Consider the following 57,671-nt stretch of genomic DNA (forward strand, 5'->3'; position numbering starts at 1 on the left):
GCGCTGGCGGCGAGCTTCCCCGCCGGCCGGCAGGAGGTATTGCGGGACGCCCGGCATCTGCTGCACGTGGACCGGCCGGAGACGGTGGTCGAGGCCGTCGTGGCGGTCCGACGTGACAGCGGGTCCTAGGCTGGCGGGCGTGTCGGGGCTGCGGGTGGTGACGGGTCTGTGGGCGTACGCGCTCGTCGGGCTGACCCTGCTCGCGGACCGGCCGGGTGACCTGCTCGCCGGTGCGGCGGTGGTGGCCGCGTTGCTGCTCGTCGTCCTGCTGGCGACCCGTCCCCGGCCGACGTCCGGCCCCGGCACGGGGCGGCGGCGGGCGGTCGGGTTACGCGACCGGGCCCGGCGTCGACGCGTACCCCGGCAGGTCGATCCGGACGCGGCGGGCCGACCCCGCCCCCGGGCACCCGGGGGTTCCCTCCCGGTCGGGTGGTCCCCGGTCGCGGGCTGATCCCGCGCGCCGCCGCCGACCGGTTCCGTCGTCATCCGTCCCACGGTGAACCGCCGACCGCCCTGACGGGCGGCCGGTCGACGTCCCGTGCGGACCTCCGGAATCGGACCGAGGGGTTCCCCCATGCTCGCCTTCTCACCTGTGCACGACGCGGCTGCCGCCGCGGGTTCCGTCGTCGGCTGGCTCGTCGGGCTGCTGACACCGCTGGCCGGCGGGGCCGCCACCGCCGCCGCCATCGTGTTGTTCACCATCGCCGTCAGGCTGTTGATCTCACCGCTGACCGTCGCCCAGGTCCGCGCGGAGCGGCGTCGCGCGGCCCTCGCCCCGCAGTTGCGCCAGCTCCAGCAGCGGTACGCGGACGACCCGGCGACGTTGCAGTCGGAGGTGTTCGCGCTCTACCGCCGGGCCGGGGCGTCGCCGGTGGCGGGGTGCCTGCCGGCGCTGCTCCAGGCTCCGTTCTTCCTGGTCATGTACCGCCTGTTCGGCACCGGTGACGGTGCGGTCGGGCTGCTCGACGCGCGGCTGGCCGGGGTGCCGCTGGGCTGGCACCTGGGCGACGGGCTGACCCTGTCGGTGCTGCTGGTGTTCGGGGTGCTGCTGGCGGCCCTGGCCGGCCTGGCCACGGTGCTGTCCCGGCGGGCCCGGCGGACGGCGTCGGCCGCCGCGCCGACGGACCAGCCGGGGGCGGCGTTGCTGGCCCGGGTGCTGCCGCTGCTGCCGTACGGGACGGTGCTGCTGGCGGTGGTGGTGCCGTTGGCGGCGGTGCTCTACCTGGTCACCACCACCGGGTGGACGGTGGCGGAACACGTGCTGCTGCGTCGGCCGCAACCGGTGCCGGCCGAAGCCATCGACGAGCGTTGACAAATGGTGGGGCGGGAGCGTAGAAAACCGCTCAGAGAGCGCTCTCTTTGCTCCCGTCCCCCAGAGAGGCATCCCGATGAACGCTGTCCCGGCGGCTCCGGTCGCCCCCACCGCCCCGCGCCGGCCCCGCCGCCGGCTCGCCCTGGCGGTCACGCTCGCCGCCGCCACCGCGCTGACCGGCGTCTCGGTCGCCGCCCAGGCCGCCGTCCCGACGCCGCCGTCGGGGTGGAGCCTGATGTGGAGCGACGACTTCACCGGCGGGGCCGGCACCCTGCCGTCCTCGGCCAACTGGATCGTCGACACCGGCACCAGCTACCCGGGCGGCCCGGCCAACTGGGGCACCGGCGAGATCCAGACGTACACCGGCAGCACCGCCAACCTGGCCCACGACGGGTCCGGCAACCTGCGGATCACCCCGCTGCGCGACTCCGCCGGCCGGTGGACCTCGGCCCGGATCGAGACCGTGCGCACCGACTTCAAGCCCCCGTCGGGCGGGGTGCTGGCGATCGAGGGGCGGATCCAGATGCCCAACGTCACCGGCGCCCAGGCGGCCGGCTACTGGCCGGCGTTCTGGGCGCTCGGCGCACCCTACCGGGGCAACTACCAGAACTGGCCGGGCATCGGCGAGATCGACGTGATGGAGAACGTCAACGGGCTCAACCAGGTCTGGGGCGCGCTGCACTGCGGGGTGGCCCCCGGCGGCCCGTGCAACGAGTTCAGCGGGCTGGGCGCGACCCGGGTCTGCCCCGGCAGCGCCTGCCAGGCGGCCTTCCACACCTACCGCACCGAGTGGGACACCTCGGTCAGCCCGCAGCAGCTGCGCTGGTACGTCGACGGGCAGCTGTTCCACACCGTCACCCAGAACCAGGTCGGGGCCAGCTACTGGGCGCAGATGACCGGCCACGGCGGTTACTTCCTGCTGCTCAACGTGGCGATGGGCGGCTCCTTCCCGGACGGGGTGGCCGGTGCCGTCACGCCGACCGGCTCGACCGTCTCCGGTCGGCCGATGCTGGTCGACTACGTCGCGGTCTACCGCCGGGGCGGCGGCTCCACCCCGACGCCCACCCCCACCACGCCGGCCCCGACCACCCCGCCGCCGTCGGGCACCGTGGACGCCTACTCGACGATCCAGGCCGAGGCGTTCTCCGGGCAGAACGGGGTGGCCGTCGAGACCTGTGCCGAGGGCGGGCAGAACATCGCCGCGCTGCGCAACGGTGACTGGGCCCGCTACGACAACGTGGACTTCGGCAGCAGCGGCCCGCGCGACTTCCTGGCCCGGGTGGCCTCCGGCGCGGCGGGCGGGGTGAGCGGCCTGGTCGAGGTGCGGGTGGACAGCCCGACCGCCACCCCGATCGGCAGCTTCGCCCTGGCCAACACCGGTGGTTGGCAGAGCTGGCGGTCGGTGCCCGGCAACGTGTCGACGGTGACCGGGCGGCACACCGTCTACCTCACCTTCAGCAGTGGCCAGCCGGCCGACTTCGTCAACGTCAACTGGTTCACCTTCCGCCGCTGACCGGGCGGTCCGGGGTCCGCGCCGGGGTGGCGCGGACCCCGAACCCATGCGCCGGGCCGGCCCGCGACCCGGCGACCGCCCGCGCCGGTGTGGTCGGGTCGAAGCGGCGGGGAGTGGGCGGCCGGAAAGGGCTCTGGACATTAACAGTTAAGAGTCTTAATAATGAGCGCGGACGTGGACGACCGTGGATCGGTTCATCGTCGTTCCGGCGGTCCCACCCCCGGACCGCGCCCACCGGCCCGCGCACGCGGCCCGGTCGCACCCCCCCGCCCCCGACCCGCTCCGGTCCACTGGAGGCCACCCGTGAGACTCCGCTCCCCCCGCGCGGCAACCCTCGCCGTCGCGCTCGCCGCCGCCCTGGTCACCGGCACGCTCGTGGCCCCGTCGGCCGCGTCCGCCGCCACCGCCGCCTTCGTCCGCACCGCCAGCTGGGGCAGCGGGTACGAGGCCAAGTTCACCGTCACCAACGACACCTCGACCGCGATCAGCTCGTGGACCGTCGCGTTCGACCTGCCCTCGGGCAGCACCGTCGGGTCGTTCTGGGACGCCCGGCTGAGCAGCTCCGGCCAGCGCGTCACCGCCCTCAACCAGAGCTGGAACGGCAGCCTCGCGCCGGGCGCCAGCACCACCTTCGGCTTCGTCGTCGCCGGCACCGGCGACCCGACGAACTGCACGGTCAACGGCGGGGCCTGCACCGGCGGCGGCCCCGGCAACCCGACCGGCCCGGCCACCCCGGGCGGGCTGCGGGTCACCGGCACCACCGCCTCGTCGGCCACGCTGGCCTGGAACTCCGTCTCCGGCACGGTCACCGGCTACCGGATCTACGAGGGCGGCACGGTGAAGGCCACCGTTACCGGCACCTCGACCACCGTCTCCGGGCTGGCCGCCTGCTCCACCCACAGCTGGACCGTCACGGCGTACAACTCCGCAGGGGAGTCGGCGAAATCGGCAGCGGTGTCGGCCACCACCACCGGCTGCACCGGCGGCAACGGCACGATGGCCGCCGCCCCCTACCTCTACCCCGGCTGGGGCGACCCGCCCGCGCCGGCCACCGTGATGGGGGCGACCGGGGTGAAGTGGTTCACCATCGCGTTCGTGCTCTCCGGCGGCGGCTGCACCCCCGCCTGGGACGGCTCCGGGCCGCTCACCGGAGGCGCGCACGCCAACACCATCGCCGCGATCCGGGCAGCCGGCGGTGACGTCATCCCGTCGTTCGGCGGCTGGAGCGGCAACAAGCTCGGCCCGAACTGCGCGTCGGCCAGCGCCCTCGCCGGGGCGTACCAGCAGGTGATCAACGCGTACGGGTTGAAGGCGATCGACATCGACATCGAGAACAGCGACGAGTTCGAGAACGAGGTGGTGCAGGACCGCATCCTCGGCGCCCTGAAGATCGTCAAGCAGAACAACCCGGGGATCAGGACGATCGTCACCTTCGGCACCTCGACCACCGGGCCGTCGTACTACGGCACCCGGCTGATCAACCAGGCCGCCGCGCTCGGCGCGAACATCGACACCTTCACGATCATGCCGTTCGACTTCGGCGGCGGGGCGAACATGTACCAGAACACCGTCAACGCCGCCGAAGGGCTGAAGACCACGCTCAAGTCGGCGTTCGGCTGGTCCGACGCCACCGCGTACGCGCACATGGGCATCAGCGGCATGAACGGCCTGTCCGACCAGCGGGAGCTGACCTCGCCGGCCACCTGGACGCAGATCCGGGACTGGGCCAAGGCACGGGGGCTGTCCCGGTTCACCTTCTGGTCGGTCAACCGCGACCGCGCCTGCCCGGACGGGGGAGTGGTCGCCAACTGCTCCGGCATCGCCCAGAACCTCTGGGAGTTCACCTCGATCACCGCGAGGTTCTGAACAACACCGCCCGGTGGGGCCGGCCGGTCCGACGGTCCGGCTCCATCGGGCGGGGCGGCTCCACCGGCGGGGCGGCTGCTCGGCCGGGCGGTCTTCATGCCCGCCGTTGTCTAATGGCCGTACCTCTCACCCTGCCCTCGCGGCCCTTCGGGCGGGGTCAACCCGTGCCGGTCGGGCGGTGCGGTGGTCCGGTCAGTGGTCGGCGGACACCGAGCGTCGGTCGCCCCGGTCACCCCGGTCACGGCGGGAGCGGATCTTCTTGCCGGCCCAGCTCACGATCATGACCGCGAAGACCGCGAAGATGGCGTAGTTGAACCAGTCGCTGTACTTCTCCACGTCCTGCCAACGCGAGCCCAGCGTGTAACCGAGGCCGACCACCAGCGCGTTCCACACCCCGCTGCCCAGCGTGGTGAGCAGCACGAACTCGCCCATCGGCATCCGGTTCGCACCGGCCGGGACGGAGACCAGGCTGCGCACCACCGGCACCAGCCGGCCGATCAGCACCGCCCACCGGCCGTGCCGCTCGAACCAACGGTCGGCCTTCTCCAGGTCCTCCCGGTCGACCAGCGGGATGCGGTCCAGCCAGTGCTTGAGCCGTTCCTCGCCGATCGCCGCGCCGAGCCAGTAGAGCACCAGCGCGCCGACCAGCGAACCGACCGTCGCGGCGAGGATGATCACCACCAGGCTGAACCGGCCCTCGGCGGCGAGGTAGCCGGCCATCGCCAGCACGATCTCGCTCGGGATCGGCGGGATGATGCTCTCCAACGCCACCAGGAAGGCGACGCCGACCGCGCCGAGGGAGTCGATGACGCCCGCCACCCAGCCGGTCAGCCCGGTGAACTTGTTCGGGTCGACGTTCTCGGCGAGAGCCATGGGCGTCCTTCCAGCGGGCCGGCGGGATCGGACAGTGGTACCCAGCCGGCCACCACTTACACCCTGCGGTGAGGGGGCCCACCCGCCGAACCCCACCGCTGCCCGGTTGCGCCGTCCGACCCACGCCACCAGGAGACCGTTCGCAGCCGGTCATGCCGCCAGGAGACCGGGCGGTCGCAGCCGGTTGAGCCGGGGCTCAGTCGCAGGGGTGCAGTCCCCGGTCCGCCGGGCCCTGTCGCCAGCCGGTGAACCGGACGGTCAGCCCGCCCCGGGTGGGCGCACAGCAGAACGGCCCGGCCAGGGCCACCGCGTCCGGGGCGAGCGGGGCGAGCCGCACCAGCCGCCACGGCCCGTCGGCGACCCGCGCCCGGACCGTCAGCGCGTCGCCGCTGCGGCTGGCCCGCACGGTCACCTCCCGGCCCTGCCAGTCCGGCACCGGGGCCACCGACCAGTCGGAGAACTCGCGGGTCACCACCGCGCCGACCTGCGGCAGTCCGTCGCTGACCTCCACCCCGGCCTTGATCCAGTTTTGCTCGTCCACCCGCACCAGCACCCCGGCCTGGTCGAACTGGGCGGTGTAGTCGAGCAGGAAGTCCACCTCGACCGCGTCGTCGGCCGGCAGCGGGGCGAGCAGCGCCGGCCCGTCGTCGTGGACGAAGCCGTAGCTGGTGTGCCGCCACAGGTCGCTGTTGGCGGCCGGCTCCACCAGCAGCGTGCCGTCACCGGCCCGGTCCACCCGTACCGGTGGGTGCAGCCACCGGCCCTCGTCCCAGTCGACCGTGCGGGAGCCGTCCGTCGGATGCGCAGCCATGCCCGGACCGTACCCCGCACCGGCCCGTCCCGGGTCGGTGCGGTGGCCACCGACGGACGATGGAACGGGCCTCGCGTTTGCGGCGTCGAGCGATCGGAGACATTAGGCCGGCATGGGTGACAGGTGGTATTCAGAGGCCGTCGTCTACTGCCTCGACGTCGACACGTACGCGGACTCCGACGGTGACGGGGTCGGTGACTTCCGGGGCCTGATCGGCCGGCTCGACTACCTGGCGCGGCTGGGGGTGACCTGCCTCTGGCTCAACCCGATCCATCCCTCGCCCAACCAGGACGACGGATACGACGCGACCGACTTCTACAACGTCGACCCGCGGCTGGGGACCCTCGGTGACTTCGCCGAGCTGCTGCACCAGGCACAGAACCGGGGCATCCGGGTCATCATCGACCTGGTGGTCAACCACACCTCCGACCAGCACCCGTGGTTCCAGTCGGCCAGGTCCTCGCCCGACTCGCCGTACCGTGACTGGTACGTCTGGGCCGACCAGGAGCCGGCGGACCGGCACCAGGGCATGGTCTTCCCGGGCGAGCAGCACGAGACGTGGAGCTACGACCGGACCGCCAAGGCGTGGTTCTACCACCGCTTCTACAAGTTCCAACCGGATCTCAACATCGAGAACCCGAAGGTCCGCGCCGAGATCAAGAAGATCACCTCGTTCTGGCTCCAGCTCGGCGTCTCCGGTTTCCGGATGGACGCCGTGCCCTTCATCATCGAGCAGACCGAGCCGGGCAACCCGAACGCCCCCAAGGACTTCGACTTCATCACCGACCTGCGCCAGCACGTGCAGTGGCGGCGCGGTGACGCGGTGCTGCTGGCCGAGGCGAACGTCGAGCCCGACCAACTGCCGGTCTACTTCGGCGACGGCGGCGGCTCGGGCAACCGGATCCACATGCTCTTCGACTTCATGCTCAACGGCCGGCTGATGCTCGCCCTCGCCCGGGAGGACCCGGAGGCGATCATCGACGCGCTGCGCGACACCCCGAAGCTGCCCACCGGCGGCCAGTGGGCGACCTTCCTGCGCAACCACGACGAGATCGACCTGTCCCGGCTCACCGCCGACCAGCGCAACGACGTGCTGGCGAAGTTCGGGCCGGACGAGAACATGCAGCTCTACGGCCGGGGCATCCGGCGTCGGCTCGCCCCGATGCTCGGCAACGACCGCCGGCACATCGAGCTGGCGTACGCGCTCCAGTTCTCGTTGCGCGGCACGCCGGTGCTGCGCTACGGCGAGGAGATCGGGATGGGGGAGAACCTCGCGCTGGACGGGCGGGACGCGATCCGTACCCCGATGCAGTGGTCGTACAAGGAGAACGGCGGTTTCTCCACGGCGGACCCGGAGAAGCTGATCCGCCCGGTGATCGACAAGGGTGACTTCGGCTACCAGCAGGTCAACGTCACCGCCCAACGGGGCGACTCGACGTCCCTGCTGGCCTGGTTCGAGCGGATGATCCGGACCCTGCGGGAGGCCCCGGAGATCGGCTCCGGCTCGACCTCGCACATCGACGTGCCGATGCCGGCCGGGGTGCTCGCGCACCGCGCCGACGGCCCGACCGGCACCATGGTCTTCCTGCACAACCTCGGCACCGAGGACGTGGAGGTGGACCTGAGCACCCTGGCCGCCGAGGCGGACCTGCCGATCGACGTCCTGACCGACCGGGGTTACGGCGACGTCGGCAAGCTGGACAGCCTGAAGCTGGGCGGGCACGGCTACCGCTGGATCCGGCTCTGCCGCTCCACCACCTACTGACCGTCACCCCCGTCGACGTCCCGGCCCGGCCGGGACATCGGCGGGGGTCGGGGCGGGTAGGCTCCTTCGATCGAGCCAGAAGTTACCGGGAGGTAGTCATGTCGGAGGAGTCCCGCGTCGCCATCGTCACCGGAGCCGCGCGCGGCATCGGCGCGGCCACCGCCCGGCGGCTGGCCGCCGACGGCATGGCCGTCGCCGTGGTCGACATCGACGAGGCGGCGACCGGGCCGACCGTGGACGCGATCACCGCCGCCGGTGGCCGGGCCCTCGGTGTCGGCGCGGACGTCGCCGACCGGGAGCAGGTCGAGGTCGCCGTCGAGCGGGTCGCCACCGAACTGGGCGGGCCGACGGTGCTGGTCAACAACGCCGGGGTGCTGCGGGACAACCTGCTGTTCAAGATGACCGACGCCGACTGGGACACCGTGCTGGGGGTGCACCTGCGCGGCGCGTTCCTGTTCAGCCAGGCCGCCCAGCGGCACATGGTCGAGCAGAAGTACGGCCGGATCGTCAACCTGTCCAGCACCTCGGCGCTGGGCAACCGGGGCCAGGCCAACTACGCGGCGGCCAAGGCCGGCCTCCAGGGTTTCACCAAGACCCTCGCCATCGAGCTGGGGCCGTTCGGGGTGACGGTCAACGCGGTCGCCCCCGGCTTCATCGTCACCGACATGACCGCCGCCACCGCCGCCCGGATGAAGGTCGACTTCGACGACCTGCAGAAGCACGCCGCCGCCGAGATCCCGGTCCGTCGACCCGGCCGCCCCGAGGACGTCGCGCACACCATCTCGTTCCTGGTCAGCGAGGGCGCGTCCTTCGTCTCCGGGCAGGTCATCTACGTCGCGGGCGGCCCGAAGGACTGACCGGGCCGGGCGTCCGGCCCCGGGCCGGCGTCAGCCGTCGGAGCCGGAGCCGGCGTCAGGACCCGGACCGGAAGCCGGCGTCACGACCCGGACCCGGCTCCGGCGTCAGGACCCGGACCGGAAGCCGGGTGTCAGGAGTCGGCGGCGGTGCGGGTGCGGGTGCTCCAGAGCCAGAGCAGCCCCAACACCGGCAGCACCAGCGGGATGTAGCCGTAGCCGCTGCCGAAGCCGGACCAGACCGTCTCGTCGGGGAAGAGCTCGGCGTCGACCAGGCTGAGCACGCCGACGCCGACCACCCCGACCAGCTCCACCGAGCAGCAGGCCAGCGCGACCCGGCGGCCGGCGTGCCCGGCGCGGGCCAGCCCGACCGCCGCCACGATGTAGATCAGCGCGGCCACCGCCGAGAGCAGGTACGCCACCGGCGCCTCGTCGAACTTCGTGGCGATCTGGAGTGCGGCCCGGGAGGTGGCGGCGATGGCGAACAGGATGTAGACGGCGATCAGCAGCCGTCCCGGCCCCGCGTTGGTGGCGCGCGCCGACGCCCGGGTGTCAACCACCGACGACCTCCCAGGTCTGCTGGAGCCGGACCACGACCACCGGCAGGACCAGGCAGACCGCGCAGACGATCGCCGACCCCCACCGGGTCGGCTCCATCCTGGCCAGCACCCAGGCCAGCAGGGGCAGGCAGACCAACGTCACCAGGTATCCGAAGAACGCGCCGGGTTCGCCGGCCCGTTCTCCGCCGACGACCGCGACCAGGGCCAGGGTGGTCAGCGCGAGCAGCGCCACCTCCAGCAGGCCCAGGCCGACGGACTGCACGAGGTCCGGCGGCCGGTGCCGGACCGCCGCCACCAGGCTCCACAGCGCGAGTACGAGCGACAGCACGATCGTCGCCGTGGCGAGGACCCCGTCCACCGGCGAGCCGGCCGACGCCGCGGCGGTCATCGCGGCCCTCCGATGGGTGTCTCGGTCACCGGCACAGCCTACTAACCAGCGTAGTAATCGCTGTCGTCCCGGTCCCCGTCCCGGATGGCCCCGGTCCCGGTCCGGCGAACCGGTCCCGCCGGAGCGGGCGGTGGGGACGACCGGTCGCCACGCGGACAACGGCGCTCCCGACCCGGTCCCGGCTGTGTCGCCCGGTCCCGGCTGTGTCGCCCGGTCCCGGCTGTGTCGCCCGGTCCCGGCTGTGTCGCCTGGGCGGGGCGGCTAGCGTGGGTGACGGCCACGGTGTCGCGTGGCCCGACGAGACCGGGGGTACCACGTGCTGCGGTTCGGCCTGTTCGGCACCGGTCACTGGGCGGCGCAGACGCACGGCGCGGGGCTGGACGCGCATCCGCGCGCCGAGTTGGTGGGCGTCTGGGGGCGCGACCCGGAGAAGGCCGGCGCACTGGCCGCCCGGCACGGTGTACCGGCGTTCGCCGACATCGACGCGCTCCTCGACGTCTGTGACGCGGTGGCCGTGGCACTGCCCCCGCACGTACAGGCCGGGATCGCCATCCGGGCCGCCACCGCCGGCCGCCACCTGCTGTTGGACAAACCCCTCGCGCTGAGTCTCGCCGAGGCCGACCGGCTGGTCGCAGCAGTGCGGGCCGCCGGGGTGGCCTCGGTGGTCTTCTTCACCCAGCGGTTCCACCCGAACGTCGACGGCTTCCTCACCGCCACCGCTGCGGCCGGCGGTTGGCAGCACGCCCGCGCCACCCAGTTCGCCTCGATCTACCAGCCCGGCAGCCCGTACGCCGGTTCCCGCTGGCGGCGGGAGCAGGGGGCGCTGTGGGACATCGGCCCGCACGCCCTCTCGATCGTCTTGCCGGTGCTCGGCCGGGTCACCCGGGTCGCCGCACTGGACGGTCCCGGTGGGATGGTGCACCTGGTGCTCACCCACGACGGGGGTGCCACCAGCGCGCTGTCGCTGACCCTGGACGCCCCGCCGACGGCGCTTGCCCGGGACTTCGTCTTCTACGGCGAGAACGGCGTCGAGACCGTACCGCCGGGCGACGGCAATGCGCTGACCGCCTTCGGTACGGCCGTCGACCAACTGCTGGGGCAGATCGACTCGGGTGAGCGGGACCACCGGTGTGACATCCGGTTCGGCCGGGAGGTGGTGGCGGTCCTGGCGGCGGCGGAGACCGCCCGCGCCGAGGCCCGCACCGTCGACCTCCACCACTGACCGCCCCGATCCGGCCGGCTTGTCGGGGGTCGGCCCGTCGCTGGTAGGGCATGTCACAGGTCGGCTGACCGTGCGTCGGCTCGGCGTGCGGCGGGCCATCGTGCGTCCGGGCTCGGTCGTCGGGCGGGCTCGGTCGTCGGTCGGGCTCGGTGGTCGGTCGGGTGTGGGGGTGGTGGTCCCGTGGTGCGGTCGGGCTCGGTGGTCGGTCGGGTGTGGGGTGGTGGTCCCGTGGTGCGGTCGGGCTCGGTGGTCGGTCGGGTGTGGGGGTGGTGGTCCCGTGGTGCGGTGGGCTCGGTGGTCGGTCGGGTGTGGGGGTGGTGGTCCCGTGGTGCGGTGGGCTCGGTGGTCGGTCGGGTGTGGCGGCGGTGGACCCATGGTGCGGCGAGGAGCGTGATGCCTGGGCGGCATAAATATGCCGCTGCGTCATATCGGTGTCTGGGCAATGGTGTCCCTGCCGGGGTCACGCTGGGTAGCTGGTGGCGCGGCGCGGGACAGCCCGACAGCGGTGCTGGCGGGCCGCGGTCCCGGTGCCGTGCGCCTCGACGTAGGGCATCGTCCTGCGGACCGGACCGGACCGGACCGGACCGGACCGGGGTGGGACCGGATGGGCCGGCCGCCGGAGCACCGTCAGCGCGGCCGATCTTTCCGGCCCGGCGGTGGCGGCGCGGGTGCTGATCGGGTCAGGTGTCGTGGGCCCGGTGGTGTCGTGGGCCGGTGGTGTCGTGGGTTGGCGGGGTCATGAGCCGGTGGGGCGGTGGCGGACCGATCCGGAAATGCCTTGCGGAACGTGGGAGGTGCGTTAGCGTGGCGGCCATGTGCATGCACGCCCTGATCAGCGTGGCCGTCACGTCGGCCGCGCGGGGGCCCCTCCTGGTGGCCCGCCCGCGAGTCCGGCGTCCGGCCCTGGCCGGCCGGGACGCCCACCGCGCCTGACCTGACGAGACCGCCTCGGCGTGATCACGCCGACCCCGGTCACGCCGATCCCGGTCACGCCGACCCTGATCACGTTCCCCGTGTTCACGCTCTGCCTGATCACGCTGATCTGAGCAGGGGTCTGGCCTGATCGTCGCCTGCCCCGTCACCGCGTAGCGTCCCCCTGCCGATCCCCAGGGTCGTCCGAGTCCCGATCCACTCGGACAGGCCCCGCGTCGTGCTGCGCCTGTCCGTACCGTCGCCGGTCGGCGACAGACAGGACGAACCCGTGGCGCCCCGCCGAGACCGCACCACCGCACGCGACCGGTCCCGTCGCGTACTGTCCCAGAATTTTCTCGCCGACCCGGCCGCCGTGACGCGGATGGTCCGGGCGGCCGATACCGGCCCGGACGACCTGCTGCTGGAGGTGGGTGCCGGTCGCGGTCAGCTGACCCGGCCGCTGGCCCGACGGTGTGGCCGGTTGATCGCCTACGAGGTCGACCCGACCGTCGCCCCCGAGTTGGCGGCGGTGTGTGCGGCGCTGCCACACGTGGCGCATCGGCAGGCCGACTTCCTGACCGTCGCGCCGCCCGACGAGCCGTTCGCCGTGGTCGGCAACATTCCGTGGTCGTTGACCGCGGCGGTGGTCCGCTGGTGCCTCGCCGCGCCCCGGTTGCGCGCGGCCACCCTGCTCACCCAGTGGGAGTACGCCCGCAAGCGGACCGGTGACCTCGGCCGGTGGAGTCGGTTGACGGTGCTGACCTGGCCGGAGTACGACTGGCGGCTCGCCGGGCGGGTGCCGCGCACCGCGTTTCGTCCGGTGCCCGCCGTCGACGGGGGCATCCTGCGGATCGACCGTCGGCCGGAGCCGCTGCTGGCCGTGGCCGCGCTGCCCGCGTACCGGCGGATGGTGGAGCTGGGGTTCGGCGGGGCGGGCGGGTCGCTCGCGGCCTCGCTGCGGGCGGCCCATCCCGGCCGGCGGGTCGACGGTGCGCTGCGGGCGGCGCGGATCGACCCGGCCACCCCGGTCGGGCTGGTCTGGCCGGAACAGTGGTTGGTGCTGTTCCGGCTGTTGCACGCTGCCACCGCACCGGGCCGACCCGGTGACCGCCGGTGGTGAGCGGGGCCGCCCGCTCTGGGCCCAGGTATCCGGGTGGGGGCTCAGGCGAGGGTGGTGAGGGCCTCGTTCAGGTCGGCCGGGTCCTCGAACTGCTCGGCGGGCAGCGCCCGCAGCAGTTGGAGCAGCTCGGTGCTCGCCCCGTTCTCCTGACCCCAGCGGACCAGGTCCTCGCGGGAGACCGGGTAGTCGAGCCCGGCCAGGTACTCCTGCAACTGCAACCCGGTGACGCTCATGCCGCCGGCTACCCGTTCCGCCCGCCGCCACACCGGCCGGTCCCGCCACACCATCGGCGGTTTGTCCGCCGACCCTGCCGGGTAGCCCCGCCCATGCTGGTACAGCGGCTCGGTACGCCTAGCGACTTCGACCCCCTGCTGGAGCGGGTCCGGGACGCCCGCGTGGTCATGATCGGTGAGGCGACGCACGGCAGTTACGACTACTACCGGTTGCGCGAGCAGCTCACCCGGCGGCTCATCGCCGAGCAGGGGTTCGACTTCGTGGCGGTGGAGGGGGACTGGCCGGACTGCGACCGGGTGCACCGGTCGGTGGTCGGCGCACCGGGTGGCGCCCAGGACCCCCGGACCGCGCTGGGACGGTTCACCCGCTGGCCGACGTGGATGTGGGCGAACGCCGAGGTGGACCGGTTCTGCCGGTGGCTGCGGGCGTGGAACCTGGAGCGTCCGGAGCGGGAACGGTCCGGCTTCCACGGGCTGGACGTCTACAGCCTCTGGGAGTCCATGCAGGCGATCTTCGACTATCTCGGTGAGGAGGACCCGAAGTCGATGGAGGCCGCCCAGGACGCGTACCGGTGCTTCGAGCCGTTCGGCCGGCGGGTCGAGGAGTACGGCGCGGCCAGCCGGTTCGTCTCGGCGCGCTGCGAGGAGGAGGTGATCCGGCTGTTGGCGCGTACCCGGGCACATGTCGCCTCGGACGGCCCGGACGCCTTCGCTGCCTGGCAGAACGCGGAGGTGGTGGCGGGGGCGGAGCGGTACTACCGGGCGATGGTGCACGGTGGGCCGGATTCCTGGAACGTGCGCGACACCCACATGGCGGACACCCTGGAGAGGTTGCTGACCCGCTACGGACCCGGATCACGCGGCATCGTGTGGGCGCACAACACCCACATCGGAGACGCCCGCGCCACCGACATGGCCGGCGACGGGATGGTCAACATCGGGCAGTTGGCCCGGGAACGGCTGGGCCGCGACGCGGTGGCGCTGATCGGCCTCGGTGGTTACCAGGGCACTGTGGTGGCCGCCCCGCACTGGGGGTCACCGGCCGAGGTGATGACGGTGCCGCCGGCCCGGGAGGGTTCGGTGGAGTCGCGGCTGCACGAGCTGCTGCCGGAGCGGGCGGTGCTCGTCTTCGGTGGCCCCGACCAGCCCGACTGGGTCACCGGCACCGCCGACCACCGGGCCATCGGCGTGGTCTACGACCCGACCTTCGAGCGCTGGGGCAACTACGTCCCGAGTCGGCTGGCCGACCGCTACGACGCCTTCATCTGGTGCGACACCTCCACCGCCCTGCACCCGCTACCCACCCCCAGCACCGTAGCCGAACTGGAGACCTACCCCACCGGCCTCTGAGCCCCGCTCCCATGTGGATCATGGAGTTGTGGTGCCGGACGGAACGGGGCGAAAAACCCCGGGTCGGCACCACAACTCCATGATCGGCAGGGTCAGACGTTGACCGGTTGCTTGTCGAGGTGGGCGCGGAGGCCCTCGCCCTCGATGTCGACGTTGGGCAGGGCGCGGTCGAGCCAGCGGGGGAGCCACCACGCCCTGGTGTTCAGCAGGGACATCACGGCGGGGACGATGGTCATCCGGACCACGAAGGCGTCGATGGCGACACCGATCGCGAGCGCGAAGCCCATCGACTTGATCACCGGATCGTCGAGGAAGACGAAGCCCCCGAACACCGACATCATGATCAGCGCGGCGGCGGTCACCACCCGGGCCCCGTGCCCCATCCCGTTGATGGTGGCCTGCCGGGCCGTGTCACCGTGCACGAAGTCCTCCCGCATCCGGGAGACCAGGAACACCTCGTAGTCCATGGCCAGGCCGAACAGGATGCCGATCAGCAGGATCGGCAGGAAGCTGATCAGCGGGGCCGGGCTGTCCAGGCCGACCAGGCTGGCCAGGTGGCCCTGCTGGAACACCGCGACGGTGATGCCGAACGTGGCGGCCACCGTGAGCAGGAAGCCCAACGCGGCCTTCACCGGCACCAGGATCGACCGGAACACGAGCATCAGCAGCAGGATCGACAACCCCACCACCAGCAGCAGGTAGACCGGCATCGCGGCGGAGAGCTTCTCGGACACGTCGATGCCGATCGCGGTCACCCCGGTCAGCAGCACCTCGGCGTTGCCGACCGAGCCGACCCGGTCCCGGATGTCGTGGACCAGCGTCTCGGTGGCGGCGTCGGTCGGCCCGCTCTTCGGGATCACCCCGAGCAGTGCCGTCCGACCGGTCGGGTCGAGCTGCGGTGGGGCCACCGCCAGCACCCCGTCCGTACGCTGGATCAGCGCCGCGACCTGCGGCACGGCGGCTGCGGTGTCCTGCGCGGAGTCCGAGGTGACCACCACGGCGAGCCGGCCGGTGAAGCCCGGACCGAAGCCCTCCCGGATCAGGTCGGCGCTGGTGCGGGCCGGGCTGCCCACCGGGGCGGTGCTGGCGTCCGGCAGCGCGATCCGCATGTCCTGGGCCGGCAGGGCGAGCAGCCCGAGGCCGAGCAGGCCGACCAGGATGACCGGGATGCGCAGCCGGGTCACCCACTGCGCCCAGCGGAACCCGAACCCGGAGCGGTCCTCGGCGGCCGGCGCGGTCTCCACGGTCTCGACGGCCTCGACGGTCTCGGTGGCCGGGGCGGCCTTGCGCAGCCGGCGGGGCAGGACCCGGCGGCCGGCGAAACCGAGCAGCGCCGGGGCGAGGGTGATCGCCACCAGCACCGCCACGCTGACCGTGCCGGCGGCGGCCAGACCCATCACGGTCAGGAACGGGATGCCGACGACGGCGAGCCCGGCGAGCGCGATGACCACGGTCGCCCCGGCGAAGAGCACGGCGGAACCGGCGGTGCCGACGGCCCGGCCGACCGCCTCCTCCGGGGTGAGTCCTTCGAGCAGGTGCTGCCGGTGCCGGGAGGTGATGAACAGCGAGTAGTCGATGCCGACCGCCAGGCCCAGCATCAGCGCCAGGATGGGCGCGGTGCTGGTCAACTGGACCGTACCGCTGAGGGCGAACAGGCCGGCCATCCCGACCCCGACGCCGATCAGCGCGTTCAGCATGGTCATCCCGGCCGCGACCAGCGAACCGAAGGTGACGATCAGGACGATCGCGGCGACCAGCACGCCCAACGCCTCGGTCGAGCCGACCTCCGGCTCGGAGTTGAGCACCTCACCGCCGGGGGCGATCTGCCAACCCTGCGCCTCGGCCTGCGCGCCGACCTTCTCGTACGCCTCGCGCTGCTCGGGGGTCACCTCGTCCCCGCCGGTGGCGAACTGCACCTGGATCAGGGCGTACCGGCCGTTGGGGGTGATCGCCTGGGACTGGTACGGGTCGACGGCGCCGACCACGCCGGGCAGCGTCGACGCCTCCTGGACGACCCCCTTGACGACGGACTGCCCCTCAGGGGTGGTCAACTGGCCGTCGGCGGGCGCCTTCACCGCGATGGTGCCGGTGGCGCCGCTGGCTGCCGGGAACCGCTCGGCGAGCAGGTCCAACGCCTGCTGCGACTCGGTGCCGGGCATGGTGAAGTTGCTGGCTGTCGGGCCCTTCAGGGTGGCTGCGGCGATGCCGAGGCCGACGAGTACGACGAGCCAGACGGCGACGACGAGTCGCCGGCGGCGCAACGATGCCCGGCCTAGCCGGTACAGCAGGGTCGCCATCAGATCCTTGTCCTCAATCCTGGTGTTGGTGGTCGGGAGTTGGCGGTGGTGCGGCAGTCACGAGGACCCGCTGGGCGACGGCCAGCAGGGCGGGACGCAGTTCCTCGTCGGGGATGTCGGCGAACGTGCCGCATCCCTCGGCGATGCCGGCGAGCAGGACCAGCGCGGCGACCCGCGCGTCCTGCCCACCGTCGGGGCCGGTCATCGCCTCGATCAGCCGTTCCGAGATGAGGTGGATGTGGGCGAAGGCCGGTTGGGCGAGCAGCTCCGGGAACTCCCCGCGCAGCAGCGCGATCTCGCCCCGGAACCGCACCGCGAGGTCGACGAAGCCCTCTGCCGCCGCCTGCTGCGCCGCCGCCCCGGTCAGCGCCGAGATCCGCTCGTCCAGCTCGCAGAGCACCGAGATCGGCCCGGCCATCAGCTCGGCGAGCAGGGCCTCCTTGCCGGCGAAGTGGTAGAGCACCGCCGCCTTGGAGCAGCCCACCTCGCGGGCGATGTCCTGCAACGAGGTGCCCTTGTAGCCGGTAACCGCGAACCGCCGGGCCGCCGCGGCGAGGATCTCACCGTGGGTGCGGGGGGTGCGCCGGATCATGCGTTCCAGCATGCCTGACCGATCGGTCAGACACTGACCGATCGGTCAGAGAAAGACGGTGGCGTTCGCCACAGGCCCGGTCCGCACCGCGCTCAGGCCCCGTCATGCCCCCGGTCGTACGCGGCCCGCGCCTGGCTGATCGCCGCCCGGTGCCGCTGTGCCCAGTCGGTCAGCGCCACCAACGGCTCGTACAGCTCCATCGCCATCGGGGTGGCGCGGTACTCGACCCTCGGCGGCACGGTCGGGTACGCCTGCCGGTGCAGCAGGCCGTCCCGCTCCAGGTTACGCAGCGTCAACGTGAGCATCCGCCGGCTGATCCCCTCGATGCCCCGCGCCAACTCGTTGAAGCGGACCGGCCCGGGGGAGGCGGCCAACAGGATGCCGATGCTCCACTTGCCGCCCACCCGGTCCAGCGCCTCCCGCAGCGTGCAGTCACCGTCCCGGCCCGCGCCGGCACACCCGGCACCATCCCGCTCCGCGCCACCCCGCTCCCGACTGTCGGGCCCGCCGCCGCCCTGCGCAGTTTCGTCCTGCTCGGCGTCGGAGTCCTGTTCAGCCTCGGACTCCTGCTCGGCGTCGGCATTGTCGCCGCTGTCCTGTTCGGCGTCGGTGTAGCCGTCGCCGTCCTGTTCCACGTCGGGGGTGCCGTCGTCGTGTTCCTGGGGCACGGGGTGCCTCCTTCCACCGGTGTCATGGTCACAGACGACCCCTCGGTGACGGGTTCGGTGGCCGACCCGTGTCGGGGTTGCGCCGGGGCCGTGCGCCCGGGAGGGTGGGCGGATGGCGGGGGCGCAGGAGACGCGGGACGGGGTCGGCCTGACCAACCTGGAGCAGCTGCTGCTCGCCGGTGACGAGGTGACCAAGCGGGACCTGGTCGACTACCTGGACACCGTGCACGACCACATCCTGCCCGGCCTGCGCGACCGGCCGCTGTCGGTGGTCCGGCTGCTGCGCGGGCAGGAGCCGTTCATGCAGAAGAACCTGCCGAAATACACCCCCGAGTGGGTACGCCGCACCGCGATCTGGGCCGAGACCTCGCACCGCCAGGTGTCGTACGCGCTCTGCGACGACCGGCGCACCCTGCTCTGGTTCGCCAACCAGCGGGCGATCGAGTACCACCCGGCGCTGGTCACCGCGACCCGGCCCGAGCAGCCCACCCATCTCGTGCTCGACCTCGACCCACCCGAGGGGGACGCCTTCGCGGCGGTGGCCCGGGTCGCCGGGGCGGTCCGCCGGGCGCTGGCCGACGTCGGACTGGCCGGGGCGGTGAAGACCAGCGGCGCCAAAGGGCTGCACATCTTCGTCCCGGTGCACCCGGACACCACCGCCGAGGAGGTGGCCGCCGCCACCCGGGCGCTCGCCGTACACACCGAGCGCCTCGACCCGGAGTCCGCCACCACCGCCTTCATCCGGGAGGACCGGGGCGGTCGGGTCTTCGTCGATCCGACCCGGGCCGGCGGGGCGACCGTGGTGGCCGCGTACAGCCCCCGGCTGCGCCCCGGGCTGCCGGTGTCGTTCCCGGTGGGCTGGGACGACCTCGACACGATCAGCCCCGGGGACTTCACCGTGCGGACGGTCCCCGCGCTGCTCGGTGACCGCGACCCGTGGGCCGAGGCGATGCCCGCACCGCAGCGGCTCCCGGCCGACCTGGTCGCCGAGGGCCGCACCATCCCGGTGCCCCGGGTGCAGGCCATGCACGAGGGGAAACGCCGGGCCAGAGCCCGCCGCGAAACCCCCTGACCCGCCGCCTGCCCAGGATGGGCGGTGATCGGTTCCCGTGGCTGCCTGCCCGGCCCGGCGGTGACCGACTCTCGTGGGCCGGTATGGCGGCATCGCCGAGCCGTGACAACGGCACGAGGGCGACATTGAGTCGGTCAGCGCGGTGGCACAGACGCCCGCCACGGCCGCTGACGGCCGGACCTGGCCGGAGATACGACGAAGGCCACTGATCGGGTTTACCCTGGTCGGCGGCCTTCGTGTGCTGGTCTTGGCTTTCTTAGCAAGTGTGCCCCCGGCAGGATTCGAACCTGCGCCCCCGCCTCCGGAGGGCGGTGCTCTATCCCCTGAGCTACGGGGGCTCAGCGACCTGAGAAGAGTAGCAAACCCCCTTCCGGATCACCGAATCGCCACCCGGCACCCCCCCGGTGCTGTCCGCTGACCTGCATGATCGTGACGCCGCGGAGCCACCCCGACCGCCATTGGTGGCGGGCGGAGCGTCACTGCCGGTGGTGGGGCGAGCCGTCACCGTTGGTGGTGGGACGCGCCGCCGGCAGGTGAGCCGTCACCGGCGGCCGGAGCGAGCTGGTCAGGCAGCGGCCAGGGTGCGTCCGCAGCTGGGCAGCGGGTGCAGGGCGATGCGCCGGGGGAGCCGGCGGGGCCATTCGTTCCGGGGCCAGGAGCCGTCCACGATCAGGTGCACCGGGTGCTGGTCGGCGCCGCTGAGCCGGAACACGAAGTCGCGGGGCAGCGGTGGGTCCACGCTGGGCGTGGTGACCATGAACCGGACCCGCCCCCGGGACGACACCGCCGAGATCACCTCGGCGGCGGGCATGGTGCCCCGCAGGCGTACCCGGCCGATCCAGTAGACCTCCGCGTCGTGTTCCTGGGCGGCCCGGGTGATGACCGGGTACTCGCCGCGTACCCAACGTTCGACCGCGCCGACGCAGAGCCCGCAGGCCCGTTCGCGCGGCTCCCGGGGGCCCAACCCCCAGGCCCGCAGGTACGCCCCGACCGTGCCGGCGTCGATCGTCAGGTCGAAGCGGCGTTGGATCAGTGCGGCGAGGCTCTGCCGCGTCCACAGCTCCTCGTCCAGCCCGAACTCGTCGGGGTGGACGCCTCGCAGTACGTCGATCAGTTCGAGTTCCTGTTCCCGGCTGAGCGCTCCCGACTCGCCCTGCCGGTGTCCGCGACGGGCGGCTGCCACCGCTCCGTCACCGCCGATGGTGTGGCGTCGGCACCAACTGGTGACCGAGCGCCGCGCGTCTCTGAGTGCAACCCCCACGTCCTGCGCAACGAGCACGAATCACAACTGGTCACGATATGTGGGTAGAAAAGTCTCTTAGGTCTTCAAAGGTGCGCGGCACGCCAAAAACCCAAAACGCCCATAACTCCCTGGCGGTAGGGGATGCGGCGCGGCCCGGGCCGCTGACGCTTCGGGGAAGGCCGGCAGTCCGAGGGCATGCGGGGGCGAGACGTGCAACAGGTGCGTGGGGGTTCCAGTCGGGCGGAGACCCTCAGGTGTGGGGGAGGCCGGAGACGTGCGGAGGCCCGCGTCCGCCGGAGCGGGACGCGGGCCTCCCAGGAGGGCGGGCGGGTCAGCCGCCCAGTCGCTTCAGCGCGTTCTGGAGGTTGGTCAGGTCCGTCTGCTGGGTGTTCTTCATGATCTGCGCCACCGCGAGGACGTCGTCGTCGCCACCGGCGTCGAGGATGCCCTGGATCATGTGGATGCCGCCGAGGTGGTGCTTGATCATCATCTGGAGGAAGAGGACGTCCAGCTCGCGCCCCTGGGCGACGCGCAGCTTCGCCATCTCCTCCGGGGTCGCCATGCCCGGCATCAGACCGTTTTCGATCTTGCCGGTGCCGTCCGGCATCCAGGCCATCCGGGGCTGGTCGCCGGTCGGGTCGAGCCCCCACGACCGCAGCCAGGTCTGCATGGTGCCGATCTCGCCCTGCTGGCCGGTGGCGATGTCGCCGCCGATCTGGCGAACCTCAGGGTCGGTGCCCCGGTCGAAGGCGATCAGCCCCATCTCCACCGCCTGGGCGTGGTGGGTGGTCATGTCCCGGGCGAAGCCCGCCTCCGCCGAGCTGTCACCCGGTCGGGTCAACGTCGGGGTCAGCAGACCGCCGGCGTACCCGAGGAGGAGACCGACCACGACGGCGGCCGCCAGGGCGAGCAGGCCGTAGCGGCCGGCGGGCCGCCGGTCACCGGAACCGGTGACCGAGGGCTCGACGGGCGGTGTGTCGGTCGTCGCGGGAGCGGTCATCGCCACGTCCTCACTGGGTGGGCTGCTGCTGTTGCTGCGGGACGTTGTCGCGCGGGGCCGTGCCGGTGGCCGTGATGCCCTGGCCACAGTTGGCGTTCGGACCCTCGACCGAGGCGTTCACCCGCAGCGTCTTGATGAACTCGTCGATCCGGCTGTCGTCGGCGTTGTCGACCTTGAGCTGGTAGCCCCACGCCTGGAGCGAGATCGGCTTGTCCAGCCCCTCGAACGGGCTGAGCATGACCTTCTCCACGCCCTGCGTCTTGCTGCGGAGCTTGCTGACCTGATCGGCCGGCAGGTCGGGGCGGTAGGTGATCCAGACCGTGCCGTGCTCCAGGCTGTGCACCGCGTGCTCGTTGGCGATCGGGGCGTCGTAGACGTCACCCATGCAGTTCTGCCAGGCCGGGTTGTGCGGGCCGGCCACCGGCGGGAGGACGTCGTACTTGATCGCGCCCTGCTGGTGCTGGCCGCCCTGGACGAGCTTGGGGTCCTTGTCCCGGAAGTCGACGATGCCGTCGATGTCGGCGGCCCGCTGCTCCCACGACTTGGAACCCTGGAAGGCCGCGTACGCGCCGTAGCCGATGATCGAGACGGCGAGCACGCCCACGGCGACGAACAGGGCGATCGGGCCCCACGAGCGGCCCTGGCTCACCTTCACCGGCGTGATCGGCTTGCGGGGGCCCTTGCCGCCCGAGGTCTGCCGGGGCGCGCCCGCGGACTTGCCGCCCCCGGGCTTGGCGACGGCCGCGGGCCGGCCGGCCGCCGGCTTCTTACCGGTGCTGACCACGGTCGGACGGCGCTCAGGGCCGCCCGGGGTGCTGATGCTCATCGTGCCTCGTCAGGTCGGTCGGTCAGGGGATCTGGCGGGCCGGGTGACGCTCAGGGTCGCCGCCGAGTGCCCGAGTCTACCCCCGATAACATGGTTCGGTGACTCCCGCAGAACTGGCCGAGGTCGTCCTCTCCGCAGCCCACGCCGTTTTCACCGAGCGTGGGCTCGACCCCGCCGCGCTTCCGGCGCGTACGGCGGTGGAACGACCGCGTAATCCCGACCACGGCGACTACGCCTCGACGCTGGCGCTCCAGCTCAGCAAGAAGGTGGGCGTCCCGCCCCGGGAGCTGGCGGCGGCGCTGGCCGACCAGCTCGGCCGGGCGGCCGGGATCAAGTCGGTGGAGATCGCCGGCCCCGGCTTCCTCAACATCCGGCTCGACGCCGCCGCCGCCGGCCAGCTCGCCCGGGTGATCGTCGAGGCCGGCGAGGAGTACGGCCGCAGCGACCGGCTCGCCGGGCAGCGGATCAACCTGGAGTTCGTCTCGGCCAACCCGACCGGCCCGGTGCACATCGGCGGGGTCCGCTGGGCGGCGGTCGGCGACGCGCTCAGCCGGCTGCTGCGGGCCACCGGCGCCGACGTCGGCACCGAGTACTACTTCAACGACGCCGGGTCGCAGATCGACAGGTTCGCCCGGTCGCTGCTGTGCGGGGCCAAGGGCGAGCCGGCCCCCGAGGACGGCTACGGCGGGGCGTACATCGCCGAGATCGCCGAGCAGGTCCGGGCGGTCCGGCCGGACGTGCTCGACCTGCCCGACGGCGAGGCCCAGGAGGTTTTCCGGGTCGAGGGCGTGACGCTGATGTTCGCCGAGATCAGGTCCTCGCTGCGCGGCTTCGGGGTGGAGTTCGACACCTACTTCAACGAGAAGGACCTGCACGACCGGGGTGAGCTGGACCTCGCCCTGGACCGGCTGCGCGCGCAGGGTCACCTCTACGAGGCCGACGGGGCGACCTGGCTGCGCACCACCGACTTCGGCGACGACAAGGACCGGGTGCTGCGCAAGTCCAACGGCGAGTGGACCTACTTCGCCGCCGACTGCGCCTACTACCTGGACAAGCGGGAACGCGGCTTCGAGCGGGTCGTGATCATGCTGGGCGCGGACCACCACGGCTATATCGGGCGGATGAAGGCGATGTCCGCCTGTTTCGGCGACGACCCGGCGGTCAACCTGGAGATCCTCATCGGCCAGCTGGTCAACCTGGTCCGCGACGGCGTCCCGCTGCGGATGAGCAAGCGCGCCGGCACGGTGGTCACCCTGGAGGACCTGGTCGACGCGATCGGGGTGGACGCGTCCCGCTACGCGCTGGCCCGCTACTCCAGCGACTCGCCGATCGACATCGACGTGGAGCTGTGGACCCGGGCCACCCGCGACAACCCGGTCTACTACGTGCAGTACGTCGCGGCCCGGACGGCGAGCGTCGGCCGTAATGCCGCCGAGGTCGGCCTGAGTCGGGGCGACGGGGCCGGGTTCCACCCCGAGCTGCTCGACCACGACAAGGAGAACGAGCTGCTCAAGGCGCTCGCCGAGTTCCCCGCCGTGGTCGCCGCCGCCGCCGAGCTGCGCGAGCCGCACCGGGTGGCCCGCTACCTGGAGGACCTCGCCGGGGCGTACCACCGGTTCTACGACAACTGCCGGATCCTGCCGCGCGGCGACGAGGAGGTCACCGACCTGCACCGGGCCCGGCTCTGGCTCAACGACGCCACCCGTACGGTGATCGCCAACGGGCTGCGCCTGCTCGGTGTCTCCGCCCCGGAGAGGATGTAGCCCTGATGCGTGCCCACGAAGCCGGTGCGATGCACGGCGACATCGGGGACCGGGGGCCGGGCTGGCTGCGTCCCCCGGCCGACGTCAACGCCCTGGTCCCGCAGCTCTGGCCGCGTCAGGTGGAGCGCGGCACGGGCGGTGCGCTGACCGTCGCGGGCCTCGACGTCCGTGAGCTGGCCGCCGAGTACGGCACCCCGGCGTACGTCCTCGACGAGGACGACCTGCGCTCGCGCGCCCGGGACTTCCGGGCCGCCTTCCCCGACGTCGACGTCTACTACGCCGGCAAGGCCTTCCTGTGCCGGGCGGTGGTCCGCATGATCGCCGAGGAGGGCCTGCACCTGGACGTCTGCTCCGGCGGCGAGCTGGCCACCGCGCTGTCGGCCGGGATGCCGGCGGAGCGGATCGGTTTCCACGGCAACAACAAGTCCGTCGCCGAGCTGACCCGGGCGCTGGACGCCGGGGTGGGGCGGATCATCCTCGACTCGTTCACCGAGATCGACCGGCTCACCGCGCTGGCCCGGGAGCGCGGGGTCCGCCCCGGCGTGCTGATCCGGGTCACCGTCGGCGTGGAGGCGCACACCCACGAGTTCATCGCCACCGCCCACGAGGACCAGAAGTTCGGTTTCTCGCTGGCCGGCGGGGCCGCCGCCGCAGCCGCCTTCACGGTCATCGACGAGGGTGTGCTGGACCTGCGCGGGCTGCACTCGCACATCGGTTCGCAGATCTTCGACACCAGTGGCTTCGAGGTGTCCGCCCGCCGGGTGCTCGCCCTCCAGGCGCAGATCCGCGACGCCCGGGGGGTGGAACTGCCCGAGCTGGACCTGGGCGGCGGCTTCGGCATCGCGTACACCACCCAGGACGACCCGGCCACCCCGGACGAGCTGGCCAAGCGGCTCCGCAAGATCGTCGACTCGGAGTGCGCGGCGGAGAACCTGAGCGTCCCGCACCTGTCGATCGAGCCGGGCCGGGCCATCGTCGGGCCCGCCGTCTTCACCCTCTACGAGGTGGGCACCGTCAAGGACGTCGACGGGCTGCGGACCTACGTCAGCGTGGACGGCGGGATGAGCGACAACATCCGGACCGCCCTCTACGACGCGTCGTACTCGGCCACGCTTGCCGGGCGGGCCTCGACCGCCGAGCCGCTGCTGGCCCGCGTGGTGGGAAAGCATTGTGAGTCCGGGGACATCGTGGTGAAGGATGAATTCCTGCCCGCCGACGTGCAGCCCGGAGATCTTGTCGCCGTTCCCGGCACGGGAGCGTACTGCCGCAGCATGGCCAGCAACTACAACCATGTGCCCCGCCCCCCGGTGGTCGCGGTGCGTGACGGCCAGGCCCGGCTGATCGTGCGGCGGGAGACCGAAGAAGACCTGCTCGCTTTGGATGTGGGATGACGTCACCTGTGCGCTTGGCCCTGCTCGGCTGCGGAACGGTCGGTAGCGAGGTGGTCCGCCTGTTGCACACGCAGGCCGCCGACCTGGCCGCCCGGATCGGTGCTCCGCTGGAGATCGCCGGCATCGCCGTGCGCCGGGTCGGTCGGGACCGGGGTGACCTCCCCGTCGACCCGGCGCTGTTCACCACCGACCCGCTCGGCCTGATCAAACGCGACGACGTGGACGTGGTCGTCGAGGTGGTCGGCGGCATCGAACCGGCGCGGAGCTGGCTGGTGGAGGCGCTGCGCGCCGGCAAGAGCGTGGTCACCGCCAACAAGGCGCTGCTCGCCGAGGACGGCGCGGCCCTGCACGACGCGGCGGCCGAGGGCGGGGCCGACCTCTACTACGAGGCGTCCGTCGCCGGGGCGATCCCGCTGCTGCGCCCGCTGCGCGAGTCGCTGCACGGCGACCGGATCAACCGGGTCACCGGCATCGTCAACGGCACCACCAACTTCATCCTCTCCGCGATGGACGCCACCGGAGCCGGCTTCGCCGAGGCACTGGACGAGGCGACCGAGCTGGGGTACGCCGAGGCCGACCCGACCGCCGACGTGGAGGGCTTCGACGCCGCCGCGAAGGCCGCCATCCTGGCCTCGCTCGCCTTCCACACCCGGGTCACCGCCGCCGACGTGCACCGCGAGGGCATCACCGAGGTGACCGTCGCCGACATGGCCAGCGCCAAGGCGATGGGCTGCACCATCAAACTGCTCTGCATCGCCGCCCGGGGCACCGACGCGGCCGGCCGGGAGACCGTCAGCGTCCGGGTGCACCCCGCGATGATCCCGCTGACCCACCCGCTGGCCAGCGTCGGCGACGCGTTCAACGCGGTCTTCGTCGAGGCCGAGGCGGCCGGGCAGCTGATGTTCTACGGCCGTGGGGCGGGCGGCGCACCGACCGCCAGCGCGGTCCTCGGCGACGTGGTCGCGGTGGCCCGCAACCGGCTCGCCGGGGCGTACGCGGCCAGCGAGTCCGCCTACGCCGACCTGGCGGTCCGGCCGATGGGCGAGGCGCTGACCCGCTACCACATCAGTCTCGACGTGGTCGACCGGCCGGGTGTGCTCCAGGCGGTGGCCGGGGTGTTCGCCCGGCACGACGTGTCCATCGCCACCGTCCGGCAGGGGCCGGCCGGGGGCGGTCCGGCGGGCCGTGGTGAGGACGCCGACCTGGTCATCGTCACCCACGTCGCCCCCGACGCCGCGCTCGCCGCGACGGTACGGGAGCTGCGCGGGCTGGACATCGTCCGCTCGGTGGCCAGCGTGCTGCGGGTCGAGGGCGGCGCGTGACCCGGCGTCTCGCCTGATGGTTATCGGTGGGTGTGCCGGGGACAGATCGACGAGGCTGGTCCAGGCTGGCAGGGGCCCCGGCACGACCGGGGCGGCAGAGGCGAGGAGAGCGACATGTGGCGGGGCCTGATCGAGACGTACCGGGACCGGCTGCCGGTCACCGACGCCACGCCCGTGGTCACCCTGCACGAGGGGAACACCCCGCTGCTGCCCGCGCCGGCCCTCTCCGCCCGGCTCGGCGCGGACGTCTACCTGAAGGTCGAGGGGGCCAACCCGACCGGCTCGTTCAAGGACCGGGGCATGACCGTCGCCGTCTCCAAGGCGGTCGAGGCCGGTGACAAGGCGATCATCTGCGCCTCGACCGGCAACACCAGCGCCTCCGCCGCCGCGTACGCGGCCCGGGCCGGGATCACCTGCGCGGTGCTGGTGCCGCAGGGCAAGATCGCGCTGGGCAAGCTGGCCCAGGCGCTGGTGCACGGGGCCAAGCTGCTCCAGGTACAGGGCAACTTCGACGACTGTCTCGCGCTGGCCTCGAAGCTCGCCCAGGACTTCCCGGTCGCCCTGGTCAACTCGGTGAACCCGGACCGGCTGCACGGCCAGAAGACGGCCGCCTTCGAGATCGTCGAGGCGCTCGGCGACGCCCCCGACATCCACTGCCTGCCGGTCGGCAACGCCGGCAACATCTCCGCGTACTGGATGGGCTACTCGGAGGACCTGCGGGCCGGCAACGCCACCCGCGCCCCCAGGATGTACGGCTTCCAGGCCGCCGGGGCGGCCCCGATCGTCAACGGTCAGGTGGTGCCGGAGCCGTCGACCATCGCCACCGCCATCCGGATCGGCAACCCGGCGAGCTGGACCAAGGCGCTCGACGCCCGGGACGCCTCGCAGGGGCTGATCGCCGCCGTGACCGACCGGGAGATCCTCGCCGCCTACCGGCTGCTGGCCCGGGAGGTGGGGGTCTTCGTCGAGCTGGGCAGCGCGGCCAGCGTGGCGGGCCTGCTCCAGCAGGGGGCCGAGGGCCGGGTGCCGGCCGGGGCGACGGTGGTCTGCACGGTCACCGGCCACGGCCTGAAGGACCCGGAGTGGGCGATCTCCACCGCACCCGCCCCGATCACCATCGCCAACGACGCCCTGACCGCCGCCCGCTCGCTCGACCTGGCCTGATCCGATCCCGCCGCGGGCGGCGGTGCCGGGCACCGTGCCGTCCCCCGTCGCCCCGGCCGGCGGTGACCACCCCGTTACGGGTAGGGAATACCGGGTCGGGCAGACTTTCCCCACGCCCATCCCCTCTCCCAGGAGTGAGCCACGCCGATGTCGCTGCTCGCCAGATCCAGCCTCGCCAACCGGGGGCTCGTCGCCCTGATCGCAGTGGTGACCGCGGCGTTCGGGGCGTTCACCGTCCCCTCGCTCAAGCAGCAGCTGCTGCCGTCGCTGGAGTTCCCCGGCGCCTTCGTCGTCGCGGTCTACCCGGGCGCCTCGCCGGAGATCGTCGAGGCGCAGGTGACCGAGCCGATCGAGAACAGCCTCCAGAGCATCCCGGGGCTGGAGAAGGTCACCTCCACCTCGCGGGAGGGGTCGGCGACGATCGCGGTGGAGTTCGTCTTCGGCACCGACATCGACGACGTGGCCAACAAGATGCAGACCGCGCTGAGCCGGGTCGACGCGCAACTGCCCGACGACGTGGACCCGCAGGTCATCACCGGCAGCACCGACGACCTGCCGGCCGTGGTGCTGGCCGCCACCGGCGGCGGCGACGAGCAGGCGCTCGCCGCCAAGCTGCGCGACACGGTGGTGCCCGAGCTGGAGGGCATCGACGGGGTCCGTACGGTCGCCGTCACCGGCACCCGCGACCAGGTCGTGACGATCGTCCCGGACCCGGCGAAGTTCGCCGCCGCGAAGCTGAGCCCGACCGCCATCGCCACCGCGCTCAAGACCAACGGCATCGCCGTCCCGGCCGGTGCGGTCGTCGACGGCACCACCGCGCTGCCGGTGCAGGTGGGGGCCCCGGTCACCACCCTCGACGAGTTGCGGGGCATCGCGCTCACCCCAACCGCGCCGAAGGCCGTCCCGGTCCGCCTCGGTGACGTGGCGACCGTCGAGCAGCAGCTCGCCCCGGCCACCGCGATCACCCGTACCAACGGCAAGGAGAGCATCGGCGTCCAGGTCACGGCCGCGCAGGACGGCAACGCCGTACGGATCTCGCACGACATCCGGGACCGGCTGGACGACCTGCGGTCCGCCTCCGGCGCCGAGTTGACCATCGTGTTCGACCAGGCCCCGTTCGTGGAGAAGTCGATCGAGAGCCTGACCACGGAGGGGCTGCTCGGCCTGCTGATGGCGGTCGTGGTGATCCTGGTCTTCCTGCTGTCGGTCCGGTCCACCCTGGTCACCGCGGTCTCCATCCCGCTGTCGGTGGTGGTGGCGCTGCTCGCCCTCTGGGTCGGTGACTACTCGCTCAACCTGCTCACCCTGGGCGCGCTGACGATCGCGGTCGGGCGGGTGGTCGACGACTCGATCGTGGTGTTGGAGAACATCAAACGCCATCTGGAGTACGGCGAACCGAAACGGGACGCGATCGTCGCCGCCGTCCGTGAGGTGGCCGGGGCGGTCACCGCGTCGACGCTCACCACGGTCGCGGTGTTCGCGCCGATCGCCCTGGTGGGTGGCTTCGTCGGGCAGCTCTTCGCGCCGTTCGCGATCACCGTGACGGTGGCCCTGCTCGCCTCGCTGCTGGTGTCGCTGACGGTGATCCCGGTGCTGGCGTACTGGTTCCTCAAGCCGCCGCGCGACGGTGCGGACGAGGCGGTACGCCGCGCCGCGGAGGCCAAGGAGCTGCGTAGCCCGTTGCAACGGGCGTACCTGCCGGTGATCGGGTTCGCCACCCGGTCCCGCGGGACCCGGTGGATCACCGTGGCGGTGGGCATCCTGCTGCTGTTCGGCACCTTCGGGCTGGCCCAGAAGTTGGAGACCAACTTCCTCGACGACTCCGGCCAGGACACCCTGAGCATCAGCCAGAAGCTGCCGGCCGGCTCGGGACTGGCCGCCACCGACCAGGCGGCCCGCCTGGTGGAGGGGGTGCTGGCGCGTACCGACGGGGTCGAGACCTACCAGGTGAGCGCGGGCGGCAACGACCAGCCGTGGCTGGCGGGCGGAGGCAACAACACCGCCCGCTGGTCGGTGGCGCTCGGTGGCGACACCGACGCCAAGGAGATGAAGCAGGTCCTGCGCCGGGAGTTCGACGGGCTCGGTGCCGCAGCCGGCGAGCTGAGCTTCGACAACGGGCAGGGGGGCACCTCGGGCAACCAGTTGGAGGTGGTCGTCCAGGCCGCCGACACCGACACCCTGAACCGGGCCGCCGACCAGGTCCGGGGCGCCATGGCGGGCATCTCGGGGGTCGAGGACGTCGCCACCAGCCTGGCCGACCGGGTGCCCCGGGTCGACGTCAGGGTCGACCGGTTGGCCGCGGCCCGGGTGGGGCTGAGTGAGGCGGCGGTCGGGCAGTTGGTGTCGCAGGCGTACCGGGGCAGTCCGCTGGGCCGGGTGACGCTCGACGGCGGCCAGCAGGACGTGGTGCTGCGGACCACGGCCACCCCGCCGTTGACCGAGGAGCAGTTGCGGGCGCTGCCGGTGGGCCCGGTGAAGTTGGACGACATCGCCGACGTCACCCGGGGCGAGGGGCCGCAGCAGGTCACCCGGATCGACGGTGAGCGCAGCGTGTCGGTGACCGGCACGGCCACCGGCTCCAACCTCGGTGCGACCACGACCGAGCTGAAGCAGCGGCTGGACGAGCTGGACGTGCCGGGGGCGACGATCACCGTGGGCGGGGCCAGCGCCCAGCAGGAGGACGCCTTCGGTGACCTGGGCCTGGCCGTGCTGGCGGCGATCGCGATCGTCTTCCTGATCATGGTGGCGACGTTCCGGAGCATCGTCCAGGCGCTGATCCTGCTGATCTCCATCCCGTTCGCGGCGACCGGTGCGATCGGCCTGCTGCTGGTCACCGGGACCCCGCTGGGCGTGCCGGCGCTGATCGGCGTGCTCATGCTGGTCGGCATCGTGGTGACCAACGCGATCGTGCTGCTGGACCTGGTCAACCAGTACCGGGGGCAGGGGATGAGCGTCAGCGAGGCGGTGGTCGAGGGCGGCCGACGCCGGTTGCGGCCGATCCTGATGACCGCGGTGGCCACCATCTTCGCGTTGCTGCCGATGGCGTTCGGGCTCACCGGGGAGGGCGGCTTCATCTCCCAGCCGCTCGCCGTGGTGGTGATCGGTGGCCTGCTCAGCTCCACCCTGCTCACCCTGGTCCTGGTGCCGACCTTCTACACGATGGTGGAGCGCACCAAGGAGTCGCTGCGGGAGCGGCGGGCCGGCCGGCGGGGGCGCACCTCCGACGAGGGTGGACCCGCCGGGACGCCCGCGGAGCCGGACGCCGAGGTGCCGGCGCCGGTGGGTGCCCCGGCCGCCGAGGCAGCCGCCGAAGCGCCGGCCCGGCCGGCCCCGTCGGCGGCCCTGGTGGACGGCACCGACCAGTTCGAGGTGCTGCGGCTGCCGAAGAGCCGCCGCTCGCCGCTGCCGCCGACCGAGTAGCCCCGTCCACCGCATCGCGGCCGTCAGCCGGGTCGTGGCGCGGTGGACACGCCACGACGCACCAGCGCGCCGGGTCAGGCCCGGCACGACCGTCGCCCCACCACGCGCCCCCGGCCCGGGACCACCGGCCGGGGGCGCGTCGTGTCGGGCCCGGGACAGCGCGCCGACCTGGGGGTACGGTCACCCTGTGGTCACCTACCTTCGGTCATCGTCTCTCCACCGTCGGTGATGGTGCGGGACGGGGGCGAGACGACCGGCCCGGGTGGCGGGCGGTGGGGCCGACGGCGGGTGCTGGGCGGCGGGGCGCTGCTGGCCGGGGGGATCACGCTGGGCGCCGTCGGCATGTCACAGGGGGCGTCGCTCGCCGACCGGCACCTGCCGCTGTCCGGCGGTCCGGCCAGCGCCACCGTCGGCAACCGACGCCAGGACGTCGGTGCGGGGGGGCTCCAGGTGGTGTGGCACGCCCCCACCACCGAACGGCTGGTGGCCCTCACCTTCGACGACGGACCCCTGCCGCGGTGGACGCCGACCGTGCTGGACACCCTGGAGCGGCACGCGGTGCCGGCGACCTTCTTCCTGGTCGGCGCGCGGGTCCGCCGGCACGCCGACCTGATCCGGGGGCGGCTGGCCCGGCACGAGGTGGGCAACCACAGCTGGCGGCACCGGGACCTGGCGCGGCTGGCCGCCGCCGAGGTGCACGACGACCTGCGCCGGTCGCACGACGCCATCGCCGAGGCCGCCGGGGTGGCACCCCGGTTGACCCGCCCGCCGTACGGGCACCTGGGCGGCGGGGTGCTGCACGCCGCCGTACGCCTGGACTACCGGGTCGTGCTCTGGTCGTTGCAGATGGTGGAGGGTGAGTTCCCGGACGACCCGGCCGGACACGCCCGGCGGATCGTGGCGGACGTCGTGCCGGGCACGATCCTGCTGGCCCACGACGCGGGTCCGGAGAACCGGCAGGTGGCGGTGCGGGGCCTGGACGCGATGATCACCGGTCTGCGGGCCCGGGGCTACACCTTCGTCACGGTCTCCCAGTTGCTGAGCCGAACGAGCGGGCCGCGAGCCGGCGGGTAGGGTGCGGGCACGTGTCCTCTCCGCTCTCCGTACTCGTCCGCAACCGGGACTTCCGCAACCTCTTCCTGGCCGAGCTGGTGGTCTTCGGCGCCGACTGGTTCGTCATGGTGCCGCTGCTGGTGCTGCTGCCGCAGTTGACCGGCAGCGGCGTGTGGGGCGCCCTGGTGCTGGCCCTGGACACCGGCGTGCTGGCGCTGCTGCTGCCGTACACCGGGACCATCGCCGACCGGTTCGACCGCCGCAAGGTCATGATGGCCGCGAACGGCGTGACCCTGCTCGGCGTGCTGCTGCTGCTCGGGGTGCGTGACGCCGGCACGGCCTGGTTGGCCATGGTGGCGATCGCGGCGGTGGCGGTCGGCAAGGCGTTCTACTCGCCCGCCGCGCAGGCCGCCCTGCCCAACGTCGTCGACCCGGCCGACCTGGCGGCCGGCAACGCCATCGCCGGGTCCGCCTGGGGGACGATGACGGTGGTCGGCGCGTCCCTCGGTGGCGTGTTGAGCGCGGTGGTCGGGCCGTACGCCTGCTTCTGGGTGGGTGCGGTCGGCCTGGTGCTGGCGGCGGGCCTGGCGGCGCTGATCCGCCGGCCGTTGCAGGCGCCCCGGGAGGCCGACCGGTCGACGCCGCGCACCTGGGTGGCGATCCGCGAGGCGCTGGGTCACATCCGGCACCGGCCCCGGGTGCTGGCGCTGGTCACGGTGAAGTCGGCGGTGGGCCTGGGCAACGGTGTGCTGACGGTCTTTCCGCTGCTGGCCGCCGTCTACGGGGTGGGGCCGGTCGGCACCGGGCTGCTCTTCGCCGCGCGCGGGGCGGGGGCGCTGGTCGGGCCGATCCTGATGAGCCGGGTGCTGACCAACCGGGCCTGGCTGTTGCCCGGCCTGGCCCTGTCGATGTCGCTGTACGGGTTGGCCTACCTGGGCGCGGCGGTGGCGAGCTGGTTCCCGTTGGTGCTGCTGCTGGTCTTCGTGGCCCACTTCGGTGGCGGCAGCAACTGGGTGCTGTCGAACTTCGCCCTCCAGGGCGAGGTGCCCGACCGGCTGCGCGGCCGGGTGTTCGCCACCGACATGATGCTCGCGACCCTGGCGATCTCGGTCAGTCAGCTGGTGGTGGCCGGCGTGGTCGACCTGGTGGACGAGCGGGTGGTGCTGGCCGGCTGCGGCCTGGTCACCGTCGTGTACGCGGTGGGCTGGCGGATCGCCACCCGCCGGCTCTCGCTCACCGACCCGGCCGCCGGCCCGGACCCGCTGGCCGCCCGCTGACCCTCGGGCGGCTCAGTCGACCCGGTCGCCCTGTGGCGGTGCGGCCGGCGGCCGGTCGCTCCCGCCCCAGGGGGCGGCCTGGCCCGGCACCACGGGGCCGGGGCCCGGTTGGCCGGTGGCTGGGTGTCCGGAGGCCGGGTGGCCGTGGCCTGGGTGGCCGGTGCCCGGGTGGCCGGCGGCGAAGCCGGACGGCTGGCCGGCGGCGGATCCGGCCGGGGGCGTCCAGGCGCCCCACGGTTGGCCGGGGGCGTGGCTCGCGGCGCGGCCGGCGAACACGGCGGCGACGACGAGGCCCAGGCCGATCGGGTAGCCGATCCAGCTGACCGTGCTGGCGGCGAGGTTCATCAGCTCGAACTGCCGCATCCCGCCGGAGCGGACCCGGGCCCGGATCAGCTCGGGCAGGGCCACCACCCAGGCGGTGTTGAACAGCTCCACCAGCAGCAGGACAGCGGCCCCGGCGATCAGCAACGACCGGGCCCGGCCGGGCAGCCGGCGGCGGGCGGTGGCGGCGAGCACCAGGACGACGAGCAGCGTGACCAGCACGGGAAGGTGCCCCACCAACTGCGTGATCCGGTAACCGAACATTCCCACGTCGCCTCCTGAGCGGCTGATAGATCGGCGTCAGGCTAACCGAGCCGATCCAGTCCCACCGGCCGGGCGAGCGGGTGCGTCGTCGGCCCCGGGCCCTAGCATGAGCCGGTGCCGACGACTTTCGCCTCCGGGCCGGTGCGGGTGCGGGTGCCCGCGACCAGCGCCAACCTGGGCCCCGGGTTCGACGCCCTCGGGCTCGCCCTCGCCCTGTACGACGACGTGTCCGCCGAGGTGACCTCGACCGACGTCCGGGTGGCGGTGACCGGTGAGGGGGCCGGTGAGCTGCCGCAGGACGACCGGCACCTGGTGGTGGTCGCCATGCGGGCCGCCTTCGACCTGCTCGGTGGGCAGCCGCCCGGGCTGGCGCTGGAGTGCGTCAACCGGATCCCGCAGGCACGGGGCCTGGGGTCTTCCTCGGCGGCGATCGTGGCCGGGGTGCTGCTGGCCCGGGCGCTGGTCACCGACGGCGCGCAGCGGCTCGACGACGACGCCGTGCTGCGGCTGGCCGCCGAGATCGAGGGCCATCCGGACAATGTCGCGCCCTGCCTGCTCGGCGGGTTCACCATCGCCTGGACCGAGCCGGGTGGCGGCCGGGCGGTCTCGCTGCCGGTGGCGGCCGGGGTCCGCCCCACGGTCTTCGTACCGGCGCAGCGGGGTCTGACGGCCACCGCACGGGCGGCCCTCCCGTCGACCGTCCCGCACGGGGACGCGGCGCTGAACGCGGGCCGGTCGGCGTTGCTGGTGCACGCGGTGACCGCCGAGCCGACGTTGCTGCTGCCGGCCACCGTCGACCGGCTGCACCAGGATTACCGCGCGCCGGGAATGCCGCAGACGGCTGCCCTGGTCAGTGCGTTGCGAGCGGCTGGTGTGGCGGCTGTGGTCAGTGGGGCGGGCCCCACCGTGCTGGCGTTCACCGAGCCGCCCGCGGGGTTCACCGAGGGAACAGAATGGGAAGTCTGGCGGTTGCCGGTAGAGGCGCGCGGAGCGACGGTCGTACGGGGTAGACTGGGACACGCCGAGCGGGGCCCTGTTGCCGCAGGTCGGAAGAGTTGATTACGCTCTAGACTCAGCACAGCCGCGAAGCACGCGATCTCTCTGCGGGTCGGCGCACCCCGAAGCTCTCGGCGGTCAGCCCGCCACCCCTGCCAAAGGCCCACGCCGCACCGCAGTTTCCGCAGGTCGCCGCAGACGGCGAGACCTGCTCACCGACGTTGGTGAGTTGGGAAACCGCCCGGCTGCTGTGCCACAGACTCCCGCGACGCGTCATGCGAGGCGGGTGCACCGAGGCCGCCCGGCCACCTTGCTTGTCGATCCCGGGCAGTCCCGGCCTATCGAGGGAAGGATTCCATTGAGCGACACCACCGACGTGACGTCGGATGTTTCCAACGTCGCTGGCGATGCCACCACCGCCGCCCCCGCCCGCCGTCGGCGCAGCGGCACCGGCCTGTCGGCGATGCTGCTGCCGGAGCTGCAGAGCCTGGCCGCGTCGCTCGGCATCTCCGGGACCGCCCGCATGCGCAAGGGCGAGCTGATCAGCGCGATCTCCGAGCGGCAGCAGGGCGGCGCCGCGACCGGCACCCCTCGACCGCGGGCCGAGGTTGCTGCTGCGGCTGCCCCCGTCCGGGAGGAGGTGCGCGCCGAGGTGACCACCCCGGAGCGGGCCACCGAGCCGGCGTCGGCGACCCCTGCCGCCACCGGTGAGACCGAGGGTCGGACCCGGACCCGGCGCAGCCGGGCCAGCACCGCGGAGGCCCGGCCGGCCGCCGAGCCACGGGCCGCCGAGGCCCGACCCGTCGAGACCCGTACCGAGGAGGCACCGGTCGAGGCCGGCGAGCGTCCCGAGCGGGCCGAGGGACGCAGCGGTCGGGACCGTGGCGAGCGGACCGGCGTGGACCGGGCCGAGCGGACCGGTAACGACCGTGGCGAGCGGGCCGGCAGCGACCGTGGTGAGCGGGCCGGCAGCGACCGGGTCGAGCGGACGGACAACGACCGCGCCGGCCGTACCGGTAACGACCGTGGCGAGCGGGCCGGTAACGACCGGGTCGAGCGGACCGGCAACGACCGGGCCGAGCGGACCGGCAACGACCGGGCCGAGCGGACCGGCAACGACCGGGCCGAGCGGACGGGCGGCGACCGTGGCGAGCGGGCCGAGCGCGGCGGCAACGAGCGGTCCGACCGGGGTGACCGCAACGACCGGGGCGACCGGGGCGAGCGGTCCGACCGCAACGACCGGGGCGACCGCTCGGGCGAGCGTGGTCAGCGCGACAACCGCGACGACTCGGATGACGACGAGGGCGGTGGCCGGCGGGGTCGGCGCAGCCGGTTCCGGGACCGCCGGCGTGGCCGGGGCGACCGGGTCGAGGGCGGCAATGACAACGGCGGCGGCAGCCGTGAGCCGCAGGTCGGTGAGGACGAGGTGCTGGTCCCGGTGGCCGGGATCATCGACGTGCTCGACAACTACGCCTTCGTCCGGACCACCGGCTACCTGGCCGGCCCGAACGACGTGTACGTCTCCATGTCGCAGATCAAGAAGTACGGTCTGCGCCGGGGTGACGCGATCACGGGAGCCGTCCGGGCCACCCGGGACAGCAGCGCCAGCGGTGACCAGCGGCGGGACAAGTACAACCCGCTGGTCCGGTTGGACACCATCAACGGCATGGAGCCGGACGAGGCGAGGCGTCGTCCCGAGTTCTACAAGCTGACCCCGCTCTACCCGCAGGAGCGGTTGCGGCTGGAGACCGAGCCGCACATCCTGACCACCCGGGTGATCGACCTGGTCATGCCGTTGGGCAAGGGGCAGCGGGCGCTGATCGTGTCGCCGCCCAAGGCCGGTAAGACGATGGTGCTCCAGGCGATCGCGAACGCGATCACCCACAACAACCCGGAGTGCCACCTGATGGTGGTGCTGGTCGACGAGCGGCCCGAAGAGGTCACCGACATGCAGCGTTCGGTGAAGGGCGAGGTCATCGCGGCCACGTTCGACCGTCCGCCGCAGGACCACACCACGGTGGCGGAGTTGGCGATCGAGCGGGCCAAGCGCCTGGTCGAGCTGGGGCACGACGTGGTCGTGCTGCTCGACTCGGTGACCCGGCTCGGCCGGTCGTACAACCTGGCGGCGCCGGCCTCCGGGCGGATCATGTCCGGTGGTATCGACTCCACCGCGCTCTACCCGCCGAAGCGCTTCCTGGGTGCGGCCCGCAACATCGAGAACGGCGGATCGCTGACCATTCTCGCCACCGCGCTGGTGGAGACCGGATCGATGGCGGACACGGTCATCTTCGAGGAGTTCAAGGGCACCGGCAACGCGGAGCTGAAGCTGGACCGGAAGATCGCCGACAAGCGGACCTTCCCGGCGGTGGACGTCAGTTCCTCGGGTACCCGCAAGGAGGAGATCCTGCTCGCGCCGGAGGAGCTGGCCATCATCCACAAGCTCCGCAAGGTCCTGCACTCGCTGGACTCGCAGGCGGCGCTGGACCTGCTGCTCGACCGGCTCAAGCAGTCCCGCACCAACATCGAGTTCCTGATGCAGATCGCCAAGTCGACGCCGGGGGAGTGACCCCTCCCGGGTGAGACCACGACGAAGGGCACGGCCGCTCCGGTCGTGCCCTTCGTCGTACCCCCGGAGTCCTGTAGGTGGGAATCCCCGTCGGTGGACTTTTCTTTCGGCAGACCTGGCAGCTCTTGAAAGTTGTGTGCGCCGCCGGGTTGACTGGAGGTGCGGTTCCCGGCCGATCCGGCCGGGCCGGCCACCGGAGGGCGGCGCAGACCTGGGGAGGCGTACGCCGCCCGGCGTCCGGCCGGGCGGGCTCCTGAACCTGGGGGAGGAGCCCGCCCGGCCGGTCGGTGCGCCGGGGCAGGAATGGTGGGCGCGAGCAGCGGGAATGCCGGGTGGTGGGCCGGCGTTACGACTGCCGGACCGATCGTGTGGCCCGCCCGTCGGGTCGGCTCACGCCCATGGCACACTGGTCAATCGGCCACCGGTTCCGGTTCACGCCCGAGTCCGTCGCGCACCAGGCGACGGGGGATCAGCGGCGACCCGGCGACCACCTGACGAAAGGACCGAGGCGACATGAAGCCCAACATCCACCCGGAGTACACGACGACCGAGGTCAAGTGCTCCTGCGGCAACTCCTTCACGACCCGCAGCACCGCCAAGGGCGGTTCGATCTCGGTCGAGACCTGCAGCGCCTGCCACCCGTTCTACACCGGCAAGCAGCGCGTCCTCGACACCGCCGGCCGGGTCGCCAAGTTCCAGCAGAAGTACGCCAAGATTCAGGCGAAGAAGGCCAAGTAGCTCCACCGACGACGCCCGTGTCCGGCCCCGTGCCGGACGCGGGCGTCGTCCGTTACGTCCTACTTTTCGCCTCAGCCTTCCCTCTGCACCGGATCCGTCGAAGGAGCCCCCCACATGAGCAGCGAGCGCCTGGCCGCCCTCCTCGACGAGTACGCCGAGCTGGAGAAGCGGCTGGCCGACCCGGCCATCCACGCCGACCAGAACACCGCCCGTCGGGTCGGTCGTCGTTACGCCGCGCTGGTGCCGCTGCACAAGGCCGCCGACGAGCTGGCGCAGACCCGCGCCGACCTGGTCGCGGCCCGGGAGCTGGCAGCCGAGGACCCGGCGTTCGCCGATGAGGCGGACTCCATCGCGGCGACCCTGCCGGCACTGGAGGAGCGGCTGGCCGAGCTGCTGATCCCCCGGGACCCGCACGACGCCAAGGACGTGATCATCGAGATCAAGGCCGGCGAGGGCGGCGAGGAGTCCGCGCTGTTCGCCGGGGACCTGCTGCGGATGTACACCCGCTACGCCGAGCGGCACGGGTGGCTGACCGAGGTGATCGACGCGCAGGACTCCGACCTCGGCGGGGTCAAGGACGTCTCGTTGGCGATCAAGACCAAGGGGGTCCCGGACGGCGGCAACGGCGTCTGGTCCCGGCTGAAGTGGGAGGGTGGCGTGCACCGGGTCCAGCGGGTCCCGGTCACCGAGTCGCAGGGCCGCATCCACACCAGCGCGGCCGGCGTCCTGGTGCTGCCCGAGGCCGAGGACGTCGACGTCACCATCGACCCCAACGAGCTGCGCATCGACGTGTTCCGCTCGTCCGGGCCGGGCGGCCAGTCGGTGAACACCACCGACTCGGCGGTACGGATCACCCACCTGCCGACCGGGGTGGTGGTCTCCTGCCAGAACGAGAAGTCCCAACTGCAGAACCGGGAGCAGGCGATGCGCATCCTGCGGGCCCGGTTGCTGGCGGTGGCCCAGGAACAGGCCGACGCCGCCGCCTCGGACGCCCGCCGGGCGCAGGTGCGCACCGTGGACCGTTCGGAGCGGATCCGCACCTACAACTTCCCGCAGAACCGGATCACCGACCACCGGATCGGCTACACGGCGTACAACCTCGACCTGGCGCTCGCCGGGGAACTGGACGGGGTCCTCGACGCCCTCACCGAGGCCGACCGGGCCGCCCGGCTGGCCGGCGACACCGAGCTGACCCGCCGCTGACCGCGCCCCGCCACCGGCGGGCCCGGCACCGGGCCCGCCGTTACCGGGCCGGGTCACCCGGGCCGTCCCCGGCGCGGTCAGGAGGCGCGGGTGCGGTTCTTGGCCCGCAGCATCTCCCGGTCGGCGATCTCGAACGCGGCGCCGAGGGCGTCGCGTAGCGCGGTCCCGGTGCCGCTGACCTCGGCGAAGCCGATGCTCAACCCGACCGGAGTGCCGGGCACCAGCGACTCCCAGTCCTCGGTGCGCACGGCCGCGTCGATCCGGCGGGTCACCTCGGCGGCCTCGGCCATGCCGGCCCCGGAGAGCACCACCACGAACTCGTCGCCGCCGTAGCGGGCCACGAAGTCGCCCCGGCGCATCACCCGGTTGATCACCCCGGCGATGCGTTGCAGCACCAGGTCGCCGGAGTGGTGGCCGTGGTGGGTGTTGACCGCCTTGAAGCCGTCCAGGTCGCAGACGCCGATCACCACCCGCTCGCCCCGGGACACCACCGAGGCGATGTGCCGCTCCAACTGACGCCGGTTGGGCAGCCCGGTGAGCGGGTCGGTCAGCGCCTCACCCTCGTAGCGGGCCGCCTCCCGGCGCATCTCCTCGTGGTCGATGCGCAACGCGATGCCGTCGATGTAGACGTCCCGCAGCCGGTCGTTGCGCTGCCCGGCCAGCCGGAACGCCATCCGGTCGGCGCGGTGCGCGGCGGCGTGGTCACCGGCCCGGGAGAAGGCGATGCTGCGCAGCCGGGACGGTTCCGCCGCGCCGAGCGTCTCGGCCGACACCCGGGCCGAGTCCAGTCGGGTGATCGCCTCGATCGGGCGTCCGTCGGCGACCGCCAGGCAGACATGGCCGAGTTGCCGCATGTCCCGGGCCCGGGCGCTGTCCCCGCTGTGGTCGAGCAGTCGGGCCGGCTCCGGGCCGACCGGCACCGGATCGCCGAGCGCCGCCCGGCGGACCGCCGCGTAGCCGTACGCGGCGAGGCTGCTCGGGCGCAGCCGGTCGGCCCGGCCGTCGGCGACGAACCGCGCCAGGTCGGCCGCGATGTCGCGGAGCACCCGCAGGCAGCCGTCGCTGTCCCCGTTGTGGTCCAGGGCGACGGCGTTGCGCAGCCGGATGCCCGGGGCGGCGAAGGTCTCCTCGGGGATGCCGGCGGCGGCACCGTGCTGGCGGGCCCGTTCGATCGCGCCCAACGCGTGACCGTGGAAGCTCAGGTAGGAGTAGGCCATCGCCAGGTCGTGCCAGCCCCAGGCGGTGTCCCGGTCCCGGTCCTCCGCCGCCTTGAGCGCCCGCGAGGCCCGGACCAGGTGCATGACGCAGCGGTCCAGGGCGCCCTGGTGGTGCGCGGCCAACGCGGCCAGCGCGTTGAGGTGCCCGTGCAGGTAGGGCTCGGGGAGGTCCCGCACGGCCCCGGACGCCTCCTCGATGGCCCGGGTGAACTCGGCCGTCCGGCCGAGGTTGATCAGCGCGCAGAGCCGCTGCACCAGCGCGTCGGCCTTCGTGTACGGGTCGGCGGTGGTGCGCAGCACCCGGTCGAGGACCCCGACCGCCTCGGCCGAGCGGCTGGCCTCCTGGAGGTCGCGGGCATGGGTCAGGGCGTCAACCTGGTCATCGACCCGGTCGAGCCACCCCACCTGGCGAACCTCCCGTCGGTGTGCGCCCGGCCGCACCCACTCGTGGCGCGGCCGACGACGCCTCATGATTATGGCGTGACCTCACTCCCGCGCCACCCGTCCGAAGGGACAGAACGCGAGCGGACTTCGCCCGTGGTGGCCCGAGCCGCCCGTACCCTCGCCGCCGCCGGGGTGGCGTCGGCCCGCGCCGAGGCGGAGCAGCTCGCCGCGTACGTGCTGGAGGTGCCCCGGGGGCGGCTCGTGCTGTCCGACGGCTTCACCCACGCCCAGCGGACCCGCTACGAGGCGCTGGTGGCCCGGCGGGCCGACCGTGAGCCGTTGCAGCACCTGACCGGCCGGGCCGGTTTCCGGCACCTGGAGCTGGCGGTCGGGCCGGGGGTCTTCGTGCCCCGCCCGGAGACGGAGCTGCTGGCGGGCTGGGGGATCGAGCGGGCGCTGACCCGGGACGCCCCGGTGGTGGTCGACCTGTGCAGCGGTTCGGGGGCGATCGCGCTGGCGGTGGCCCAGGAGGTGCCGGCGGCCCGGGTGGTGGCGGTGGAGCGGTCCCCGGCCGCGTTGGGCTGGCTGCGCCGCAACGCCGCCGAGCGGGCCGCCGCCGGGGACCGGCCGGTCGAGGTGGTGGTGGCCGACGTCACCGGTGCGGGGCTGCTCGCCGACCTGGTCGGCGCGGTGGACGTGCTGCTGTGCAACCCGCCGTACGTGCCGCGTGCGGTGGCGGTCCCGCCGGAGGTCGCCGGCTACGACCCGGACGAGGCGGTGTTCGGCGGGGCGGACGGGTTGACGGTGTTGCGGCCGGTGCTGCGCCGGGCGGCCGAACTGCTGCGACCCGGGGGTGAGCTGGGCGTCGAGCACGACGACACGCACGGCGCGGCGGTGCCGGCGCTGCTCACCGCCGACGGCCGGTACGCGGCGGTGCGGGCCCACCGGGACCTGGCCGGGCGGGCCCGGTTCGCCACCGCGTCCCGCCGGTCGGACGGCCCGCACGCCGTCCGGGCGTCGGCGTGGCAGACTGGCTCCTCGTGATGCTCTACGACTGTCGGTCGCCCGCCGACCGGGACCGCGGTGTCGCCGCGGCGATCGAGGCGGTCAAGAACGGCGAGCTGGTCGTTCTGCCCACCGACACGGTCTACGGGATCGGCGCGGACGCGTTCACCCCGTACGCGGTGAAGGCCCTCTCCGATGCCCGGGGCGGCAGCCAGGCGGCGCCGCCGGTGTTGATCGGTTCCCGGCACACCCTCGACGGCCTGGTCTTCTCGCTGCCCAAGGCGGCCCGTGACCTGGTCGAGGCGTTCTGGCCGGGGGCGCTGACCATCGTGGTGGAGCACTCGCCGAGCCTCGCCTGGGACCTGGGCGACGCCAGCGGGACGGTCGCGGTGCGGATGCCGTTGCACCCGGTGGCGCTGGAGGTGCTGCGGGAGACCGGCCCGATGGCGGTGGCCTCGGCCAACAAGGTGGGCCAGCCGGCGGCACTGACCGCCGAGCAGGCCCGCGACCAGCTCAGCTACTCGGTGCGGGTCTATCTGGAGGCCGGGGAGTGCCCCGATCCGGTGCCGAGCACCATCGTCGACCTGACCGCCGAGGTGCCCCGGCTGCTCCGGGTCGGCGCGATCAACCTGGACCAGCTCCGTGACGTGGCGCCGGACATCCTCGACGAGCGGGGAGCCTGAGTGCCGCCGTTCACCGTCCTGCACGTCTGCATGGGCAACATCTGCCGGTCCCCGATGGCCGAGCGGTTGCTGGTGCTCGCCGTCCGCGAGCGGTTGGGCCGGCTCGGCGTCGACCCGGCCGGCTCGGACGCGTTGCTGCACAGCCACAGCGCCGGCACCGGCGGCTGGCACGCGGGGGAGGAGATGAACCCGCCCGCCGCCCGGCAGGTGCTGGGCCGCGGTGGTGACGTGGACGGGTTCGCCGCCCGCAAGCTGCGTTCCGACCTGATCGACGCCGCCGACCTCGTCCTCACCGCCACCGCCGACCAGCAGGAGTACGTGGTGGCGTTGCGCCCGGACGCGGCCGGTCGCACCTTCGTGCTGGGGGAGTTCGGCCGGCTGCTCGCCACGGTGGAGGTGGCCGCCCTGCCATCGGCCCAGGCCACCCCGGACGCCGTGTACGCCCGGGGGGTGGCCCTGGCGGCGGCGGTCGACGCGGCCCGGCAGGGGGCGGCCTCGTTGCACTCCGACGACCTGGACGATCCGTGGGGCCGGGGTGACCAGTGCTTCAGCCGGGTGGCCGACGAGATCGAGGAGACGGTGCACCCGCTCGCCTCGGCACTGCTGCCCTGATCTTCTCGCTGCGCCGGCTTCCGGTCTTCTCGCTGCGCCGGCTTCCGGGCGGGGCGCCGGACTCCCGGCCGCGCCGGTTGCGGCGGGTGGCGGTGCCGGTCTCCTGCGGGTGATGGGTGCGGCGTGTCCCGCAGTGCGCGCCGTGTCCTTCTCGCGATCTTCCTCCGGTTTCGGGGAAAGATGAGAGTTCGGGTGGTTTTGCGGGTCATGCTGAACGGGTCCTGACGACTCCTGCGGGGAGCACTGATGATCCGGGCCCACCTCGACAAGGTGTTCACCGTGCTGATCGCCGGCGTGCTCGCCGGTCTGGTGCTGGCGGCGGCCGCCCTGCCGCTCGCCCTGGTGTTCGGCATCGGCTTCGGCGGGCTGGCGTCCTCCTACGCCGAGCTGCCCAACACGCTGCGCACCCCACCCACCGCCCAACGCTCCACCCTCTACGCCGCCGACGGCGTCACCCTGATCACCTCGTTCTACACCGAGGACCGGGTGGACGTGCCGCTGGCCAAGGTCGCCCCGGTGATGCGGCAGGCGATCGTGGCCGCCGAGGACGCCCGGTTCTACCAGCACCGGGGTGTCGACGTGCGGGGCGTGGTCCGGGCCTTCACCGCCAACCAGCGCGACGGCCGGGCCCGGCAGGGTGCCTCCACGCTGACCATGCAGTACGTCCGTAACGTGCTCAGCAGCGATCCCCGGCTGACCAAGGAGCAGCGGAAGAAGGCCACCGAGATCAGCACCGCCCGCAAGCTCCAGGAGATGCGGTACGCCCTGGCGCTGGAGCGGGAACTGACCAAGGACGAGATCCTCACCCGCTACCTCAACATCGCGTACTTCGGTGCCGGGGCGTACGGCATCGCCGCGGCGGCCAAGCGGTACTTCTCCACCACCCCGGCCCGGCTGACCCTGGCCCAGGCGACGCTGCTGGCCGGGCTGGTCCGCTCCCCGGACACCGACGATCCGATCAACGGCGACGCCGACGCGGCGCTGACCCGCCGCTCGTACGTGCTGGACCGGATGGTGGCGTTGGCCCAGGTGCCGGCGCAGGACGCGGCGGTGGCCCGGGACGCGCCGCTGACGTTGCGCCCCAGCCGGACGCCGAACGACTGCACCGCCGTGCCCGAGCAGCGCAACGACTGGGGTTTCTTCTGCGACTGGTTCACCCAGTGGTGGAGCGACCAGCCCGCCTTCGGCGCCACCGCCGCCGAACGGCAGGACAACCTGCGCCGGGGCGGCTTCCGGATCGTCTCCTCGCTCGACCCGGCCGTGCAGCGTTCCGCCGTCCGCCAGGCGACCGACATCTACGACGTCGACGATCCCCGGGCGGCGCCGGTGGCGGTGGTCCAGCCCGGCACCGGGCGGGTGCTCGCCCTGGCGGTGAACCGCCACTACAGCGTCACCCCCAACCCGGCCGGGCAGCGGAACTATCCGAACACGGTCAACCAGCTGATCGCCGGTGGCGGCGGCATCGAGGGTTACCAGGCCGGCTCGACGTTCAAGCTGTTCACCCTGCTGGCCGCCCTGGAGTCCGGGCGGCCCCTGGAGACGGGTTTCATCGCGCCCAGCCGGATCGTGACCCGCTTCCCGACCGACGACGCCCGGTCCAGTTGCGGCGGCCGGTGGTGCCCGGCCAACGCCACCCCCGAGTGGATGGACGGCTACCGCACCATGTGGACCGCCTTCGGCCGTTCGGTGAACACCTACTTCGCCTGGCTCACCGAGCAGGTCGGCGCGGAGCGGGTGGTGGAGATGGCCGAGCGGCTGGGCATCCGGTTCCGCGCCGCCGACGACGCCGAACTGGCCCGGTCCGGGGCCCGCGACTGGGGGGCGTTCACCCTGGGGGTCTCCTCCACCACCCCGCTCGACCTGGCCAACGCGTACGCCACGGTGGCCGCCGAGGGGACCTGGTGTGCGCCGCTGCCGGTCGTGTCGATCAGGGACAACGCCGGGAATGAGGTGGCCGCCGGTCGGCCCGACTGCCGGCAGGTGGTCGACACCGAGGTGGCCCGGGCCGCCGCCGACGCGGCCCGCTGCCCGGTCGGCGACCAGTCGATGTACCGCCGCTGCGACGGTGGCACGGCGGAGAAGCTCCGGACGGGGCTGGGTCGCCCGGTGGCCGGCAAGACCGGCAGTTCGGAGCGGAACGAGACCGAGTCGGTGGTGGCTTTCACCCCGCAGCTCGCGGTGGCCCAGATCGCCGCCAACCCGGACGACCCGCGCGACGCCGTCGGTGCCGCCGTCCAGTCCCGGATGGTCGACGCGGTGGGCCGCATCCTGTTCGCCGCCCTGGCCGATGCCCCGGTCCGGGACTTCGTCCCACCCGGCGAGTCGATCACCTACCGCCCCGCCCCGGCCCCCCGTACCGGCAACTGAGCGGGGTCAGCGGGTGGGGGCGTGGTTGGCGATGTTGCGGGCCATGCCGCCGAAGATGACGGCGTGGAAGGGTGCCACCGAGTGCCAGTAGAGGTGACCGGGCAGGCCGCGGGGGAGGAAGACGGCGCGTTGGACGTACCGGCTGCGGCCCGCGCCGGCCGGCTCGGCGCGCAGCTCCAGCCAGGCCCGACCGGGTAGCCGCATCTCGGCGCGCAGCCGCAGCAGCTCGCCGGGGACGATCTCCTCCACCCGCCAGAAGTCCAGCGCCTCACCGACCTGGAGGTGGTGCGGGTCGCGTCGGCCCCGACGCAGTCCGACCCCGCCGACCAGTCGGTCCAGCCAGCCGCGCACCGACCAGGCGAGCGGGAACGAGTACCACCCGTGTTCGCCGCCGACGCCCTCGATGACCCGCCAGAGCGCGCCCGGTGGGGCGTCGACCTCACGTTCCCGTACGTCGGTGTAGACCGTGCCACCGGACCAGTCCGGGTCCGACGGCAGCGGCTCGGCCGGCGCGTCCGGGCCGCTCGCGTTGGACCAGCGGGTCTCCACCTCGGCGTCGCGCACCTTGGTCAGGGCCAGCGCGACGGCGTCGTCGAAGCCGGTCAGCCCGCCCGGCGGGTCGGGCAACCAGCGGGCGATGTCGTGTTCGTGCGTCACCGCCTCGTGGATCAGGCTCTCGACCAGGGGCCGGGCGATGGCGTTCGGCACCGGGGTGATCAGCCCCACCCAGTGCGAGGAGAGCGACGGGGTGAGCGGGCGGACCGGCACGATGATCCGGCGGCGTAGGCCGGCGACCTGCGCGTAGCGCTGCATCATCTCCCGGAAGGTGAGCACGTCCGGCCCACCGATGTCGAAGGCCCGGTCCACCTCGGGTGGCAGGGTGGCACAGCCGACCAGGTAGCGCAGCACGTCCCGGACGGCGATCGGCTGGATGCGGTTGCGGACCCACCGGGGGGTGATCATGGCCGGCAGCCGTTCGGTGAGGTAGCGCAGCATCTCGAACGAGGCCGACCCGGACCCGATGATCACGGCGGCCCGCAGCACCACCGTGGGTACGTCGCCGGCCAGCAGGATCCGGGCCACCTCGGCCCGGGACCGCAGGTGCGGCGACGACACGCTGTCGCCGCCCGCCGGCTCCGGCCCACCGAGGTAGACGATGCGGCGTACGCCGGCTGCCGCGGCGGCTGCGGCGAAGTTGGTGGCGGCCTCCCGGTCGGCGGCCTCGAAGTCGCCCTGCCCGAGCGAGTGCACCAGGTAGTACGCGACGTCGACGTCGGCGAAAGCGGCTGTCAGCGTCTCGGGTTTGCGCAGGTCCCCCTCGGTGACCTCGGCGCGGGCCGCCCAGGGCACGTCGCGCAGCCGACCGGCCTTGCGGGCCAGGCAGCGCACCTGGTGCCCCTCGGCGATCAGGCGGGGCGCGAGCCGTCCGCCGATGTACCCGGTCGCGCCGGTGACGAGGCATCTCACGGTCACCAGTGTGCGGCTCCGTAGACTCTTTCGCTGTGGAGAACGTGAAGCACACCTGGTGGGTGCCGGCCGCCGACCGGCTCGACGCCGCCGGTCCGCAGCTGGTCAGGCTGGTCGGCGATCCGGTGGGACCGCGTGGCTGAGCCGGGGGTACGCGCGCCGGAGGTGGCCGACGAACGCGGCTGGCGGTTGCGCCACCTGCCGGTGCTGCTGGCCGCCTCGGCGGTGTTGGGGGCGGTCGCGGCGGTGGTCGGCGGGCTGACCGGCGGCGGGGCCGCGGCGGCGGGCGCGGCGGCCGGGGTGGCGGTGACCGTGCTCAGCTACACCCTGACCACAGTGGTGCTGGCCTGGGCCGACGCGATCAACCCGCAGTTGGTGCTGCCGCTCGGGCTGGGCCTGTACATCGCCAAGTTCACCCTGCTGGGGGTGGTGATGGTGGCGGTGGCGTCGACCGGCTGGGACGGCCTGGTGCCGCTGTGTGTCGGCATTGCCGCCGGCGTGGCGGTCTGGACCGGAGTGCACATCTGGTGGCTGAGCAGCGGGAATTCCCGTCGACCGTGAACCGGGCGTCCCACATGGTGGACGGGTGGGCGACTGTCGGCGTGCGGTCATTCTCTCACTGGCCGAAGGGGAGTAGCGTGCCCCCAGACGATGGAGCCCGCCTGATGCCCACACAACGACGGTTGTGCGGGGGGTGAGGCACAGCCTCGTCTTCCCGACTGATATCGTTCGCCCCGTCATGGCTGGTGACCAAACCCCCCAACCCACCGGCGGTCCGGACGACGTTCCGACCGGCGCCGGTCAGGGCTGGACCGCGCTCTCGTACCTCATCGGGGGCATGCTCGTCTGGGGTTTCATCGGCTGGCTGGTCGACCAGTGGCTCGACTCCGGCGGCATCGCCACCGGGATCGGTGTCGTGCTCGGCATGGCCGGGGGGATCATCCTGGTCGTCCGTCGGCTCGGCACGCCTACTTAGGAAGGGACGCGGTGTTCGGACAGGCGAACGTCCTGGCAGCGGGCCAGGCGGCATTCCCACCCAGCGTGGAGGACTTCTACCTGCCCAGCATCCTGCCCTGGGGTGCGCACGACTCGTACTGGTTCACGAAGATCACGGCGATGGTCTGGGTCGCGGCCGGCATCCTGATCATCTTCTTCCTGGCGACCTACCGGAAGCCGCAGCTGGTCCCGACCAAGAAGCAGTGGCTCGCCGAGTCGATCTACGGCTTCGTCCGCAACAACATCGCGGTCGACATGCTCGGGCACCGGGGGGTGCGGTTCGCGCCGTACTTCACCACGCTCTTCTGCTTCGTCCTGCTGACCAACTTCTTCGCGATCGTGCCGCTGTTCCAGATCTCGCCGAACTCGCACATCGCCTTCCCGGCGATCCTCGCGGTGATCAGCTACGTGCTGTTCAACTACATCGGCATCCGGCAGCACGGCTTCGTGAAGTACTTCAAGAACTCTCTGGTTCCGCCGGCACCCTGGTTCATCCTGCCGCTGCTGATCCCGATCGAGCTCTTCTCGACCTTCATCGTCCGGCCGTTCTCGCTGGCCGTGCGTCTGTTCGCCAACATGTTCGCCGGGCACATGCTGCTGCTGGTCTTCACCCTCGGCGGCTTCGCGATGATCAGCGCCAACGCCTGGTTGGCGCCGGTCTCGGTGCTGTCCTGGGTGATGACCATCGCGCTCACCTTCCTCGAGTTCCTGGTCATCTGCCTGCAGGCATACGTCTTCACCGTCCTCACCGCAAGCTACGTGCAGGGCGCGCTCGCCGACGAGCACTGATCCACCGGGCGGGGGCTCGCGAGCGAGCACTGGTCCACCGGGCGGGGGCTCGCCAGCGTGCGAGCACTGGTCCACCGCATCAACCCGTTGTCGTCCCGCGTGAGAGTCACGCGAGATACCCAGGAGGAACCACACCCATGGACGCTAGCGTTCTCGCCGAGGTCACCGGCAGCACCGCCGCCATCGGCTACGGCCTCGCCGCCATCGGCCCGGGCATCGGCGTCGGCCTGGTCTTCGCCGCCTACATCCAGTCGACCGCCCGCCAGCCGGAGTCGTCCCGGATGACCCTGCCGTACGTCTGGATCGGCTTCGCCGTCATCGAGGCGCTCGCGCTGCTGGGCATCGCCTTCGGCTTCATCTGGGCCGGCTGACCCAGTCCCCGCAGACCAGGAGGTCATCCATGTACTTCCTCGCCGCTGAGGGTGGTGAGTCGACGCACAACCCGATCATCCCGATCTGGCAGGAGATCGTGGTCGGCAGCGTCGCCTTCGCCGTACTCTGCTTCGTCCTGATGAAGTTCGTCTTCCCCCGCATGGAACAGACGTTCCAGGCCCGGGTCGACGCGATCGAGGGCGGCATCAAGCGCGCCGAGGCCGCCCAGGCCGAGGCCAACCAGCTCCTCGAGCAGTACCGCGCGCAGCTCGCCGAGGCGCGTACCGACGCTGCCAAGATCCGGGACGACGCCCGGGCCGACGCGGAGGGCATCCGGCAGGACATCCTCGGCAAGGCGCGGGAGGAATCCGACCGGATCATCGCGGCCGGCAAGGAACAGCTCGCCGCGGAGCGGGCCACCATCGTGCGCGAGCTGCGTACCGAGGTGGGCACCATCGCGGTCGACCTGGCCAGCAAGATCGTCGGGGAGTCGCTGGCCGACGAGGCCCGCCGCAAGGGCACCGTCGACCGGTTCCTGAGCAACCTCGAGAGCACGGGGGCCCGCTGATGCAGGCCGCCAGCCGGGAGTCGTACGCGATCGCGGCCGAGCGCCTCGACGCGTACGTCCGCGGTGCGGAGCCGTCGGTGGTGGCCTCCACCGCCGACGACATCCTCGCCGTCGCCGCCCTGTTGCGGGGTGAGCCGCGGCTGCGCCGGGCGCTGTCCGACCCGGCCCGCAGCGGCGACGACCGTGCGGCGCTGCTCACCGGCATCCTGGCCGGCAAGATCGGCGCGGACGCGCTCGACCTGCTGTCCGGCCTGGTCGCCGGCCGTTGGTCGGCACCGTCGGAGCTGCTCGACGGCACCGAGCGGCTCGGGGTGGAGGCGCTGCTGGCCAGCGCCGACTCCGCCGGCGACCTCGGTGAGGTCGAGGACGAGCTGTTCCGTTTCGGCCAGGTGGTCACCGGTCAGTCCGCGCTCTCCGCGGCGCTGGCCGACCCGATCGCCCCGGCCGGGCAGCGGGCCGCGCTGGCCCGGGAACTGCTCGCCGGCAAGGCCCGTCCGGTCACCGTCCGCCTCGTCGAGGTGGCTCTCGGCGGGTTCGGGGGACGCTCCTTCACCGGGGCGCTCACCCGGCTGGTCGAGCTGGCCGCCGACCGGCGGGACCGCCAGGTCGCGTACGTGACCGTGGCTGCCCCGTTGAGTGAGGCCGACGAGCGACGGCTCGGTGCCCGCCTCTCCGCGATGTACGGTCGAGAGGTTTCCGTCAAGCAGACGGTCGACCCGGAGGTGCTCGGTGGGGTGAGCGTGCGGGTCGGTTCCGACCTGTACGACGGCACCGTCCTGCGCCGCCTCAACGAGACCCGCAACGCGCTCGTGCAGCGCTGACCAGCGGCCTCGCCGCCCTTTGATCGACGCCATTCGGACCGGTCGGTACTAGGTATCCCGGGCCCCTGAATTTTAAGGAAGCAGAGGATGGCCGAGCTGACCATCTCGACGGAGGAGATCCGCGGCGCCCTGGAGCGCTACGTCTCCTCCTACTCGACCGACGTCTCCCGCGAGGAGGTCGGCACCGTCGCCGACACCGGTGACGGCATCGCCCACGTCGAGGGCCTGCCCTCGACCATGACCAACGAACTCCTGGAGTTCGAGGACGGCACGCTCGGCGTGGCGTTGAACCTCGACGTCCGGGAGATCGGTGTCGTCGTTCTCGGTGACTCCGCCAAGCTGGAGGAGGGGCAGCGCGTCAAGCGCACCGGCCGGGTGCTCTCCGTCCCGGTCGGCGACGCCTTCCTCGGCCGCGTGGTCAACGCGCTCGGCCAGCCGATCGACGGCCTCGGCGACATCGCCGACGAGGGCTTCCGCGAGCTGGAGCTCCAGGCCCCGAACGTGATGTCCCGGCAGTCCGTCGACGAGCCGCTGCAGACCGGCATCAAGGCGATCGACGCGATGACCCCGATCGGTCGGGGCCAGCGGCAGCTGATCATCGGCGACCGGAAGACCGGCAAGACCACCGTCGCGCTGGACACCATCCTCAACCAGCGGGACAACTGGCGCTCCGGCGACCCGAAGAAGCAGGTCCGCTGCATCTACGTCGCCATCGGCCAGAAGGCCTCCACGATCGCCTCGATCAAGGGCATCCTGGAGGACGCGGGCGCGCTGGAATACACCACCATCGTGGCCTCCCCGGCGTCCGACCCGGCCGGCTTCAAGTACCTCGCCCCGTACACCGGCTCGTCCATCGGGCAGCACTGGATGTACGGCGGCAAGCACGTCCTGATCGTCTTCGACGACCTGAGCAAGCAGGCCGAGGCGTACCGGGCCGTGTCGCTGCTGCTGCGTCGCCCGCCGGGCCGTGAGGCGTACCCGGGTGACGTCTTCTACCTGCACTCCCGCCTGCTGGAGCGCTGCGCGAAGCTCTCCGACGCGCTGGGTGGCGGCTCGATGACCGGCCTGCCGATCATCGAGACGAAGGCCAACGACATCTCGGCCTTCATCCCGACCAACGTCATCTCCATCACCGACGGCCAGATCTTCCTGGAGTCCGACCTGTTCAACCAGGGCGTCCGGCCGGCCATCAACGTCGGCACCTCGGTCTCCCGGGTCGGTGGCGCCGCGCAGATGAAGCCGATGAAGAAGGTCTCCGGTTCGCTGCGGCTCAACCTGGCCCAGTTCCGTGAGCTGGAGGCGTTCGCCGCCTTCGCCTCCGACCTGGACAAGGCCTCGCAGGCCCAGCTGAACCGGGGTTCCCGGCTGGTCGAGCTGCTCAAGCAGCCGAACTACTCGCCGTACCCGGTGCAGGAGCAGGTCGTCTCGGTCTGGTCCGGCGTCGAGGGCAAGCTGGACGACGTCCCGGTCGGTGAGGTCCGTCGCTTCGAGTCGGAGTTCCTCCAGTACCTGCGGCACAAGCACGAGGGCGTGCTGGCCTCGATCGCCGGTGGCAAGTGGGGCGACGACATCGCGGCCTCGCTCGACGCGGCCATCGCCGAGTTCAAGCAGGTCTTCCTCGGCAAGGCCGACGAGCACCGGGTCAACGACGCGCCCGCCAAGCCGCTGGAGGGTGAGGCCGACCGCGAGACGGTCACCCGCTACGCCGGCGGCGACGCCGAGAAGCAGTAGGGCTGAGTCATGGCGGCCCAGGTACGCGTTCTTCGTCAACGGATCCGTTCGGCGAAGGGGATGAAGAAGATCACCAAGGCGATGGAGCTCGTGGCGACGAGCCGCATCGCCAAGGCCCAGGCCCGGGTGACGGCGTCCCTGCCGTACGCCCAGGCGATCACCGGCGTGCTCACGGCGTTGGCCTCGAACGCCCGGATCGACCACCCGCTGCTCACCCCGCGCGAGCGGGTGCGGCGGGCCGGCGTCCTGCTGGTCACCTCCGACCGGGGCCTGGCCGGTGGGTACAGCTCCAACGCGATCAGGACCGCCGAGTCGCTGATCGCCCGGCTCACCGCCGACGGCAAGGAGCCGGTGCTCTACGTCATCGGGCGCAAGGGCCTGACGTTCTACCGGTTCCGCAACCGGGAGATCGCGGCGAACTGGACCGGCTTCTCGGAGCAGCCCACCTTCGCCGACGCCCGTGAGGTGGGTGAGACGCTGATCGCGGCGTTCACCGCCGGTGCCGACGACACCGACGGTGACGCCGGGCCGGACGGCGTGCTCGGCATCGACGAGTTGCACATCGTCTACACCGAGTTCCACAGCCTGATGACCCAGAACCCGGTCACGAAGATCATCGGTCCGATGCAGGTCGAGGACCGGCCGCGCTCCGAGGGGCTGCTGCCGGCGTACGAGTTCGAGCCGGAGGCGGAGTCGCTGCTCGACGCGCTGTTGCCGAGGTACATCAACACGCGGATCTACGCGGCGTTGCTGGAGTCGGCGGCGAGCGAGTCGGCGGCCCGGCGGCGGGCGATGAAGAGCGCCACCGACAACGCCGAAGAGATGATCGAGAAGTACACGCGTGAGATGAACTCGGCCCGCCAGGCCGGGATCACCCAGGAGATCAGTGAGATCGTCGGCGGCGCGAACGCGCTGGCCGCGTCGGGAAGTGAAGTGTGATGACTGTATCCGCAGTTGCCGGGGGACCGGCAGAGACCAGGACGGCCACCGGTCGCGTGGTTCGGGTCATCGGCCCGGTCGTCGACGCCGAGTTCCCGCGCGACGGCATGCCGGCCCTGTTCAACGCCCTGCACGTCGAGGTGAACCTCTCCGGTGGTGAGAAGACGCTGACCCTGGAGGTCGCCCAGCACCTGGGTGACAACCTGATCCGCGCCATCTCCATGCAGCCGACCGACGGTCTGGTCCGGGGTGCCGAGGTGGTCGACACCGGCTCCCCGATCACCGTCCCGGTGGGCGACGCCGTCAAGGGCCACGTCTTCAACGCCATCGGCGAGTGCCTCAACCTCACCGAGGGCGAGACGCTCGACGCGGACGACCGGTGGGGCATCCACCGCAAGGCCCCGGCCTTCGCGGACCTGGAGCCGAAGACCGAGATGCTGGAGACCGGCATCAAGGTCATCGACCTGCTCGCCCCGTACGTCAAGGGCGGCAAGATCGGCCTGTTCGGCGGCGCGGGCGTGGGCAAGACGGTGCTCATCCAGGAGATGATCACCCGGGTGGCCCGGAACTTCGGTGGCACCTCGGTCTTCGCCGGCGTGGGTGAGCGCACCCGTGAGGGCAACGACCTCATCGCCGAGATGACCGAGTCCGGCGTCATCGACAAGACCGCGCTGGTCTACGGCCAGATGGACGAGCCGCCGGGCACCCGGCTGCGGGTGGCGCTGTCGGCGCTGACCATGGCCGAGTACTTCCGGGACGTCAAGAAGCAGGAGGTGCTGCTCTTCATCGACAACATCTTCCGCTTCACCCAGGCCGGTTCCGAGGTCTCCACCCTGCTCGGCCGGATGCCGAGCGCGGTGGGTTACCAGCCGACCCTGGCCGACGAGATGGGCGAGCTCCAGGAGCGGATCACCTCCGTCCGGGGCCAGGCCATCACCTCGCTCCAGGCGATCTACGTGCCCGCCGACGACTACACCGACCCGGCGCCGGCCACCACGTTCGCCCACCTGGACGCGACCACCAACCTGGAGCGGTCGATCTCCGACAAGGGCATCTACCCGGCCGTGGACCCGCTGGCGTCCTCGTCCCGGATCCTCGCCCCGGAGTTCGTCGGCGAGGAGCACTTCACGGTGGCCACCGAGGTCAAGCGCATCCTCCAGCGCTACAAGGACCTCCAGGACATCATCGCGATCCTCGGCATCGAGGAGCTGTCCGAGGAGGACAAGCTCACCGTCGGCCGGGCCCGCCGGATCGAGCGTTTCCTCTCCCAGAACACCTACGCCGCCGAGCAGTTCACCGGTGTGCCGGGCTCGACGGTCGCGATCGCCGAGACCATCGAGGCGTTCAAGAAGATCAGCGAGGGTGAGTACGACCACTTCCCCGAGCAGGCCTTCTTCATGTGCGGTGGTCTGGAGGACCTGGAGCGCAAGGCGAAGGAGCTGATGTCGGAGGGCTGAGCCCCTCGACAGTCGTCCCACGAAGGCCACCCCGGCGCGAGCCGGGGTGGCCTTCGGCCGTTGTCGTGCCTGCTGGGGGCCGGTGTCCGGTTACCGGGCGCAGGACTGGTCGGGAGACGGGGTACCGTTTCGAGAACGACTCTCGGGTTCGGGTGTCGACGCGATGCAACTTTTCGACCGGGTACGCCCGTCTCCTCTTCGTGGGCGTGACGAATCCTCGTGACGAGTCCCCGTGCGCGACGAATGGAGCTGCTGGTGGGCAAGGCCGGCAAGGGCGACAGGGACGGTAAGGGCGGCGGGTTCGGCAGGGCCGGCACGGTTGGTGAGACCGGCGCGGTCGGTAGGACCGGCAAGAGCGGCAGGCGGTCGATCTGGTCCGGGGTGCCCCGCTGGGCGCGCGTGTGCACCATCTTCGGGGTCGTGCTGCTGATGCTCAGCGGCGCGGTCCTGGTGGGCTACGAGACGCTGCTGTCGCGTTACGAGGGCTCGGTGGGCAAGGCCGACCTCTTCGGTGACAAGGCGGCCGGGGCGCAGGAGCGCAAGAGCAACGTCAAGGGCCCGTTGAACATCCTGCTGGTGGGGATCGACCCCCGCGACGCGAAGACCCCGCCGCTGGCCGACTCGATCATGGTGCTGCACGTGCCGGAGTCGCTGGAGCAGGCGTACATCTTCTCCGTTCCGCGCGACCTCTACGTCGACATCCCCAAGTTCGACAAGGCCGGCTACCGGGGCGGCTCCGGCAAGATCAACGCGGCGATGTCGTTCGGCAGCATCGTGGAGGGCAAGAACCCCAGCGCCCCGCAGGGCTTCGAACTGCTCGCCAAGACCGTGCAGAAGGCGACCGGGATCGAGCGGTTCGACGCCGGGGCGATCATCAACTTCACCGGCTTCCAGAAGATCGTCGACGCGATGGGCGGCGTCGACATGTACATCGAGCGTCAGGTCAAGTCCGAGCACCGGGAGCCGAACGGCAAGCACCGCAAGGGCAACCCGTACGGCGAGGGCTACATCGGGCCGCAGGCGGTCTACAAGAAGGGCAACCAGCACCTCAACGGCTGGCAGGCGCTGGACTACGTCCGGCAGCGCTACCCCCGCAACGGTGTTCCCGACGCCGACTACGGCCGGCAGCGCCACCAGCAGCAGTTCATCAAGGCGATGGTCAGCCAGGCGTTCAGCGCCGACGTGGTGACCAACCCGATCAAGCTGGACCGGGTGATCCGGGCCGCCGGTCAGTCGCTGACCTTCAATGGCCGGGGCAGCAGCGTGGTCGACTTCGCCATCGCGCTCAAGGGCATCCGCTCGGAGAACGTCGAGTTGATCAAGCTGCCGGGGGAGGGGATCGGCACCGGCAACGGCTACCGGGGCGAGCGGCTGCTGCCCGTCGCCGACGACTTCTTCACCGCCCTCGGCAACGAGAAGTTGGACGCCTTCCTGCTGGAGCACCCGGAGTTCCGTAACAAGGCCAAGTGATCCGCCAGATGCCGACGCCACCACCCGGCCAGCCGACACGCCGGGTGGTGGCGTACGTCTCGGCACCCGCGTTGGGTAGGTCACCATGCTCCGACTAGACTTTCGACAATCCGCCGCCGCAGCAAGGAGACAGCGTGGCACAGCAGCTTCACGTCGACCTCGTAGCCGTCGAGGAGAAGGTCTGGTCCGGCGAGGCCGAGATGGTCGTCGCCCGCACGACCGAGGGCGAGCTGGGTGTGCTGCCGGGGCACGCGCCGCTGCTCGGCCAGCTCGCCGAGCCCAGCCAGATCCGGATCAAGCAGGCCGGCGGCCAGCAGGTCGCCTACGACATCACCGGCGGATTCCTGTCGGTCGGCGCGGAGAGCGTGACAGTGCTCGCCGAGAGCGCCACCCCGGCCACTCCGGCCCGCTGAGCCCACCCGCCGATGGAGATCGTCGAAGGGATCGCAATCGGCATCGCGGTGATCCTGGTCGCGGTCCTGATCCTCTTCGTGCGGCGGGCACTGGTCACCCGTAGCGGCGGCATCATCCGGTTGAGCGTCCGGGTCACCACCGTGTTGGACGGTCGGGGCTGGTCCCCGGGCTTCGCCCGCTTCGTCGGCGACCAACTGCGGTGGTACCGGATGTTCAGCTTCGCCCTCCGGCCCAAGCGGGTGCTCTCCCGCAAGGAGCTGGTGGTGGAACGACGGCGTCTCCCCGAGGGACAGGAACGGCTCTCCATGCCGTCCGACTGGGTGATCCTCCGCTGTACCAGTCAACACGCGCCGGTCGAGATCGCCATGGCCCGCTCCACGGTGACCGGATTCTCCTCCTGGCTCGAGGCCGCCCCGCCCGGGGC

General features: G+C 72.4%; 52 protein-coding genes and 1 tRNA gene (2 of these 53 cut by a window edge). 38 read left to right on the top strand and 15 right to left on the bottom strand.

Annotated features, from left to right (window positions below):
- From JQN83_RS18450 to JQN83_RS18470, 5 genes are all read left to right on the top strand, one after another.
- Nucleotides 1-129, top strand: the 3' end of a protein-coding gene (locus JQN83_RS18450; RefSeq protein WP_208568369.1) for an alpha/beta fold hydrolase. It extends 741 nt beyond the left edge of the window; only the last 129 of its 870 coding nucleotides appear in the window; its start codon lies off the left edge, out of view; its stop codon occupies nt 127-129.
- A gap of 10 nt (nt 130-139) precedes the next feature.
- A complete protein-coding gene (locus JQN83_RS18455; protein WP_307799421.1) occupies nt 140-451 on the top strand; it encodes a DUF6412 domain-containing protein in 312 nt (103 codons plus the stop codon).
- 123 nt (nt 452-574) lie between these two features.
- Entirely contained in the window at nt 575-1,312 is a 738-nt protein-coding gene (locus JQN83_RS18460) for a YidC/Oxa1 family membrane protein insertase (protein ID WP_208568371.1), read from the top strand.
- A gap of 76 nt (nt 1,313-1,388) precedes the next feature.
- Nucleotides 1,389-2,825, top strand: a complete 1,437-nt coding sequence (locus JQN83_RS18465; protein WP_208568372.1) for a carbohydrate-binding protein — start codon at nt 1,389-1,391, stop codon at nt 2,823-2,825.
- A 303-nt stretch (nt 2,826-3,128) separates the two neighbouring features.
- Complete coding sequence (locus JQN83_RS18470; protein WP_208568373.1) at nt 3,129-4,691, top strand: cellulose binding domain-containing protein; 1,563 nt, start codon at nt 3,129-3,131, stop codon at nt 4,689-4,691.
- A 192-nt stretch (nt 4,692-4,883) separates the two neighbouring features.
- Here the strand turns inward: JQN83_RS18470 and JQN83_RS18475 are convergent, their stop codons facing one another.
- Together JQN83_RS18475 and JQN83_RS18480 are read right to left on the bottom strand one after the other, a co-directional pair.
- Nucleotides 4,884-5,564, bottom strand: coding sequence for a DedA family protein (locus tag JQN83_RS18475; RefSeq protein WP_208568374.1), 681 nt, complete (start codon nt 5,562-5,564; stop codon nt 4,884-4,886).
- A 196-nt stretch (nt 5,565-5,760) separates the two neighbouring features.
- Entirely contained in the window at nt 5,761-6,375 is a 615-nt protein-coding gene (locus JQN83_RS18480) for a DUF1349 domain-containing protein (RefSeq protein ID WP_208568375.1), read from the bottom strand.
- A 112-nt stretch (nt 6,376-6,487) separates the two neighbouring features.
- On the opposite strand from JQN83_RS18480, the gene JQN83_RS18485 reads away from it, so the two are divergent.
- Together JQN83_RS18485 and fabG are read left to right on the top strand one after the other, a co-directional pair.
- Nucleotides 6,488-8,140, top strand: coding sequence for an alpha-amylase family protein (locus JQN83_RS18485; RefSeq protein ID WP_208568376.1), 1,653 nt, complete (start codon nt 6,488-6,490; stop codon nt 8,138-8,140).
- 98 nt (nt 8,141-8,238) lie between these two features.
- Complete coding sequence (gene fabG, locus JQN83_RS18490) at nt 8,239-8,997, top strand: 3-oxoacyl-ACP reductase FabG (protein ID WP_208568377.1); 759 nt, start codon at nt 8,239-8,241, stop codon at nt 8,995-8,997.
- A 131-nt stretch (nt 8,998-9,128) separates the two neighbouring features.
- Here fabG and JQN83_RS18495 read toward each other — a convergent pair whose 3' ends face one another.
- Entirely contained in the window at nt 9,129-9,554 is a 426-nt protein-coding gene (locus JQN83_RS18495) for a hypothetical protein (RefSeq protein WP_208568378.1), read from the bottom strand.
- Nucleotides 9,547-9,942: a hypothetical protein gene (locus tag JQN83_RS18500; RefSeq protein WP_208568379.1), complete on the bottom strand. Its 396-nt coding sequence runs from the start codon at nt 9,940-9,942 to the stop codon at nt 9,547-9,549. Before JQN83_RS18500 ends, JQN83_RS18495 begins: the two co-directional genes overlap by 8 nt.
- A gap of 316 nt (nt 9,943-10,258) precedes the next feature.
- Here JQN83_RS18500 and JQN83_RS18505 point away from each other — a divergent pair, with 316 nt between their 5' ends.
- The gene (locus JQN83_RS18505; RefSeq protein ID WP_208568496.1) at nt 10,259-11,164 is read left to right on the top strand and encodes a Gfo/Idh/MocA family protein; all 906 of its coding nucleotides are present in this window, start codon (nt 10,259-10,261) and stop codon (nt 11,162-11,164) included.
- Between the two features lie 1,201 nt (nt 11,165-12,365).
- Nucleotides 12,366-13,196, top strand: coding sequence for an ErmE/ErmH/ErmO/ErmR family 23S rRNA (adenine(2058)-N(6))-methyltransferase (gene erm / locus JQN83_RS18510; RefSeq protein ID WP_208568380.1), 831 nt, complete (start codon nt 12,366-12,368; stop codon nt 13,194-13,196).
- A gap of 41 nt (nt 13,197-13,237) precedes the next feature.
- On the opposite strand, the gene JQN83_RS18515 is transcribed toward erm, so the two are convergent.
- On the bottom strand, nt 13,238-13,429 hold the full coding sequence (locus JQN83_RS18515) for a DUF2795 domain-containing protein (RefSeq protein WP_208568497.1): 192 nt from the start codon (nt 13,427-13,429) through the stop codon (nt 13,238-13,240).
- Nucleotides 13,430-13,522: 93 nt separating this feature from the next.
- Between JQN83_RS18515 and JQN83_RS18520 the strand changes: the two genes are divergently transcribed.
- A complete protein-coding gene (locus JQN83_RS18520; RefSeq protein WP_208568381.1) occupies nt 13,523-14,779 on the top strand; it encodes an erythromycin esterase family protein in 1,257 nt (418 codons plus the stop codon).
- 92 nt (nt 14,780-14,871) lie between these two features.
- On the opposite strand, the gene JQN83_RS18525 is transcribed toward JQN83_RS18520, so the two are convergent.
- The 3 genes from JQN83_RS18525 to JQN83_RS18535 form a co-directional block, all read right to left on the bottom strand.
- Complete coding sequence (locus tag JQN83_RS18525) at nt 14,872-17,076, bottom strand: MMPL family transporter (protein WP_208568382.1); 2,205 nt, start codon at nt 17,074-17,076, stop codon at nt 14,872-14,874.
- 13 nt (nt 17,077-17,089) lie between these two features.
- Complete coding sequence (locus JQN83_RS18530) at nt 17,090-17,668, bottom strand: TetR/AcrR family transcriptional regulator (RefSeq protein WP_208568383.1); 579 nt, start codon at nt 17,666-17,668, stop codon at nt 17,090-17,092.
- A 92-nt stretch (nt 17,669-17,760) separates the two neighbouring features.
- Nucleotides 17,761-18,093 carry a winged helix-turn-helix transcriptional regulator gene (locus JQN83_RS18535; RefSeq protein WP_208568498.1) on the bottom strand — a complete coding sequence of 111 codons (333 nt, stop codon included), beginning with the start codon at nt 18,091-18,093 and terminating at the stop codon, nt 17,761-17,763.
- A 355-nt stretch (nt 18,094-18,448) separates the two neighbouring features.
- Between JQN83_RS18535 and ligD the strand changes: the two genes are divergently transcribed.
- Nucleotides 18,449-19,408 (top strand): non-homologous end-joining DNA ligase, encoded by a 960-nt coding sequence (gene ligD / locus JQN83_RS18540; protein ID WP_208568384.1) that lies wholly within the window; start codon nt 18,449-18,451, stop codon nt 19,406-19,408.
- Nucleotides 19,409-19,674: 266 nt separating this feature from the next.
- Here the strand turns inward: ligD and JQN83_RS18545 are convergent.
- From JQN83_RS18545 to JQN83_RS18560, 4 genes are all read right to left on the bottom strand, one after another.
- A tRNA-Arg gene (locus JQN83_RS18545) sits at nt 19,675-19,746 on the bottom strand.
- Between the two features lie 227 nt (nt 19,747-19,973).
- Nucleotides 19,974-20,669: a winged helix-turn-helix domain-containing protein gene (locus JQN83_RS18550; protein WP_208568499.1), complete on the bottom strand. Its 696-nt coding sequence runs from the start codon at nt 20,667-20,669 to the stop codon at nt 19,974-19,976.
- 313 nt (nt 20,670-20,982) lie between these two features.
- A complete protein-coding gene (locus JQN83_RS18555; RefSeq protein WP_208568385.1) occupies nt 20,983-21,651 on the bottom strand; it encodes a DUF305 domain-containing protein in 669 nt (222 codons plus the stop codon).
- A 10-nt stretch (nt 21,652-21,661) separates the two neighbouring features.
- The gene (locus JQN83_RS18560) at nt 21,662-22,477 is read right to left on the bottom strand and encodes a thioredoxin-like domain-containing protein (RefSeq protein WP_208568386.1); all 816 of its coding nucleotides are present in this window, start codon (nt 22,475-22,477) and stop codon (nt 21,662-21,664) included.
- Nucleotides 22,478-22,575: 98 nt separating this feature from the next.
- Here JQN83_RS18560 and argS point away from each other — a divergent pair, with 98 nt between their 5' ends.
- From argS to JQN83_RS18595, 7 genes are all read left to right on the top strand, one after another.
- Entirely contained in the window at nt 22,576-24,240 is a 1,665-nt protein-coding gene (gene argS, locus JQN83_RS18565; RefSeq protein ID WP_208568387.1) for an arginine--tRNA ligase, read from the top strand.
- Between the two features lie 5 nt (nt 24,241-24,245).
- The gene (gene lysA, locus JQN83_RS18570; RefSeq protein WP_208568388.1) at nt 24,246-25,631 is read left to right on the top strand and encodes a diaminopimelate decarboxylase; all 1,386 of its coding nucleotides are present in this window, start codon (nt 24,246-24,248) and stop codon (nt 25,629-25,631) included.
- Between the two features lie 8 nt (nt 25,632-25,639).
- Nucleotides 25,640-26,953 carry a homoserine dehydrogenase gene (locus JQN83_RS18575; protein WP_208568500.1) on the top strand — a complete coding sequence of 438 codons (1,314 nt, stop codon included), beginning with the start codon at nt 25,640-25,642 and terminating at the stop codon, nt 26,951-26,953.
- A 114-nt stretch (nt 26,954-27,067) separates the two neighbouring features.
- On the top strand, nt 27,068-28,117 hold the full coding sequence (gene thrC / locus JQN83_RS18580) for a threonine synthase (RefSeq protein ID WP_208568389.1): 1,050 nt from the start codon (nt 27,068-27,070) through the stop codon (nt 28,115-28,117).
- A gap of 147 nt (nt 28,118-28,264) precedes the next feature.
- Nucleotides 28,265-31,537 (top strand): efflux RND transporter permease subunit, encoded by a 3,273-nt coding sequence (locus JQN83_RS18585; RefSeq protein ID WP_208568390.1) that lies wholly within the window; start codon nt 28,265-28,267, stop codon nt 31,535-31,537.
- A gap of 231 nt (nt 31,538-31,768) precedes the next feature.
- Nucleotides 31,769-32,611: a polysaccharide deacetylase family protein gene (locus JQN83_RS18590; RefSeq protein ID WP_307799424.1), complete on the top strand. Its 843-nt coding sequence runs from the start codon at nt 31,769-31,771 to the stop codon at nt 32,609-32,611.
- An 11-nt stretch (nt 32,612-32,622) separates the two neighbouring features.
- The gene (locus JQN83_RS18595; protein WP_208568392.1) at nt 32,623-33,867 is read left to right on the top strand and encodes an MFS transporter; all 1,245 of its coding nucleotides are present in this window, start codon (nt 32,623-32,625) and stop codon (nt 33,865-33,867) included.
- Between the two features lie 12 nt (nt 33,868-33,879).
- On the opposite strand, the gene JQN83_RS18600 is transcribed toward JQN83_RS18595, so the two are convergent.
- Nucleotides 33,880-34,458, bottom strand: coding sequence for a hypothetical protein (locus JQN83_RS18600; RefSeq protein WP_208568393.1), 579 nt, complete (start codon nt 34,456-34,458; stop codon nt 33,880-33,882).
- A gap of 108 nt (nt 34,459-34,566) precedes the next feature.
- Here JQN83_RS18600 and thrB point away from each other — a divergent pair, with 108 nt between their 5' ends.
- The 4 genes from thrB to prfA all read left to right on the top strand — a co-directional run bounded on the left by thrB (nt 34,567) and on the right by prfA (nt 39,955).
- Entirely contained in the window at nt 34,567-35,511 is a 945-nt protein-coding gene (gene thrB, locus JQN83_RS18605; protein WP_208568394.1) for a homoserine kinase, read from the top strand.
- 295 nt (nt 35,512-35,806) lie between these two features.
- Nucleotides 35,807-38,014, top strand: coding sequence for a transcription termination factor Rho (gene rho / locus JQN83_RS18610; RefSeq protein WP_208568395.1), 2,208 nt, complete (start codon nt 35,807-35,809; stop codon nt 38,012-38,014).
- Between the two features lie 513 nt (nt 38,015-38,527).
- Nucleotides 38,528-38,752 carry a 50S ribosomal protein L31 gene (rpmE, locus tag JQN83_RS18615; RefSeq protein ID WP_208568396.1) on the top strand — a complete coding sequence of 75 codons (225 nt, stop codon included), beginning with the start codon at nt 38,528-38,530 and terminating at the stop codon, nt 38,750-38,752.
- Between the two features lie 114 nt (nt 38,753-38,866).
- The gene (prfA, locus tag JQN83_RS18620; protein ID WP_208568397.1) at nt 38,867-39,955 is read left to right on the top strand and encodes a peptide chain release factor 1; all 1,089 of its coding nucleotides are present in this window, start codon (nt 38,867-38,869) and stop codon (nt 39,953-39,955) included.
- Between the two features lie 77 nt (nt 39,956-40,032).
- Here prfA and JQN83_RS18625 read toward each other — a convergent pair whose 3' ends face one another.
- Nucleotides 40,033-41,577: a GGDEF domain-containing protein gene (locus JQN83_RS18625; protein ID WP_208568398.1), complete on the bottom strand. Its 1,545-nt coding sequence runs from the start codon at nt 41,575-41,577 to the stop codon at nt 40,033-40,035.
- Nucleotides 41,578-41,709: 132 nt separating this feature from the next.
- On the opposite strand from JQN83_RS18625, the gene prmC reads away from it, so the two are divergent.
- The 4 genes from prmC to JQN83_RS18645 all read left to right on the top strand — a co-directional run bounded on the left by prmC (nt 41,710) and on the right by JQN83_RS18645 (nt 46,223).
- Nucleotides 41,710-42,600: a peptide chain release factor N(5)-glutamine methyltransferase gene (gene prmC, locus JQN83_RS18630; protein WP_372444067.1), complete on the top strand. Its 891-nt coding sequence runs from the start codon at nt 41,710-41,712 to the stop codon at nt 42,598-42,600.
- A complete protein-coding gene (locus tag JQN83_RS18635) occupies nt 42,600-43,244 on the top strand; it encodes an L-threonylcarbamoyladenylate synthase (RefSeq protein ID WP_208568501.1) in 645 nt (214 codons plus the stop codon). The genes prmC and JQN83_RS18635 overlap by 1 nt, the downstream gene beginning before the upstream one ends.
- Nucleotides 43,245-43,856: an arsenate reductase/protein-tyrosine-phosphatase family protein gene (locus tag JQN83_RS18640; protein ID WP_208568400.1), complete on the top strand. Its 612-nt coding sequence runs from the start codon at nt 43,245-43,247 to the stop codon at nt 43,854-43,856.
- 246 nt (nt 43,857-44,102) lie between these two features.
- A complete protein-coding gene (locus JQN83_RS18645; protein WP_208568401.1) occupies nt 44,103-46,223 on the top strand; it encodes a transglycosylase domain-containing protein in 2,121 nt (706 codons plus the stop codon).
- Nucleotides 46,224-46,229: 6 nt separating this feature from the next.
- Here the strand turns inward: JQN83_RS18645 and JQN83_RS18650 are convergent, their stop codons facing one another.
- A complete protein-coding gene (locus JQN83_RS18650) occupies nt 46,230-47,690 on the bottom strand; it encodes an SDR family oxidoreductase (protein ID WP_208568402.1) in 1,461 nt (486 codons plus the stop codon).
- 135 nt (nt 47,691-47,825) lie between these two features.
- On the opposite strand from JQN83_RS18650, the gene JQN83_RS18655 reads away from it, so the two are divergent.
- From JQN83_RS18655 to JQN83_RS18710, 12 genes are all read left to right on the top strand, one after another.
- Nucleotides 47,826-48,251, top strand: coding sequence for a hypothetical protein (locus tag JQN83_RS18655; RefSeq protein ID WP_208568403.1), 426 nt, complete (start codon nt 47,826-47,828; stop codon nt 48,249-48,251).
- A 178-nt stretch (nt 48,252-48,429) separates the two neighbouring features.
- Nucleotides 48,430-48,666: an AtpZ/AtpI family protein gene (locus tag JQN83_RS18660; protein WP_208568404.1), complete on the top strand. Its 237-nt coding sequence runs from the start codon at nt 48,430-48,432 to the stop codon at nt 48,664-48,666.
- 11 nt (nt 48,667-48,677) lie between these two features.
- Nucleotides 48,678-49,475 carry a F0F1 ATP synthase subunit A gene (atpB, locus tag JQN83_RS18665; RefSeq protein ID WP_208568405.1) on the top strand — a complete coding sequence of 266 codons (798 nt, stop codon included), beginning with the start codon at nt 48,678-48,680 and terminating at the stop codon, nt 49,473-49,475.
- A gap of 137 nt (nt 49,476-49,612) precedes the next feature.
- Nucleotides 49,613-49,846 carry an ATP synthase subunit C-like protein gene (locus JQN83_RS18670; RefSeq protein ID WP_067312849.1) on the top strand — a complete coding sequence of 78 codons (234 nt, stop codon included), beginning with the start codon at nt 49,613-49,615 and terminating at the stop codon, nt 49,844-49,846.
- A 29-nt stretch (nt 49,847-49,875) separates the two neighbouring features.
- Entirely contained in the window at nt 49,876-50,415 is a 540-nt protein-coding gene (locus JQN83_RS18675) for a F0F1 ATP synthase subunit B (RefSeq protein WP_208568406.1), read from the top strand.
- Complete coding sequence (locus JQN83_RS18680) at nt 50,415-51,236, top strand: F0F1 ATP synthase subunit delta (protein ID WP_208568407.1); 822 nt, start codon at nt 50,415-50,417, stop codon at nt 51,234-51,236. The genes JQN83_RS18675 and JQN83_RS18680 overlap by 1 nt, the downstream gene beginning before the upstream one ends.
- An 87-nt stretch (nt 51,237-51,323) precedes the next feature.
- Nucleotides 51,324-52,967, top strand: a complete 1,644-nt coding sequence (atpA, locus tag JQN83_RS18685; RefSeq protein ID WP_208568408.1) for a F0F1 ATP synthase subunit alpha — start codon at nt 51,324-51,326, stop codon at nt 52,965-52,967.
- Nucleotides 52,968-52,976: 9 nt separating this feature from the next.
- Nucleotides 52,977-53,906: a F0F1 ATP synthase subunit gamma gene (locus tag JQN83_RS18690; RefSeq protein WP_208568409.1), complete on the top strand. Its 930-nt coding sequence runs from the start codon at nt 52,977-52,979 to the stop codon at nt 53,904-53,906.
- Nucleotides 53,906-55,363 (top strand): F0F1 ATP synthase subunit beta, encoded by a 1,458-nt coding sequence (atpD, locus tag JQN83_RS18695; protein ID WP_208568410.1) that lies wholly within the window; start codon nt 53,906-53,908, stop codon nt 55,361-55,363. Before JQN83_RS18690 ends, atpD begins: the two co-directional genes overlap by 1 nt.
- A gap of 219 nt (nt 55,364-55,582) precedes the next feature.
- Complete coding sequence (locus JQN83_RS18700; protein WP_307799428.1) at nt 55,583-56,833, top strand: LCP family protein; 1,251 nt, start codon at nt 55,583-55,585, stop codon at nt 56,831-56,833.
- Nucleotides 56,834-56,967: 134 nt separating this feature from the next.
- On the top strand, nt 56,968-57,246 hold the full coding sequence (locus tag JQN83_RS18705; RefSeq protein WP_208568411.1) for a F0F1 ATP synthase subunit epsilon: 279 nt from the start codon (nt 56,968-56,970) through the stop codon (nt 57,244-57,246).
- A 12-nt stretch (nt 57,247-57,258) separates the two neighbouring features.
- Nucleotides 57,259-57,671, top strand: the 5' portion of a protein-coding gene (locus JQN83_RS18710) for a DUF2550 domain-containing protein (protein ID WP_208568412.1). 43 nt of this gene lie beyond the right edge of the window; the window shows 413 of its 456 coding nt (coding positions 1-413); the start codon lies at nt 57,259-57,261; its stop codon lies beyond the right edge, outside the window.

This window comes from Micromonospora antibiotica (assembly GCF_017599305.1).
Taxonomy (GTDB): Bacteria; Actinomycetota; Actinomycetes; order Mycobacteriales; family Micromonosporaceae; genus Micromonospora; species Micromonospora antibiotica.

Bases quoted from the DNA above. Each gene is read 5' to 3' on its own strand.
- JQN83_RS18460 (WP_208568371.1), top strand. From the start codon at position 575: ATGCTCGCCTTCTCACCTGTGCACGACGCGGCTGCCGCCGCGGGTTCC.
- JQN83_RS18465 (WP_208568372.1), top strand. From the start codon at position 1,389: ATGAACGCTGTCCCGGCGGCTCCGGTCGCCCCCACCGCCCCGCGCCGG.
- JQN83_RS18475 (WP_208568374.1), bottom strand. From the start codon at position 5,564: ATGGCTCTCGCCGAGAACGTCGACCCGAACAAGTTCACCGGGCTGACC.
- JQN83_RS18480 (WP_208568375.1), bottom strand. From the start codon at position 6,375: ATGGCTGCGCATCCGACGGACGGCTCCCGCACGGTCGACTGGGACGAG.
- JQN83_RS18485 (WP_208568376.1), top strand. From the start codon at position 6,488: ATGGGTGACAGGTGGTATTCAGAGGCCGTCGTCTACTGCCTCGACGTC.
- fabG (WP_208568377.1), top strand. From the start codon at position 8,239: ATGTCGGAGGAGTCCCGCGTCGCCATCGTCACCGGAGCCGCGCGCGGC.
- JQN83_RS18500 (WP_208568379.1), bottom strand. From the start codon at position 9,942: ATGACCGCCGCGGCGTCGGCCGGCTCGCCGGTGGACGGGGTCCTCGCC.
- JQN83_RS18515 (WP_208568497.1), bottom strand. From the start codon at position 13,429: ATGAGCGTCACCGGGTTGCAGTTGCAGGAGTACCTGGCCGGGCTCGAC.
- JQN83_RS18520 (WP_208568381.1), top strand. From the start codon at position 13,523: ATGCTGGTACAGCGGCTCGGTACGCCTAGCGACTTCGACCCCCTGCTG.
- JQN83_RS18525 (WP_208568382.1), bottom strand. From the start codon at position 17,076: ATGGCGACCCTGCTGTACCGGCTAGGCCGGGCATCGTTGCGCCGCCGG.
- JQN83_RS18530 (WP_208568383.1), bottom strand. From the start codon at position 17,668: ATGATCCGGCGCACCCCCCGCACCCACGGTGAGATCCTCGCCGCGGCG.
- ligD (WP_208568384.1), top strand. From the start codon at position 18,449: ATGGCGGGGGCGCAGGAGACGCGGGACGGGGTCGGCCTGACCAACCTG.
- JQN83_RS18555 (WP_208568385.1), bottom strand. From the start codon at position 21,651: ATGACCGCTCCCGCGACGACCGACACACCGCCCGTCGAGCCCTCGGTC.
- JQN83_RS18560 (WP_208568386.1), bottom strand. From the start codon at position 22,477: ATGAGCATCAGCACCCCGGGCGGCCCTGAGCGCCGTCCGACCGTGGTC.
- lysA (WP_208568388.1), top strand. From the start codon at position 24,246: ATGCGTGCCCACGAAGCCGGTGCGATGCACGGCGACATCGGGGACCGG.
- thrC (WP_208568389.1), top strand. From the start codon at position 27,068: ATGTGGCGGGGCCTGATCGAGACGTACCGGGACCGGCTGCCGGTCACC.
- JQN83_RS18585 (WP_208568390.1), top strand. From the start codon at position 28,265: ATGTCGCTGCTCGCCAGATCCAGCCTCGCCAACCGGGGGCTCGTCGCC.
- rpmE (WP_208568396.1), top strand. From the start codon at position 38,528: ATGAAGCCCAACATCCACCCGGAGTACACGACGACCGAGGTCAAGTGC.
- prfA (WP_208568397.1), top strand. From the start codon at position 38,867: ATGAGCAGCGAGCGCCTGGCCGCCCTCCTCGACGAGTACGCCGAGCTG.
- JQN83_RS18635 (WP_208568501.1), top strand. From the start codon at position 42,600: ATGCTCTACGACTGTCGGTCGCCCGCCGACCGGGACCGCGGTGTCGCC.
- JQN83_RS18645 (WP_208568401.1), top strand. From the start codon at position 44,103: ATGATCCGGGCCCACCTCGACAAGGTGTTCACCGTGCTGATCGCCGGC.
- JQN83_RS18660 (WP_208568404.1), top strand. From the start codon at position 48,430: ATGGCTGGTGACCAAACCCCCCAACCCACCGGCGGTCCGGACGACGTT.
- JQN83_RS18670 (WP_067312849.1), top strand. From the start codon at position 49,613: ATGGACGCTAGCGTTCTCGCCGAGGTCACCGGCAGCACCGCCGCCATC.
- JQN83_RS18675 (WP_208568406.1), top strand. From the start codon at position 49,876: ATGTACTTCCTCGCCGCTGAGGGTGGTGAGTCGACGCACAACCCGATC.
- JQN83_RS18680 (WP_208568407.1), top strand. From the start codon at position 50,415: ATGCAGGCCGCCAGCCGGGAGTCGTACGCGATCGCGGCCGAGCGCCTC.
- atpA (WP_208568408.1), top strand. From the start codon at position 51,324: ATGGCCGAGCTGACCATCTCGACGGAGGAGATCCGCGGCGCCCTGGAG.
- JQN83_RS18690 (WP_208568409.1), top strand. From the start codon at position 52,977: ATGGCGGCCCAGGTACGCGTTCTTCGTCAACGGATCCGTTCGGCGAAG.
- atpD (WP_208568410.1), top strand. From the start codon at position 53,906: ATGACTGTATCCGCAGTTGCCGGGGGACCGGCAGAGACCAGGACGGCC.